Origin of the sequence: Enterococcus avium ATCC 14025, assembly GCF_000406965.1 — a bacterium.
GTDB lineage: Bacteria > Bacillota > Bacilli > Lactobacillales > Enterococcaceae > Enterococcus_A > Enterococcus_A avium.
In genome coordinates this window covers 138,110-195,780 of record NZ_KE136364.1, presented here as the reverse complement: position 1 = coordinate 195,780, position 57,671 = coordinate 138,110, and the positions used below count along the sequence as shown (strand labels likewise).

Sequence of the window (57,671 nt, the reverse complement as noted above, 5' to 3'; positions counted from 1 at the left end):
CTAAGCTTCTTTTCTTCTTCACTTCCATTAGTAGAAAAGCGCGCAAGCTTTATCCCTAATTTAGATAAAATACTATCTTTCCGCTTATCTCTCACCACCTGTTCCGGTCTCGAATGAAACTTATGACCATCCACTTCAATTGCAGCAACCGGTTCTTTTCCTGTTTTAAAGTAGAAAACAAAATCTAATCTTGCACCATTCTTAACATATTGTTGCTCATCTGTTGTCAACACTGAAAAATCTCTAGCTAATTTCTTTATCGTATATTCTGTCGTACACGTAATTGATTTGTACTTTTCATCAGCTAGAATAGTTAAGATCATATCCATCATTAAATTTTCCGAATCAAAATTAGAATGTTTGATTTTATAATTATTTCTTCTTCTAAACAGCTCATCTTGAAAGTCCCTTGTTAACAAATCAAAAATTGAGTTCACTGGACTTTTATGCTCCAATGAATAATCACTGTTATACTTAATATGTCTAATTAAACTTGCGATACTGCCATTTCTCTTACTAAACTCTTTCACAGAACTATTAAGAACAAAAAGGCGCTTAGCTCGTGAAACTGCAACATTGATTAACTTTTCATCCTCTACAAAACTATAATTTCTTTTACTTCCTTTATTATCTAAAACAGTAGAAAAAATTATTGCTTCACATTCTCTTCCTTGAAACTTATGAACAGTATCTGCAACATACTTCTTTTGCTGTTTTTCAATAGCAGCAAGACTTTTATCCGCTTGCCTTCTAAAAGGTGTTACTAGTCCTGTAGTTTTCATATCATGAATAATCGGGCAAGCTTTACTAAATTCTTCAGATAAAACGCTATCAATCTCACGTTGATTAAATATTTTCTTGTCATAGTCAAACTTCATATGATTACCATCAGATGTTTCAACAAGAACTAAAGCTTTTTCGTCTTCATTAAAATCACTTAAAACAATTAACTCTCCATCGTAGAATTCCTGATTACAAAAATTGATAATCATCGGATGGCAACGATAGTGTTCTTTTAGCAAGACGGATGGAAGTTCTTCACCAAATACTGCTTCTATTGATGACAAGATACTATGTTCAAAATAATCGTATGTTCTATCTTGAGGAGGTCCTATATTTTTCTGCTTCTCTTCCTTATCCGTTATGATATTAGGTAATTGTTTATTATCACCAACGATAACAATATTTTTTGCAACACTAAGTGGAAAAATACTAGGAACTAACCCACCCATAGATGCTTCATCAATTACAACAATATCAAATTTATTACCTTTTTGAATATTCATTGTAATCGCATCACAAGTACTAAGTGTTACGGGAAAGTCTTTTGTAAATTCTTTATAATCTTTCCTCATTTGATCTTTGGTCGCCCTACTATTTCCAACAGTGTATTTACTACTCAAAAAAGATTTAAATATTCTTATTGATAGACCTTTAACGCTCTCATCGAGTTTCTTATAGTTGCTTCCTTTCAAAAATGACGAAGTTTCTGCTATTTCCTTTTTTATTGATGCTATTTTATTTTGATAATACTCTCGTTCTACATAATCAATAAGTTCTTGAATAGATTCACTAGAGCGAAAAGGATCAAAATTATATATTCCATATTGAAAAAAATATTTAATTTTCTTTCCAAAATTAAGTTGCTGATCATCATTTAAATTCAAATCTACCAAAAGTCTCATTTTCTTTTGGGCATCGAATCTGATTAAAGATGTTCGTTTCAGTTTTGTTTTTAAAGTACTATTAGAGTCAGTTCTACTCTTTATATAAGATTCAAAATATTTTTTTTCTTGCTGCCAATCTCTCAATTCTTGTTCCAATGTAGCTAGTCGATTTCGCTCATCTAAAATTTGACTTAAACTTATAAGGTCTTTCGTTAGTTTCTCCTTGTTACTGTCTAATTCATCTTCAGGTATTCTCCATTCATTTATTATTTTTGGAATAGACAACATATTTTTAAAAAAAGCCTCCGCTTTTTTAGTTTTCCCTAAATTGGCAGCGATAAGTGAAAGCCCCTCTTTTTCAAGTTTTTCAAATACATTATCTGTAGCTGCATTGTTAGGAGATACTACCGCTACAGTCTTATTATTCATTATGGCGTTAGCTATAATCGTTAAAATAGTTTGTGTTTTGCCTGTACCAGGAGGTCCTTGAATTACTGAAATTTGGTTTTGAAATGTTTGCTCAACAGCCTTTAACTGACTACTATTTATCCCAAATGGAAATATCAGATCCCCTACATATTCTCTATATTCATTTTGCTTCATCAAATATCCGTATAAAGCGCTTGAAGGATCGAAAAAATCAATCTGCTCACAAACGCATTGATGAAATCCTTTTTCATATTTTTTAGAGTTCTTATCTCCTAGCTGTTTGGCTATACTTATAAAATACCTTTGAAACTCCTCTATTTTTTTCTTTGATTTAGTATCGATATTATTCAGCTCCAATTTTTGTACTATCATTTCATGACATATTTATACATAGTTTTCTTCCCCATAGTTCACACAAAAATACTGACTAATAACATATTTAATATGCTTGTATTCTTAAATAATAACACATTTAATTAATTATAAACATGTCTTTTGCTACTACTATTTCTTAATATAAAAAAAGCCCCGAAACGTTATCTTATCAACGTTTCGGGAACTTATAAAATTTCTATCCGACGCTGCCTTCCATATAGATTTTTAAATTACACACTAGTTTAAACTAAAACAAACAAGGAAAAACTTACCATTTAATCAAAAAATTAGCTCATATGAATATATTAGAATGTAAATTAGACTGGTCAAAATCTGGTCAAAAAAGAGGACGGATACAGGTAGTCCTCTTTTTTGTTATTTTGATATTCTAAATCATTTTTTATTGGATTATTCCCTTGTTCGATATAGACCCAAATTGATCTATCAATAATTATCAAACTGAGTCATATAGAGACAAAAATTTCAAAAATGACCTGTTAAATGGTCATCGAATATCATTTAAAATCAATACGACGGAGTCAGATACGGAGTCAAAACAAGCCCGCTGAGAGTAAAAAATATACAGTCCCATAGGTAAAGTGCCACAGGACTGTATATTTTTTTATTTGAGATTACCTGAAATGATTCCATTTACTTTTTATCTCATTTTTTCCTACTAGTTAGTATCAAATACTCTCCTATTTTCTCAATAAACTATTTTGGGTTACATGGTATCTGAAACAGCTAAAACCTTGTCATTACAGCAAAAAATCACTTTATCTCCGTTTCATTTCAGATACATTTCACTTAAGCGGATTCCAAAAAAACAAAAGAAAAAGGAACCCCTAGTTAGCCTATGCTTTTTATTGGTTCCTCTCAAAACACGGTCATATAACAACGGGGTGGGGTAAATGAATGAAAAAGGTGGAGGAAACATTATTCAATAGCTGTCTTAAATACTTCATTATAAAATGTGAACAAGTAAAAAGACATCTATCCCTATTTTCTACACTTCCACTTTACTACCATCTTTGAATCATACAATTTTCTTAACTCTTCTCGTTTACCTCAATTCATTTTCAAGTGGAATCAACTCATCATCTAACATTTTACGCCATGCTCGCTTCATTTCTTGTGTGTATTTAAATGGCTTTGCTTCTGGATGTTTGGCTTTATATCCTTCGTAATCCTTACTGTTGATAATTGCTTTCATATTAGGAATTCGATCTTCACCTGGTAGATATTGCAGATTAGAAGCATGTAATTCTTTCTCAGAAACAAACCACTCATTGGAAAAGGCATGAATCAAATCATCACTTGCTTGTGTAAAATAGCGACGTTTAATGACAAAGATATCTTCATTACTATCTAAAGTCCCCACATCAAATGCATTTAAAATTTGTCGGTAAACTTCTTTGACTCCTTCTGTTTTATTCAATTTAGCCAAAGCTTTTTCAATTTCTTCTCGTGCATCTGAACTATTCGCAGCATAAGTTCCTAGTAATTGATCAATATAAGTAGAATCAATATCATACAACTTAGTGGTATTTTCACTATAAAATTCGATCGTTGAAAAATCTTCTCCCTCTTTTTCTAGTTCTTCCTCCATCAATGAACCCTTCACGGTCTCGTACACGCCAATTTGTTCTTCCAAAAGTTGAATTTGATTGTTCAAAGTTGAAGATTGCACCATGTCATCATTGTAATCATCATAAGTCACTAACGATTCATACGCACGATTCAATTCTTGAAATGCTTTGACGTACTCGATACGGATTTCAAGTGGCGTATGTTCATCAATGGATTCCATGGATGAAACCTCTTTTAACTTACCATATGCTTGCTTGAATCTTTTTTTGGATTCTTGGTAACTTGGATAAATCAAACCCGATTCTTCTTTAGCTTCTGAATACAGTTTTGTCGCATCCTCGACATTCTTCTCCATTGTCGCTGGCTTTCGGAAAGTAACAATTAGTCCTTTTGTTTTTTCAGGATACGTACGGTTCGTACGTGAAAAGGCTTGGATCAATCCTGCATACTCTAGATTACGATCCACAAATAGGGTTTGAATCGTAGGGGCGTCAAAACCTGTCAATAGACGATCCACTACTATCACTAAATCGATTTGTTTCCCAAATTGTTTGAATTCCGCTCTTTTTCGTGCCAAACGATTATTGATGTCTCCGTTATAACGCTCAATGTCTGCTAATGACCAGGCAGTATCATAATACTGATTATATTCCTCAATAATTTTTTGCATTTCTTCTTGTTGGACACTTGAATCTCGGCTGTTTTCTTCTAATGAATAGGTAATAGCGATTCGTGGAAAATCAGGATCCTCCATCGTTCGTCCTTCACGAATGGGCTGATTGGGAAACTCTTTTGTTAACCAGTCAGGTTCTTTCGTCATCTCTTTGATGGCCCGATAATACTTTTTGGCCATGTCAATGGAACTCGTGGTTAAGATCGCAGACTTCGTTGGACGGCCATTTCGAAAATCAAATTTTGTATAGGCATTGTCTGGACGGAACATTTTATGAATGACTTTTTGGATATGTTCCTCTGCTTCAAAAACAGTAGGGTCCAAATAACTTTCTTTTTTGACAGACTCCATTTGATCGATCATACGATTGATCTGTTCCGGTGAATACTCTGCATATGTTTCTACTTCTTTTAATTTCCGATAGATTTTATTCTCTAATGAAGTCGGCTCCACGGTGTTTTCATGCTCTACTTGAAATCCTAAAACAGAGCCATCTTCTAGCGCATTCTTGATGGTATAGGTGTGCAAGACTTCCCCATACTGATCATGGGTCGTACGTGCCAATTGCCCTTTGGCTTGTTTCCGATTCTCAGGGAAAATCGGTGTACCTGTAAAGCCAAACCAAGTGGATTTCGGAAACATTTTTTTGATTTCTTCCATATTTTCAGCACTTAACGCTCGATGACACTCATCGACTACAAACACGATATGTTGCCCCATTAATTTTTGGAAGCGATTGGTTCCTTTTTTCTCTTCTTGTTTCTTTGCATATTTCAATGCGGCATCCAGCTTTTGACGGGTTGTAATGATCACAACATTCGCATTGGCATCTGCCAATAAGGTTTCACTTAATTCTTTGGCACTTCCTGTTCCCACGATCAAGCTATTCGCTTTGGCGTTACCAGAAGAAATCCCAGTATTAAACTCCGAAGCAAATTTCGTAAACTCTGTGGTGGTTTGATTATCTAAATCTTTGCGGTCCACTAACATGATCGTCCGATCGATCCCCGATTTTCGTGCTAAAAGCTTAGTAGATACAAAACTAGTCAACGTCTTTCCTGAACCAGTCGCATGCCACACATACCCTGATTGATGTTTATTTGCAGCAATAAACAAGGCTTGAATCGCATGCACTTGATAAGGATGTAACACCATGAGGGTTTTATTGTCTTGATCTTCACTGACGATTGTATAATCCGCAATCAAACGATGAGCATCTGGGATATTTAACACTTGTTTACAAAACTCATATAAGTTTTCTACCTTTTTATTGTCTTTCGTTCGCCAACTAAATAAAAACTTAGGATGCAAATCCTTCGGTAAGGAATTTGCAAAATACCGAGTCGTTTGTTCATTGGAAACCACAAACAACTGTAAGGTCGAAAAGATATTGTTCCGAAACATACCTTCTTCTGCATACTTTTTGATTTGATTAAAGGCCTGATAAACGCCATCTTTTGCGGTTACTTGTTTCAACTCGATTTGGACAATCGGTAATCCATTGATCAATAAGGTGACATCAAAACGTCGATCCCGTTCTTCTATGTTACTTCCACGTTTTGCAATTTGATGGACCACTTCATAAGTAGAGATTCCTCCACCAATGTCTTGATTGGAATAAAGGATAAGTGAGACAGAACCTAATTGCGAATCTTCCCGTTCAATCGTGATCCGAGCCATCCCATTTTCACCTTTTAACCATTTCGCAGCATCAAAGGGGGTTTTCGTTCGCAACAATAATTCCGTTTTGATCGTTTCAAATTCTTTATCGGTCAAAGGAGAATCATTCAGTTCTGCTTGATTATTTGAGATGATTTTTTGACGTAAATTAGCCCAAAGATCTTCTTCTGATTTTAAATCTGGACGATACGCCCACTGATTATGCCCTTCTCCAAGTACACGAATCAACTGTTCTTCGACTTCCGCTTCCTCACGGTGACTAATTTTCATTTTTCTTCCCTCCTAGACAAACATCTTTTGTAAGAAGCCTTTTTTCGTTTCTTTTAGTAAATCCAACTTACGTTGATGAAGAGCGATCGTATCATCTAGCTGCTTGAAGAAGGCACCAATTTTTTGTTGTTCTTCTCCGGTTGGAATAGTAATTAAAGCTTCTCTAATATCATTTGAGTTAATACTTTCAAATGTTGATCCTGTACTGAATCGATTCCAGTAGCCAGACTCTTTCATTTCCCCAAGTTGTTGGAAAATGAAATCATTTCCTTTAATTGCTGCAACTCCACGTCCTAGAACTACATCATAATCAGTTTTTCCGATGTCTCCAACTGGAGCTCGAACACTTAAAATAAGGTCACCTTTTTCTGCTTGTTTTGTAATTTGCGTAGTCCAAACTCTTGGTACAACTCTATTGTTTTTCATATCAGCATTTCCTTGAACCAAAATATAGTCCTCTGGATTCTCTGTATAATTTTCCGAATTTGGAGATTGCCCCATGGTAATTTGAACGATTTCTCCCAACTTCCGCTGTTCCCAATCTTCCGTAAAACCAGAAAACCGAATTTCTGGCACTTTTGCTCCGTTTTTAGGGAACATTTTTTGTGAGAATCCTTTTTTCGTTTCCTTCAGCAAATCTAACTTACGTTGATGAAGGGTGATGGTTTCATCTAGCTTGTCGAAGAATGCCCCGATTTGTTTTTGTTCGGATTCACTAGGAACTAACAGCGATTCCTTTTCAAGGTCTGGAATGACCAACTCATTCATCATTGTTCCATTTTTGGTTGAGCGGACTAAAAGATGCCGCATGATTGGCTCGTAATGAATGTATTGTTTCCAGAATGAGATTGGTCGCTCTGATGTAGGTCGTAACGTTGTAAATCGTGGCGACATAATCCCATCCCCAATGTCGTTCAGCACAAATCTTCCGAAAGCAAATTGCTTACTTGTATGGCCTTCATAGGCAATATCTCCAACGCGGAGAACCTTGTAAGTTGCTAAGGATGATTCTGCTGCCCCATTACCTTCTTCTTTGAAATGCATTGTAGCAATGGATATTGTCCTAGAAGCATCGAATTCGGAATTTTTGTTTTTTTCGAGGTTCTTTTCAAATAGCAGACCAAACTTACGCTGTTCCCAATCATCCGTAAATCCAGGAAACCGAATTTCTGGTTGCGTATCATTGCTCATGTTTGAACACCTCCAACGCACCTTGTAACCACGCTTCATTTTCAGGTGTTGTTTGCAGGGAAGAGATAGCTTCTAAAAGTTCTTTTTCTAGCACTTGCTGTTCTTGTCGTATCTTCTTGATGTCATTTCCGACATGAACCATATCAATTGGTTCTTCTTCTTCGAAAGTATCTACATAGCGTGGGATATTTAAGTTATAGTCATTTTCTTTGATTTCATCAAAGGTTGCCAAATGAGCGTATTTCTCGACATCTTTTCTTTCAGCGTAGGTTTCGAGGATTTTTTGAATGTTTTCTTCCGATAGTTTATTTTGATTTTTCCCTTTAACAAATTCACGACTAGCATCAATGAATAATACATCTCGAGTTTGACGATTCTTCTTCAACACAATCACCGTCGTTGGAATCGATGTACCAAAGAACAAGTTCGCAGGCATACCGATCACAGCATAAATACTGCCGTCTTCTAATAATTTTTGACGAATGACCCCTTCTGCAGCGCCACGGAATAAAACTCCGTGTGGTAAGACGATGGCCATGGTACCTGTTTCCTTCAAATGATAGAACCCATGAAGAAGAAACGCAAAATCTGCTTTGGATTTTGGCGCTAATTTCCCATAACGATTAAACCGAGAATCATCTAAAAAGGTCGTATCTGCTGACCAATTAGCCGAATAAGGTGGGTTCATTACTACTGCATCAAATGTGTAAGGTTCATCTGTTGGCCAGTCCTTATTCAACGTATCCCCATTGCGGAGATTCATTTCTTCGGCGTCGACACCATGTAAAATCAAGTTCATTTTTGCTAGATTGTATGTCGTTGTATTTAGTTCTTGCCCATGATATTTAACGTTATCTGGGTGTGTTAAGTAGTTACGTACGTTTAACATCAATGAACCTGAACCCATCGTTGGATCAAAAACACTAAAGAATCGTCGTTCCTTTTGATCGAGCGTTACGATTTGCGCCATCATATCAGAAACCATATGAGGTGTGTAAAATTCTCCGGCTTTCTTCCCTGCTTCTGAAGCAAATTGACTGATCAGAAACTCATACGCATCCCCGATCACGTCCCCATCGTGTTCTAAAACATCTACATCATTCAATTTCTTGATGACTTCGGTAATCGTCACATTTCGTTGTTGCTCATCTGTTCCTAGTTTTTTTGATTGGAGATCCACATCATCAAATAACCCATTAAATTGATTGTAGGTAGATGCCAATTGCACAAAGGCTTTGTTTAGATCGTTCAATTGGAACGTTGCTTGTTTTGCTTGATCCGCTAAGACGTTGAAAAGATACTCTGGTGCAATTGCATATCCCAAAATATCAACGATTGTGGCAATCAGATCTTCTTTTGATTCTTCATCTGAAAGTAATTCACGATACAACATTGTTTGTTTGCTTACTGTGTCATATTCCTCTAAGGATTCATCTGCTAAAAGAACCACTTGTTCCAACAATCGATCGGATAAATATTTATAGAAAATCAGTCCCAATAAATAATTTTTATATTCTGACGCATCCATTTTACTACGGAGATTATCTGCCGCACTAAATAATTTTTGATTTAATTCTGCACCCAAAAAGATACACTCCTATCTCTTATTTAAAGTTGCTATATACCCTCTTATTTTAGCATACCCCCTTTTATAAAAAGCAAAAAAAAAAAAGAAAGAAACTTATTCTTGCTAATAAACTACGCGAAAGGAGTCTAACGTTGTTTGATATAACTTAGACTGATCGTTAACTTATTTTTTATATTTCTACATAGTTATCTTTAGAACCATTTCAGATACATATGAAACAATTACATATGATTTTTTCATAAAAAAACAGTACTGTCTAGTAGTATAAAATATACAAATTTCTTAAAAATTTTTTCACTAAAATCACTACCTGAAACAGTCTAAAACACTTATATATCAACGTTTAATGAAACTATCTCCGTTTCATTTCAGATACAAATAAATATAGTCGGGCTCCAAATCCGAAAAAAAATACCCCCAGTAGCTTATCCTAAGCTACTGGAGATGTATAAGTACGGTCATATAACAACGGGGTAGGGTAAATAAATGAAAAAGATGGAAGAATCATTATTCAATAACTTTTTTAAATACTTCGTTGTAATCAGTTACCTGTCCGTTCTTAAATACCACAGAATAATCTTTTTTCCCATTTTCAAGTAACCGAAGTGGAATGTCTTTACCAACTTGCTCTGTCACTGCATTACTGATACCTGTTAGATTAGCTAATAAATCTGATAAAGATTGAGCATCTGTAGAAATCTCTGTATCAGTATTTATCGTGATTCCTTTATCTTCATTTACAAGCTTCCAAGTAGGTGGTATAGCTGTGTATGTTTCGATGAATGAATCAATTCTTTCATCTATCGTCTTCCCAGTATCTACTTCTGTCTCATTACTCTTAGATGAATCGATTCTTTCATCCATCGTCTGCTCCGTAACTGCTTCTGTCTCATTATTCTCACCGGAAACTCTCTTCACACCCAAACTTATATATTGTCCATCTTTAGTGTGCATAGTTAAAATTCCCACGCTTTTACTAATAAATTCACTATAACCAGTTCTTTCAATAGAGACTTCAATGTATTTCACACTATCATACTCAAAAGAAAAATAGACATGTAAAAGCATTTTGTTGTTTACATCTACATAATAATCCTTTGACTCTACTTGAGACCTTCCTATACGGAATACAGCTTTACTGTCTGATATCTCTATACCAGCATCCTTATTATTAATCTGCCAATCTCCAAGTAGCTCTTCTGGCAAGCTAGTAGTTTCTTGTGAACACTTTACCACTTCACTGGTAGAGGTCGAAACATTCACCTCCGCACTGTTAGAAGAATTTTCCAAGGAATCAGGAGCCTTAGCACAACCAACAAGTCTTTATATATTGTGCAGCCGATATTTTCTTCATTCAGTACACCCTTGAAATATGCAGTGTTAGATAAAGCAGTTCGTCCTGATTTGCTGAGGCACCCATCTCTTCTTGAACGTACTCCTTGATTTTCAAGGCCGCCCGATACTCTTTCGGAAAACGCTGCTTCACTGAAGCCAGCAAAAAATCATCCTTCTCCGGCAACTCTTCCTTCTTAATCATTCGGGCAATAAAAAACTGTAAATGCGTCACAAATCTTAAGTAAAGCATCGAATCTTTATCAACCTTTTTTTCGGGAAACAGATATCCTAGCATAGCCAAGATATCCTTTAGTGCTCTTACCGAGAGCATGGTTTCTTCCATATTTGCTTGTTCACTTTGGGCATTTACAATGTGAAACGCAATGTTTCCAGCCTCCTCTTCTGGCAACTGAACATTCATTTTTTTGTTGATCAATTGGATAGCATAGCAGCCGATCTCAAATTCTTTTGGGTAATACTTTTGAATTTCAATCAGCAGGCGATTTTGAAAAACAATGCCTTTTTGACTGCGTTCAATGGCATGCTTCAAGTGATCAACCAAGGTAAAAAATAGACTTTTATTCAGCTTAAAGTCAAACTTGGCGTTGGCATAATCGATAATTCGCTTGACGCAAATAATTAGATCATCCGGAGCAGCCTCAAACAGTTTAATGTAATCCTTTTTTAGAGCATCAGAAAGTGAATCTAATTTAAATACTTTTTGGATTTTGTCAGCCGGAACCAAATCGCCTTTCTTTAGTTGAAATCCAATCCCTTTCCCCATCAAAATTACTTCTTTGCCTTGCTTATCTAAGCAAAGAATTAAACTGTTGTTTAACGTTTTAATTACTCTCATTAGATTCACCGTTCTCTCTAAGCTAAGCCATTTCTTGCGATTACTTTTTGATACCAAAAGAAGCTTTCTTTTTTTATTCGTTTTAATTCTTTAAGATTCTCATCGGTTCGGTCAACATATATAAAACCATAACGCTTATTGAAGCCTTGATGGGTACTAACAACATCAATCGCTGACCAAGGTAAATAACCAAAAACATCTACACCATCTGTTAAAGCTGCTTGAATAGCCAGAATATGTCTGGCTAGATAATCAATTCGATCCTGGTCATTAATTCGTCTATCTTCCTCAACTATGTCGGGTGCCCCATAGCCATTTTCAGTAATTAAAATAGGTAAATCATAGCGATCGTACAATTTCCTCAATGTTAATCGTAGTCCAGTAGGGTCAACTACCCAGCCATATGGCGTTTTATCTACATAAGGATTTTCAGCTGCCCGGTAGACACCTTCTTCTCCCAACATGATCTGTTGATCCCCCGCTCTAGCGGAAACATCTGATCCGTCATTTTTGCTGGCAGCGATGGTGGCAGTTGAATAATAATTAATCGCAATAAAATCGGGTTTACCGGAGGATAAAATTGCCTGATCCTCTGCCTCAATTTTAGGATATAATCCACGATCATTCAAATAGTTTTCAAACAAATAATTGTATTTTCCCCGAACTGCTACATCTAAGAAAGACCAGCCTCTCAATGTTTCCCAATTATGGGCTGCAATTGCATCTTCTGGACTGGAGGTAGCTTGATACATAGCCGTTAAATTGATTGCTGGACCGATTTTTCCTTTAAGATTCAACTGATGATACAAGTGAATTACTCTAGCTTGAGCTAATAAAACATGGTGATTAATTTGAAAGAGTTCTTTTTTTGAAGGCAGCTCTCCACTTGGTGGCAAACCAATCGCTCCAGGATGAAGGATCATCGTGTTTTGCTCATTAATTGTCAGCCAATAGTTCACCTTGTCACCATACTCAGTAAGCAATACCTGTACATAGTCCACAAAATAATCGATAGTTGCTCGATTTAACCAACCGCCCTGCTCCTCTAGAAAATAAGGTAAATCGAAATGGTACATGGTGACAATCGGTTCGATTCCCTGATTCAGGCATTCATCAATTACTTGATGATAAAAAGAAATTCCCTTTTGATTGGTTTTATTATTTTCAATATCCATAATTCGCGTCCAAGCGATGGAAAAGCGAAAAGCTTTTAAGCCTAATTCTTTAAACAGCTGTATATCTTCTTTATAGTGATGGTAAAAATCCGAGGCAACTTCAAAATTAGCTACCCCTTCTGTATGCTGATACTTGTCAATAATAGACGGTTGTTTCCCATCCTCCTGATAGGCACCCTCTGCCTGGTAGGCACTAATGGAGGCACCCCATAAAAACTTCTCTGGAAATGCTGAAAGCTGTTTGTATTGCACAAAAATCCTCTCCTTAACTAATTTGCATCAATGGTTCGTGTTCCTTTAAGCTTCCGCTTGCTTCACTAATTCCTGCGTAATTTTCACTGTTGGTCACTACCACAATCACTGTATCATCGTAGCCAGCGTTTCTAATGGCAGCGAAATCGGCGTTGATTAATAATTGTCCTGCTGACACCTGATCTCCTGCTTTTACAAATACTTCAAAGGGTTCCCCTTTTAAATTCACGGTGTCGATCCCCACATGGATCAATAATTCAATACCTTCTTTAGAACGTAGACCAATCGCATGTTTAGATTCTAAAATAGTAATGACTTCTCCCTCAACAGGTGAATAAATGCTGTTTTCTTCTGGATGAATGGCTACGCCCTTTCCCAATAGTCCCTTAGAAAAGACAGCATCGTTCACTTCAGAAATAGGACACACGGTTCCTTTTACCGGATTTTCAACAATGACTGCTTCGGCTATTGCCGTTTGCTCTGATTCATCAGAAGTATCGTCAAATCCAATTAGATAAGCAATGATAAAGGTTGCAACAAAGGCGATTACACACGTAATAATTGCGTGAACAATATTCATTGGATTTTCTCCAATAAAGGCTGGTAAGGCTGCTAAGCCAGGGGAAACAAAGGCATATCTGACTAAACCGCTCAAGCCAGCATACAAACCAGCAATTGCACCACCAATCATGGAAGCAACTAATGGTTTTTTCAGCTTCAAGGTTACTCCATAGAGTGAAGGCTCAGTAATTCCCATTAAAGCAGTGATCCCAGTGGACACAGCTAGCTGCTTCAACTCTTTGTTTTTAGTTTTCGCGGCTACAGCAAAGGTAGCACCTGATTGAGCAATATTAGAAGCCAGCATTCCTGGCCCATTGATCATTTCAGAACCCGTACTGCTCAATTGCATAGTAGCGATTGGCGTCATTGCCCAAGCTGTACCCGTAACCACCAAAAATGGCTGCAAACCACCCATCAAAAATGGAATTAACCAAGCTGCTTTGCCGTTAATCCATTCAGCCCCCATTGCTATAAGATCGTTCAGCAACGTTCCAAACGGTCCAATGACAACCAACGCTAAAGGCCCCATAATTAAAAATACCAGCATCGGCTTAGTAAAGAATTTAATAAACGAAGGCGAAATTCGATCCGCAAAGGGCTCTACATAGGACATGATCCAAACAGTAAAGATAATCGGTAAAACTGATCCCGCATAATCTGCAGCTAATACCGGAATTCCTAGAAAAGAAACGGCATCGCCAGTAGAAAAAAGCTGTGAAATATTTGGATGAAGCAAAATGCCAGCAACAGTAATCGCCAAAATTGGGTTGACATCAAACTTTATGGCTGCCCCATAGGCTAATAGTACTGGCATAAAATAAAAGGCTGCATCAGCAATAGTATTCAAAATGATGTAAGTTTGACTACTGTCTGATAGTACACCAGTCAAAGTCAAGACGGCCAAAATGGCTTTTACCATCCCGGCACCTGTTATAGCTGGAATCATCGGTGTAAAGGTGGTAGAAATGACACTAATCAATCTTGAAATAATACTTTCTTGATTGTCTGAAGAGGGGCCCTTTTTAATTGAAGTTCCCACTTCCTTTTGAATTTCCTTGAAGGCTGTTTGGACTTCATTGCCAATCACCACTTGGTATTGTCCACCGCTATCCACCACACTAATTACACCAAGTGTTTTTTCTAAGGCTTTCGTATCGGCTTTCCTTTTATCTTTGAGTTCAAAACGCAGTCTGGTGGCACAATGGGTTAAGCTGACCACATTTTCTTTTCCCCCAACCTGTTGCAATACATTTCTTCCTACTTCTCTGTAATCCATTATTCTCTCTCCTTAAAGCAGTAAAAAAGACCAAGTCAAACCACGCCCCAATCAACATTGAAGTGTTAGTTTGTCTTGGTCTTGCCTGCATAATCAGTAACATGCCAATAACGTTATTTTGCTGTAATCCAATAATAGCACATTATGATAGCGCAATCAACAGGGAATTTAATTTTTTATCTTTTCGTTTGACCGTATAGGGTAATATAACAGTTAGATCACATCAACTAGGGTATATCTGCGTATACTTACTGCTAAAATAAGTATATCTAATATTAACTATACCAGTAAAACCATTCCTACATAACCAGCGGGAAATTCCCAAAATCGTGAAAGCATCAAAAATGCATATAACGGATCACACAACTTCAACAATTCTGCTCTTGGGAAAAATTGATGAATTTGGTGAGTAAAGGATGGAATAAACAGCATTCCAACAATATAGGCAACAATAGTGATACTTGTTTTTTTGGTAAAAATCAGTAAGCAATAGCCAATTTCAATCATTCCGAGATATAAAGGTATCGATAGAATGATTTGGGCTAGTATTCTTAAAAATTAACTAGCAAATGTTTAAACTGATTTATTTCTAATCTACATGTAGTAAGTATTTCAATTCCACCAATTATCAATAAAAATACCAAACATATCCATAATAATTTTTTCTTTTTCATTTCTTTTATATTGTTATAACAGTGAATAACATAAAAATTCCCGACAATCATTGTAATATTTTTTTGTCACCTGTATTAGTATTTAATTTATAGGAAACTATAAAAACTCCCTAGTGAATTTACACCTTTGGGAGTTCCTGTTTGGACGGTATGCATAATACATTTAAATCAATTTAACATTAACACCTCAGCATATGGTATCTCCACATATATACGGTCTTTCTTTGGATAGTACTCAATATTTATGTTGATAGCACTTCCATTGTCTAATATAGCTTTAGCCCGGTATGTGTTATCTCCATTTTCATGAGTAATCGTCACATCATCACATGATCGATTTAAGTTGTACTGTTCTTGTAAAATCTGTGTTACCAATGGTTTTGATGACTTCTCTAATCCAGATGTACCTGTCATTTTTGAAAAAATAATACCTATAATAGCCAAGACAACAATACCTATAATGACAAACTTCTTGTTCATATTTACTTTATTCAACTTTTTATCTCCTATCTCCAAAATAATTTGCTCTTATCCCTCTTATCAGTACATTGACATCCCTAAAAGTACACCAAAGATTGCTCCAGCTACCCCTGCTATCATCAAAATCGTACCCATTTTCTCATCTTTTTCTCGATATAAGTAGCCCATAATAACAGCAACAGCACCAAATACAACAGGAATAAATGCTAACGATACTACCATAGAAATCCAACCAATAATCAAATACAGCTTCCCTGTCTCTTGTCCATGTACGATTTGTTCCTTCATTTCATTAATTGTCTGCTCAGTACTTTTCTTTACTGTGTCTGTTCCGGTTGTCTCATCTGTTTCTTGTAGTGCTCCACAAAACTGGCAATACTTACTTTCATCTGTTATTTCTTTGCCACATTTTCTACAATACATGTCTTCTCCTCCTAAAATCATTCAATTGCTTATTAGTTAACTGTTTACTTTATTAAATACATCAGAAAACAGCTCATTCATTGGTACACTTAATATCTCAGAAAGCATCTTCATTTGATAGGGTTTAGGAATCGTTCTCCCTGTTTGCCACGAACTTACACATTGCTGTGTAACATTCATTTTTTTTGCTAACTCCGTTTGAGAAAGTCCTTTTTCTTTTCTGTATCGGCTGAGATTACTTACTTTTTTCATGATTCTCCCCTCCTGTTTTATTATATACAACAATATGATGTATTTCAACTCATAAAATATAAAAAACTTCAAATACCATTACAAATACAACAACTTGTTGTACTATACTGAGATGGGGGTGTATTAATGAAACAGAAACAATATGCAAAGGTCATTAGAGAAAAGCGAAAAGCTCTCGGGTGGACACAAAAAGAATTAGCTGAAAAAATCTTCTCTACACAACAGGCAGTAGCAAGATGGGAAAATTCTGTAACAGAGCCTAACCTCGATAGCTTAACAGCTCTTTCTAGAGCCCTAGGAACCCCTGTAAGCCATTTTCTAGACAATGTTGTCGTAGATTATGAGGAAGAGTTTTTGGCTCTCTATCGTTCTCTTAGCACTGAAGATGCAGTTCGAACAATTGACTATATGAAGCTATTAAAAAGGCAAGAAAATGAACGCAATCAGCTATTGAAAGATTGAAAAATAAATAACCCACCGAACTTTAACGGTGGGTGTATTGAGATGAAATAAGATTAAGAGCTATGGATAACCTGTCTAGTTTAATACAATTGGGTCTTTTCTCTTCCTTACTCTCCGTCCATCATCTCTTGTTACACTTGTAAATTGATACAGAGGAACTATCCCAGCTCCTGATAATATCAATTCTTTTATTGTTTCATCTATCCCTGCCCCTTTCGCTAAATATATTAAAAAACTACTACTTGCTTTCACATTGTATAGTTTCTTAATATCCTTAGAAGCTCGTTCAAGAGTGAATCCTTGTTTAACAAAGTAGCCTCTGTTTTTTATTAAAGCATTTTTCACGCTGTTATCCCCAACATTACGTAGGCGTTCACAAACAGTGTTAATAAGTTCTTTCTCTGTCATTAGATATGTCCCTTGCCACGATAAGCCCTGTAAAACTTCATGTGCTTCATCTAAAATCAATTGTTTTTCCTTGCTGAGTTCTGATCGGGAATTTTGAGGAAATACTCTTTTAGCCTCTTTTTCGTTAAAACATATCTTAACCCATTCATAAGAAAAATATTGATATGTAAAATGAATTTTTTCCAGAAGTGGAAGGATATCTTCATTCAATTTTTGAATCACAGAAGTTGCATTAAAAACGTCTAATCGATAGACATTGCTTCTCTTATGATTAAAGTTTCCTAACGCTTTCTCTTCCTTTAACCTATTTAGGTATTCGAGCATCTTCAAAGGAACATCTTCATCATCTAATTTTTTTATCAATCCTATAAAAGTCATAAGTGATAGTAACTTATTACATTTATCTATGTCATAAGTTTTACCATAGTAAGAACTCATTTTTTTAGCTAATTGTTCCCCCGACAAAATACAAGTCACACTTTCCTTACTATCATCAAAAAAATTAACATCAGAAAGCAAGACATCATAGACACGTCGCATTTCCTCTAGATAATTCCTTATTGTCCTGAAAAGTTTGTCTTTCATTGATTCAAGAGTGTCAAAAAGTACTTTTGATTCCTCTTTCAATTTTCGAAAATGTGTAGGATACAAGTCTAGGTTCTCTAATAGCCAATTAAATGTTTCTACCCGACTGTCTTTCTTTAAAATTAGCATCACAACTCCAATAAAATTTTCACTGATATCACAATTACTGGAATGACAATAAAAAATGGAATGCCCAGTTTTACTGGTAAAAATACTAGCAGAGGGATTATGATCGTTGTGAAACAGACATCTTAAGTTTTTACTTGACTTAAGTAATTTATTCATATCAATGGTTAACAATCTTTCATAAATCTCATTAAAAGACATGTCGGAGGAATCAAACAGGCAGTCTTTAAACCACTGTTTCATTTCTTCTTTGTCGTCATTTTTTATCAACTTAACAAAATCGGTTTCATTGACTAGTTCATACTCTCTCCCTGAATCACTTTGACAATTTTTAGAACATGTCATGGTAAAATCAATCGGAAGCTCAGTAATATCTAACATGTTGTCTTCATTAATTATTATCACTGCATCTGACTTATATCCTCCAAAAAACATTCTATTCGAAGCATTTACATTGTCATCACACCCGGGGATGTTCTTTTTCAAGTATTCGTAAACAGCAACCATTTTACCATAGTCAGTAATTGCTTCTTTTAATAGAAAGACAATCTTGTATTTTTCTAGATTTTCAGAGTACCGAATACTTTTTTGTATCGCAAACGCAGAATTATGAACTAAATTGATAGATAAAACCTTTTCTATGCTTAAGTATCTACTATCATCTTTACTCAAATCTACTACCTTCCCCTTCTCATCTTTAACAGTGTTATCGACATCCAGAATAATTACTCTGGTTTCCACAAAACTCTCCTTGTCATTGCCTTTATTCTTTGTCTTGCTTGGAATAAATGATTGTGATGAATTTAGTATCTCTACAAACTCATCTCTTGTAACTTCTCTATAGTTATCTAAACACCTATCTCTTACATCAGTTTTTTCTTTTTTTGTAACTGGCTTCTCTAATAATTTTTCTTGATCTACATAAATTGGAATATTAATCATTGATGTTTCCATTTGTGTTTCCTCCTTATAAAATTCTGTTAAAGACTAAAACATACAGATAATAAAAACAAACTCTTTATTACTATATGTTTTAGTCTTATTTGTTTACTCAACCTTTATACCGTTCCATGAAACTATCAATATCAGATTTTTTAAATCTAATGACCGTATCAATTTTTATAACAGGTAACCCGTATTGAGAAACATATTTTCTAATCGTTCCTACTGATACACCTAGATATTCACTTGCCTGCTGATAGTCCATATACTCTAGAGTGACTCCAGAAATAATGTCTTCTAGCATAGGCTTTAGCACTGTAATTATCTCTTTCACTTGTTGTTCAACTTGTATAGAAACAATGCTATCAATGATTTGTAGAGACATATTTCCCCCTCCTTTCGTGATTGCTTGAACAAATTTTCTAAGAATTATCTTCGTATTTTTTGCTCAAAATAAAAGTATTTTGTTATTAACCGATTAATCAAACAAAAAATGATTACCAGTTCATCGACATACACATAATACCTCGATAAAAAAGGGGTGTCAACAGCTTTGTAAAATTTATTTACAACACCCCTTTTTTGAGGTATACTAATTTTAGGAGGTGTGGTCAATATGATAAAACGTCCACCAATAAATTATTTAGAACGAAAAAAGATACTCGGAACAAAAATAAAAGCTATAAGAAAGAGTAAAAAATTAACACAACCAGCATTTGGTCTTATGATTAACAACGGTCAATTAATTGACAAAAAAACTATCTACGAATGGGAGAAGGGAACCTATTTACCAATACCAGAGCGATTATCCCGAATTGCTGATTTGGGAAATATGAGTATAGAGGAGTTAGTTTGTGGCAATGTAGAAGAATATATTTTGGGAATTATTCTTTATAGAGATAGCATTGTACTAGATGGTATAACATTTCCAGATAAAAACCTGTTCCAGCATCTTCGTCAACAGTTCCCACCAGTACACTCTAATTTAGATACATGGCTGGATAGATATTCCAAATTAGAACCAGAGATGCAAGAATTTATTGCTAACAAGACTTGTAATAAAGTTAAAAATGAAAAAATTAGTCTTTTCAATATCTTAAAAATAGAAGAATTATTCATCAATGCTATTGTAGAAGAATTTGACAATAACATTCTTTTCCTCACTAGCAGTATAGAAGAACTACTAGAAAGAATGGTAGATGAATGGCTACCTATTCAATTGAAAGACATGTCTTATCCCGAAGAAGCTGTGAGAGAAATTACTGATAATATAAACAAGCTAGAACAAACGATTTCATCAATTGGGAAAAAATACACTAAGAAAAAAATGAAGGGAGGTGATACCATCTAGTGGTAAGTACTCCTTGTAAACTAAGAGGAGATGATTTAATGGCAAAAATATCAAAGTACAAAAAGAAAAACGGTCAAGTGGCGTGGATGTATAAAGGACACATTGCCACCGATCCACGAACTGGTGAAAAAATAAATACTACGAGAAGAGGTTTTAGTAGCAAACAAGAAGCTCAAAAAGATTATGACGAGTACAGACATCAAATATTATACGGTGTTAAAAAGAAAGCACCTGATATGACATTTGAAGACCTGTATAATGAATGGATAACTCATCAGCGTACCAGTGTTAAAGCTTCAACAATCGCAATCTCAGTAAGATACGCAAATAATCAAATACTTCCAGCATTTGGTAAGCTTAAACTATCGAATATCTCTGTCCCATATTGTCAAAAAGTGGTAGATGAATGGCACAGTAAATATGAAAGTTACGATTATATGAGAAAACAGACTGCACAAATTTTACGCTACGGGGTTGCAATGCAATATATTGACAATAATCCTATGGAAAAAACACTTCTTCCACGAAAAAAAGAGTATGAGAAAAATCGTAAATTTTACTCAAAAGAGGAGCTTAATAATTTACTGGATGCTTTTAAAGATTTTGGTAACATGAAACAATACGCCTTCTTCAGATTATTGGCATACACAGGTATGAGAAAGAGTGAAGTACTCGCTTTACAGTGGAAAGACATAGACACGTTTAATAAAGAACTACATGTCAATAAAACTCTTGCTGTAGATGAATTTGGTAAAGTTATAATTCAATCTCCGAAAACAAGAGCTTCTAGACGAGTTATCTCTTTAGATACTGAGACTCTTTCTATCCTCAACAACTGGAAATTACAGCAAAAAGAAGAGTATTTAAAACTTGGATACAATACTAGCTCTAAAGAGCAACATGTTTTTACAACAGTTAAAAACACTCTATACATTCCAAACACTGTTAATGATTGGTTAAGATATATTTTGAAAAAATATAACTTGCCTCGTATTACACCTCATGGGTTTAGACATACACATGCTAGTTTATTATTAGAAGCAGGAGAATCTGTCAAGGTAGTTCAACAACGATTAGGGCATGAAAATAGTAAAGTGACATTAGACATCTATGCACATATTACAAATAATGCACCTAAGAAAACAGGTCAAGACTTTGCTGATATGATGGCTCATCAGTAAAAGAGCTGGTCAAAATCTGGTCATTTCTAGTATACAGGCAAAACAAAAAAGCTAGAACCCTTATATATCAAGGGTTCTAGCTCCTATAACAGGTTTACCCAACACTGCCTTCCATCTCATACTGAATCAGACGGTTCAACTCCACAGCGTATTCCATTGGTAATTCCTTCGTAAATGGTTCCACAAATCCCATAACGATCATCTCCGTCGCTTCTTGTTCAGAGATCCCGCGACTCATCAGATAATACAATTGTTCTTCAGAGATTTTTGAAACCTTCGCTTCATGCTCCAGAGACACATTTCCATTCAAGATCTCGTTGTACGGGATCGTATCGGAACTTGATTGATCATCCATGATGATCGTATCGCACTCGATATGGCTGAATGAACCTGCACTGTTTCGTCCGAAGCGGACCGTTCCACGGTAGTCTACGGCGCCGCCATCTTTAGCGATGGATTTTGAAACAATCGAGCTGGAGGTGTTTGGTGCATTATGGATCATGCGGGCACCGTTGTCTAGCACGATATTCTTGCCGGCTACAGCGATCGATAGCATCGTACCGCGGGCGCCTTTGCCTTCCATATAGACACTTGGGTATTTCATGGTTACTTTTGAGCCTAAGTTTCCATCGACCCATTCCATTGTCGCGTTTTCTTGGGCTTGTCCACGTTTTGTTTCCAAACTGTAGACGTTGTTTGACCAGTTTTGGATCGTGGTGTAACGGCAGTAGCCGTCTTTTTTAACGAAAACTTCTACGACTGCGGCATGCAGGCTGTCAGAAGAGTACGTTGGTGCGGTACAGCCTTCAACATAATTGATACTTGCGCCTTCGTCCACGATAATCAATGTCCGTTCGAATTGTCCAGTGTTTGCCGAATTGATTCGGAAGTAAGACTGAATCGGAATATCGGTCTTCACACCTTTTGGTACATAGATGAAGGTTCCACCTGACCAAGCTGCTGAGTTTAGTGCAGCTAATTTGTTATCGGATGGTGGTACTAATGTTCCGAAATATTCTTTGAATAATTCAGGGTATTCCTTCAAAGCTGAATCTGTATCCGTGAAGACGATCCCTAATTTGGTGAACTCGTCCTTCATGTTGTGATACACCACTTCTGATTCGTATTGGGCAGAGGCACCAGCTAAATAAGCGCGTTCTGCTTCTGGAATCCCTAGACGTTCAAAGGTCGTTTTGATTTCTTCTGGTACATCATCCCAATCACGTGCAGGTTTGTCGCTGGAACGGATGAAGTAGTTGATTTTATCGTAATCCAGTTCGGATAAATCTGGTCCGTAACCGGGAATCTCTAATTTTCTGAATGTTTCTAAGGATTTCAAGCGGAAATCCAACATCCATTCTGGTTCTCCTTTTGCGCGGGAGATCTCGCGAATGACTTCTTCCGATAGACCTTCACCAGTCGTGAAGACGGGTTCGATATCATCGTGGAAGCCAAATTGATATTCCTCTTGCATTTCAGGTACACTCATGTAGTCCCGCTCCTTATTCGTATTAATGTATTTATTTTCCCTTCAGAAAAATAAGTTTGATTCTCATGCCGTATACCATTCTACTAAATCTGCTAAAGCAGAAAGTAGAACTGGCATCCTCATTCATATTAAAGTATTTATCTTGCTAATCTTTATGATATTGCCCTTCCCGAGCTTTACCTTGTTCATCGGTTAATGCTTTGCCTAAGGCTTTCCATGCTAACGTTGAGCATTTGATGCGGGCTGGGAATTTTGCGACCCCGCTAAGCATCGCTGCGTCTCCCAATGCTTCTTCATCCTTTTCAGGAATCGGATTGCCTTGAACCATTTGGGCAAAAATAACTGCTAAATGTTCTGCTTCTGAGACTGGTTTGCCGATTACTGCGTCCGTCATCATAGAAGCACTAGCGGTTGAAATCGAACAGCCGCTGCCGGAAAATGCGATATCTGTGATCACGTCGTCTTTGACAATTAGTTCTAGCTCGATCACGTCGCCGCAAGTAGGATTGTTCATCTCGATCGTTTTCGTAGAGTCACTTAGCTTTCCACGATGATGAGGATGAGCGGAATGATCCAAGATCACTTGTCGATATAAATTGTCTAATTTATTTAGCGCCATCTTTGAAAAACTCCTTCGTCGCCTGAATTGCTTCGATCAAACGGTCCGCATCTTCTTTCGTATTGTAGAAATAGAAGCTGGCCCGCGCCGTCGCTGGCAGATTCAAATAATTCATTAACGGTTGCGCACAGTGATGACCGGCACGCACCGCGATCCCTTCCATATCTAAAGCAGTCGCTACGTCATGAGGATGGATGCCATCCAGATTAAAAGCGATCACACCGGTATGATGTTTTGGATCTTGAGGTCCATAAGTCGTGATTCCGTCGATCTCATGCAGCTTAGGTAAGACGTAGTCAACCAATTCTTGTTCGTAGCGATGGATATTCTCCATCCCGATCTCGTTCAAGTAATCAACCGCTGCGCCTAAAGCGATGGCACCTGCGATGTTCGGTGTGCCTGCTTCGAATTTCCATGGCAGTTCTTTCCAGGTACTATCAAACAGATTGACGAAATCAATCATCTCGCCGCCAAATTCTACCGGTTCCATCTGTTCTAACCATTGACGTTTGCCATATAATACACCGATTCCCGTTGGTCCGCACATCTTATGCCCGCTAAAAGCAAAGAAATCGGCATCAAGTGCTTGAACATCAACAGCCATATGTGGAGTAGCTTGCGCACCGTCCACGATCATTACCGCGTTATTGGCATGAGCCATTTCCGCTAATTCTTTGATCGGATTAATCACACCCAGCACGTTTGAAACGTAGGCCAATGAAACGATCGCTGTTTTTTCGTTGATGATGTCTTTTGCGGCTGTCATATCAATAAAGCCTTGATCCGTTAATGGCAAATAACGCAGAACTGCACCTGTGCGTTCGACTAATTGCTGCCACGGAATAATATTAGAATGATGCTCCATATAAGAAATGACGATTTCATCGCCTTCTTTAATAAAGGCATCGCCATAACTGCGAGCCAACCAATTCAAGCCGGTGGTCGTTCCACGCGTGAACAAGACTTCTGCTGTTTCCTTCGCATTGATAAAAGCTCGGACTTTTTCGCGACTATTTTCATAATCGGCTGTCGCCCGTTCAGCTAACGTATGCACCCCACGATGAACGTTGGCATTGTCATGTTCATAATAATGGCGCAAAACATCCAAGACTTGCGTCGGCTTTTGTGTAGTTGCCGCATTGTCTAAATAAACAAGTGGTTCGTCATTTACTTCTTGGAAAAGAATCGGAAAATCTTTTCTAATAGTAGAAAAATCCCTCATTATTTACTCAACTTCCCTTCGATCGTATCGATCAGTTGCTCTTGAGTGGCTTTAACTGGAATAGCAGTAATAACAGGTCCTAAGAATCCGCGAATAACCAAACGCTCCGCTGCCGCGCGCTCTAGTCCGCGACTCATTAAATAGAAGAGTTCATCTGGGTCAACCCGACCAACACTGGCCGCGTGTCCGGCCGTGACTTCATTTTCATCAATCAAAAGAATCGGATTGGCGTCGCCGCGAGATTTCTCAGACAGCATCAATACACGACTTTCTTGTTGTGCATCGGCGCCCTTCGCTCCCTTTAAGATATGCCCGATCCCGTTGAAGGTCAAGGTAGATTTATCAAGAATAACGCCGTGTTGTAAAATATGTCCGATCGTATGCGGGGCCTTATTGGTTACACGAGTATCGATCCCTTGAATTTGTTTGCCATCACTGATCGCTACGATCTTCACTTCTGAATGTGAGCCTTCACCCACTAAATCAGAATCAAAGTCCGCGATCACATTGCCGTCATTCATGATACCGATTGCCCAATCGATCATAGAATCGCGCATTAAGTAGCCGCGACGGTTCATATAAGTCGCGATATTCGCTCCCATTGAATCTACCGCTGAGAATTTCACGCGAGCACCTGGTTTCGTGATCACTTCGACCACTACGTTCCCAGAAAGTTTCTTCGCTGTCTCGCCTTGTGATTCAAAACGTTCTAAGTAAGAGAACTCACTATTGTCTTCGGCCACGATCAAGACGTGCTTGAAGAAATGCGCATCGTCATCGCCGTTATGCAGGAAGAGACTTTCGATTGGTTCTTCGATCACCACGTTTTTCGGTACATATAGGAAGATCCCATTGTTCATGAAAGCGGCATGTAACGCCGTCAATGAATTTTCTTCAACGGGTACTGCTTTTTGCATGTAGTATTCTTTGACTAATTCAGGATGCTCTTGCATCGCTGTCACTAAATCCGTGAAGATCACGCCTTGATCCGCAAGCTTTGGTGAGATTTGTTCGAAAACAGTCGTCTCCCCACTTTGCACGATCATTGGATTGTCTTTCATTTGATCAAAGCTTGGAATGGTCCCCGCTGCTTCTTGATGCTCAGGTTTTACATTATAAAGGTTCCAACGAGCGAATTTTACCTTTTCAATCACTGGTAAAGGCAGCTCATCGATTTTTGTTAACGCATTGACCCGTAAATCGGTCATCCATTGAGGTTCGGCCCATTCGGCTGAGAAAGCTTTGACGGCCTCAAGATATTCTATCCATTTTTTCATCTATCTTGCCCTCCTAAACTTCTTCTTTGTAATCGATACCTAATTCAGCAGAGATGCCTGCGTAGCCTTCAGCTTCTAAACGTTTTGCTAATTCTGCATCGCCAGTCAAGACTACTCGGCCATCCATCATAATATGCACCACATCAGGTACGATGTAGTTCAATAGACGTTGGTAGTGGGTAATGATCAACGCGCCAAACTCTTCACCGCGCATTTCATTGATCCCTTTCGCTACGACCTTCAAGGCATCGATATCAAGTCCTGAGTCAATTTCATCTAAAATTGCAAAAGTAGGTTCGATCATCAATAACTGTAAAATCTCGTTACGTTTCTTTTCCCCACCAGAGAAGCCTTCGTTCAAATAGCGTTCCGCCATTTCTTCTGGCATATTCAACAATTCCATTTTTTTATCTAATTTTTTCAAAAATTGCATCACGGAGATTTTTTCATCTTCTTCACGACGAGCGTTGATCGCTGCTCGCATGAACTCAGCATTACTGATTCCCGGGATTTCGCTTGGATATTGCATCGCTAAGAATAACCCTAGACGTGCGCGTTCGTCGACTTCCAAGTCTAAGATATTTTTTCCATCGAAAAGGATTTCGCCTTTCGTCACTTCATAGTTTGGGTTGCCCATGATTGCTGCGGATAAAGTTGACTTACCAGTCCCATTTGGTCCCATGATGGCGTGGATTTCTCCTGTCTTCATCTCAAGGTTTACACCTTTTAAAATTTCTTTATCGTCAATGGCAACGTGCAAGTCTTTGATTTCTAAAACTGACATGAAAGTACCTCCAAAATTTTTTTCTCGTTCTCACATATTTTAGACTAAATGAGAATGGAATACAAACTGATTCACCAATTTTCTTCTAAAAAACTATCCTTTATTTAGAATAATTATAAAAATACTTTTTCTCGACTGAACTAATCAGAATCTGTAAAGAGTTTTTGTAAGAACGCTTCCTCGGTTAATTTTTCTGTGGACTCCTTAAAATGAAAGAACGCCGACTTCTGATCATAAAAAATTTCCGTCGTCAGCTTCGCTTGATCGATTTCAGCAAACAAGCCCGCTGGAAAATAATATTCGTCATCTGCCAAGCTATGATAGAACAGACCGCTGCCGCATTTCTTACAAAATCCCCGTTCTGCCCATTCCGAAGACAGATAGCGCTGAATCTGTTCTTCTCCACTGATCTCAACATCCTTTGGCAACACACTCGCTAATGACAAAAATGGTCCACCGAAGAATTTTTGACACATATGACAATGACAGACGGTGATCGCTGGTTCAACTTCTTCTATAGTAACCGTCACCGAGTTGCACAAACAACTTCCATTTAATTTCATATAGTCCATCCTTTCGAGCTGATTTAAAATTTATATTTCCAGTGTAACAGCTAGTAGTTAAGTAAAGTATGATTTTTTTATACCTTTGTCAGTATAAAATAGGCTGAAAAAAAGCGCTGAAAGATTTTACTCCTTCAGCGCTTAATTAAATTATTTATCAACTGGTTTTACAGACCCGTCCCATTTTTCTAAGATCCAATCTTGAACATCTTTTTCATGTAGGACTTTGTTCAGTTTTTCAATCCGAGGATCGTCTTTATCTTCTGTACGAACAGCTAAAATGTTGGCATATGGAGAAGTATCTTTTTCAAGCAAGACAGCATCCTTCACTGGATTTAAACCAGCACCATAAGCGAAGTTGGCATTGATCGCTACTAGATCGCCTTCATCATTGCTGTAAGTTGTAGCCAACAAAGCAGGGTCAATTGAGTGATCGAATTTTAAATTCTTAGGATTTTCAGCAATATCCTCAAATGTTGCTGTTTCTAAATCTACACCGTCTTTAACCTTGACTAAATCCGCATCTTGCAAGATTGTGATGATGCGTCCCCAGTCTGATTCAGAACTTGAAGTGATAACTGTTGCGCCTTCTTTTAAATCTTTGATGTCTTTGATTTTTTTAGAGTACAAGCCCATTGGTTCGATATGAACAGCACCTGCATCCGTGAATTTGTAGTCATTCTCTTTCACTGCCTTTTCAAAGAAAGGTTTGTGCTGGAAATAGTTTGCATCGATATCTTTGTCTGCCAGCGCTTTGTTTGGTAACACATAGTCATCAAATTTTTTGATTTCCAAAGTCACGCCTTCTTTTTCAAGCAATGGCTTTACGTGCTCCAAGATTTCCGCATGCGGAGTTGGTGATGCACCGACGACTAATGTGTCGCTCTTTTCTTTACTGCTGCTGTCTGATGAGCCTGAACTGCTATTTCCGCATGCTGCCAAGCCAACTGTTAATAATGCTGCTGCTGCAAAACCTAAAATTTTCTTTTTCATTGATGGTTCCCCCTATTTTTTTGGATTTATTTTTAAGAATAATTGCTATTCTGTGTTAACGTTTGTCTGTTCGTTTTGTCAAGAAATCGCCAAGTCCTTGAACGATAAATACGATAATCAAAATGATTACTGTCGCTACCAGTGTGACTGTGTAATTCCCACGTTGATAGCCTTCTTGCCAGGCCAATGCTCCAAGTCCACCTGCACCAATTGCACCCGCCATCGCGGTAAAACCGATCATCGAAACCGAAGTAACTGTTAATCCTGAAATCAATGCTGGCAAGCTTTCTGGAATCAAAACCTTATAGATTGTTTGGAAGTAACTAGCCCCCATCGAATCTGCCGCCTCTAGCACACCGGAGTCAACTTCACGAAAAGCAATTTCAACCAGTCGTGCATAAAATGGAGCCGCTGATAAAACCAATGCCGGAATCGCTGCTTTCGCGCCTAGCATTGTTCCTACCAATGCTTTAGTAAATGGAATAATCAAGACCATTAAAATCATAAAGGGCGTTGATCGGAATATATTGCTGAGAATTGAAACTAGTCCATATAAGATACTGCGAGCAGCGGAATGTTTCCGCCCCAATGAATAAAGCAGCAGTCCTAGCAATAGTCCTAAGACAAACACGATCAACATAGAAACGATCGTCATAAACAAGGTATCATTGATGGCTTCCTTTAGCGTATCCCACGATACCTGTTGAAAGTTTAAATATGTCTCTGAAAAACTCTTATCCACGGTGCAGCACCTCCACTTCCACTTGTTGATTTTCAATAAAGGCGATCGCTTCTTCAACCTTATCCGCATCGCCAGTTAATTGAACCGTCAATGTGCCGAAGGAATTCCCCGTTGCCCGTTCGATATTGCCATAAACGATGCTGATATTCACTGGAAAATTACGAATTACTTGTGATACGACTGGTTCATTGGCATTGTCCTCTAAAAAGTGCAATGTCGCTAATGTTCCGTTGGGATTTTCTTTGATAAATTCCTTCAGTAATTCAGATGGATCAGCTTTAGGTTCAAGATCCTGCTGTACAAAAATCTTAGTCACTTCCTGTTGTGGATGGCGGAACACTTCGCGAACAGAACCTTCTTCTACGATTTTTCCTAACTCCATCACAGCGACCTTGTTACAAATTTTGCGAATTACGTTCATCTCATGAGTGATCAACACAATCGTCAACCCTAATTTCTTATTAATATTGGCTAGTAATTCTAAAACTTCTTCCGTTGTCTGCGGGTCTAGCGCACTGGTCGCTTCATCACAAAGCAGGATATCTGGATCATTGGCTAACGCTCTTGCGATCCCGACCCGTTGTTTTTGTCCGCCTGATAGTTGAGAAGGATAAGCGTCTCCTCTGCCATCAAGTCCGACTAGACTTAGCAGTTCTTCTGCTTTTTTGTGACGTTGATCTTTTGCCACGCCTGCCAATTCTAAGGGTAATTGAATATTCTCAATGACTGTTCGTGACCATAATAGATTGAAATGCTGGAAGATCATCCCAACTTTTTTTCGAAATGTTCTTAATGCTGCTCCTTGCAGCTTGGCAACATCTTCACCATTGACTAATACTTGTCCATCAGTAGGTGTTTCTAATCCATTTAATAAACGAACCAATGTGCTCTTGCCAGCTCCTGAATAACCAACGATGCCATAAACATCCTTTTCATCAATTGCTAAATTAATTCCATTGACTGCGTGGATTGGTCCAGTCTTGCCGGCAAAACTTTTCCCCACTTGATTTAACTCAATCAATGCCATATTTCTTACACCCTTTCCAATAACTGATTAGCTTTTAGCTAGTTCAGATATATAACTATTTTTCATTTCGCTTGTCATTGCACTAATCTGCAAAAATTTGATGAGGAAGTTTGACTGCTACCTCGTTGAAATGAATTTATTTTTCCAAAAACGGGAGAAATAATTCTATTCTCATTACGCATATCATCCAACTAAAGTACGAGTATCCTTATAAAGCTTCAAAATTTCATTTTGTCAGTCCAACTATGAGCTGCTGCGAGAAGTTGGACTGATAAAAAAAGCTTCCGCCCTCAAATGTACGAATGTACACTTAGGACGAAAGCTTTGACTTCCGTGTTACCACCTAAAATTCGTTCTGACCTTGCGATCACAACCTCTGCCAGTACTTGCTTCACGCGTATACTGAGGCGCTGTAACGGGCACTCCCGTGATAGACTTAGCACCCGCTTCGTCCATCCTGCTCAAAGACCATTTTCCATCTCATTGCCATAACTCCTTTTCAGCATATCAGAGCTCTCTTTGTACTTTAATCAGATGTACTTTTCTTTTCATCGCTTTCTCATGTGTATGAAAGGATTATATCAGGCTGATTTTCTCCTGTCAAACATCAAATGAAAATTTCTTTATAGGTTTTCAAACTCATCAACATCGACTTCCCGTAAAGACAAGATCCATGCATCCAATTCTTCTTTCACATTCAACGCAGCAGGATCAGCAACCACCTTTTCGCTAACAGATGAAACCACACCCGTCAACGGGCTTTTGAATTCTTGGACCGCTTTTTCTGCTTCGATTTCCAGTAATGGTTCACCAGCCTTAACTGATTGACCAACTTTTGGCAATGAGATGAAGGTCACTTCACCAAGTGTATCCGCCATTTCAGCAGTTAAACCCATGCAATAGTCTTTATCATTGTGTAAGATCCACAGACCTTCATTTTTTTTCAAGTAACTCATTTAATTAGAACTTCCTTTCGTATGTTGTTTCCTTAAATCCATTCGTTAAAAATTGATCATCTTTGATCAGTAATGGGCGCTTCACTAACATCCCGTCACTTGCTAATAATTCGCTGGCTTCTTCTACCGATAAATCTGCCATTTTGTCCTTCAAACCTAATTCACGATATTTCATGCCGCTAGTATTAAAAAATCTGCGAACTGGCAACCCACTAGCTGTTATCCACTTTTCAAAAGTATCAGCTGAAGGCGTGTCTTGAACCAAATCGATTGTTTCAAACTGTACATCCGCCTGTTCTAACCATGCTTTGGCTTTACGACAAGTTGAACATTTGGGATACCAATAAAATTTAAGCACTGCGTGTCCTCCTAATAGGTTGTTTGTCTGCGCTTTGATAACGCATTGATAGAATCAAACCGATTCCGATCATATTTCCCAGAATCGATGATCCACCTTGACTAATAAACGGCAACGGAATTCCCGTTAATGGTAACAAACCGATATTTGCGCCGATATTTTCAAAAACATGGAACAGCATCATCATAACGATTCCTGATGCAATATAAGCATAGAACTCATTATTCATGTCAAAGCATAACCGAATCATACGATAAATCAAAATAAAATAAATCAAAATTACAAAAGCACCGCCGATGAAGCCAAAGTTCTCACCAATGACTGTAAAAATCATATCCGATTCCCGAACTGGCACGTAGACATTACTAACATTGTAGCCAGTCCCAAACATCCCACCAGAACCGATTGCCATCAATGCATGAGCAAGCTGAAAGCTAATTCCTTTTGGATCATGGAAAGGCTCAAGCCAAGAATCAATCCGAGCAAACTGATAATTCTTGAACCCGATGTGTGATAAAATTTCTCGACCCGTATCTGTCGTGACAAAAAATATCAAAGTGCCACCCACAATAATTGCTAAGATAATCGTGGGAACTAAGATTAACCATGAAATTCCCGACATCAAAAACATTCCTGCAAATATGGCCAAAAAGACAAGCATTGTACCAAAGTCCTTTTGCGCCAAAACTAAAACTAAAACCGGAATAGTTACTAAAAACATTTTACCAATCAACGTAGTATCAGTCTTAAGACTTCGAAGCTTATTCGCCACATTATGTTTAGTGATAATCATCGCCATCATTAAAATATAAGCAATCTTCATTAGTTCCGAAGGCTGGAAAGTCAGCGTCCCAAACTTGAACCAGTTTTTCGAACCTGTAGAGGCAAATAAAGCCGTATCGTAATATTTCAACAATGCCAACATGACTGCTAAACCAATCACATACAGAAAAGGAGTTAAACGCCATAGAAGTTTTGCATCAAAATGAATGATAATTACTACAGCTAATGCACCAACCACGTACCAAACAGCTTGCATGGCTAAACCACGAAAAACATTCGGATTTCTCGGATCCTGAGTCAGTGCCACATATAAAGCAAGGAGCCCAATCAAACACAATATAAAAACAGGTAAAATAACGCCATAATCAATTCGGCTGTCATTATTATTCTTTCTTAATCTATCCATTGTTCATCTCTTTTCCCACAGTATACTTGCCTTATTATAGACGCTTATTTGTCTAATGAAAAGTCAGCATCGCTGACTTTGCAAAATCTTTATTCTTCTTGAAAAACATGTGGTAAAAAATAGATCAATCCCCAAATCCCTAATTGCAAAATACTAAACATCAGGACAAACTGAAATTTTCCAACACTCCAATTACCAATAAGTAATTTCAATACAGTCATAGGATGAATGAACAGCTCGACCGAATGAACGCGGTCAAAGCGACCAATATAAACCGCTATACTAGAAAGAACTGACAATAATACAATGCCACTGATTTTCTGTATCATCTGTAATTTAACAGCCGAGATTATTTTAAATACTTGCACCATACCCACAAACACCATCAAAAGAATTGGCAGCAACAATAAAAGATAGGACCACCAAGCATTGCTGTCATCTAGAAAATGTCCCCCAGGCTGATAAATCCTCAAACTAGCCAAATGAAACAAATCAGTCATTAGATACGGAATATTTGGAAAAAATAATAACCATAACGAAATGAAAAACCAGCGCCATTTACTTTCTAATTTCAAAAATAATTCCGCAAAAACGATTGGCAACCATGCCAGAAAGACATTCAAAGCCATAAAGGAAAAGGTTCCTTGCGTAAAGTACATAAATAAAATATACACCCATACACTCAAATGGAATCCGTAAACTTTTTTCATAATTATAAATCCGCCTTCCTACGAAAGGCACCAATGAGGTGATGAAAACCTTAGAGCGCCTTCTTTCTTTTTTTATTCCGTGTTACCCTTTCCTTGCAGGTCCCTGGTACACTACAGAACCCGAGGAGGTGAGTGGCGGGGCTGTATAGCGGCAACCCCGCATAATTATATGGTGTCGGTCATCCGTTAAGGCATCAATGAATGGCGCAAACCCGTAGCCCGTAAACTTATCTCTTCCGAAGTTGACTCGATTTCGCCGGATGACCAGTCCCTACCAAACCTGTACTATTTTTTTACAGGAGGTTGCTATGTTCAAAATCTTTCGTAAAAATTGTTGTGGCTTGGATGTCCACAAAACGTGGATCTATGCGTGTATCGGAATCACAGATGCGAATGGTCGTACAGTGTATAAGCAAGCTCGCTTCTCTTCCTTTACAAAAGGTCTCAATGAATTAGCTGAATGGCTTGCTAAATACAACTGTAAGGATGTGTGTTTGGAATCTTCCGGTAAATTTTGGATCCCTGTTTTTAATATTCTTGAAAAAACTTGTTTTGTCACACTGGCTCATCCGAAGTACACCAAACCCCAGAAAGGAAATAAAACAGATCGCAAAGATGCAAAATGGATTTGTGATCTCTTTATGTGCGACATGATCAAACCCAGTTTTATTCCTGGTCTTGAAATCCGCCAGCTTCGTGATCTAATGCGTTATCGGACGAAACTGACCAACATGAAAACAAGTGAAAAGAATCGTGCTTTAAACTGCTTAACCGTTTCTAATCTGAAACTAGATGATGTTTTTAGTGATGTGTTCGGAAAATCATCCACTTCTATCATCCAATACTTGTTAGAACATCCCGGTGAATCATTTGATGTTCGACCATTTATCCATGCCCGTTGTAAAACTCCCGTTGAAGAAATCCAAGCGGCAGTTGAGGGGGCGATTTCTGTACCTCAAGCGATTAAGCTTCGCCAATGCCTCAACCATATTAACGAGATTGAGAAGCATCGAGAAGAGATCAATCTAGAGATTCAAGCTCTTGCAGAACCCTTCTCCCCTGTTTTGGAACTACTTCGTACCATACCGGGCTTAGACACTCAGCCAATAACAGCGATTGCGATTCTTTCAGAAATAGGACCGGATATGTCCGTGTTTCCAACTTCGAAACACTTTATTTCTTGGGCTGGATGCTGTCCAAGAAACGATCGCAGTGCCCGACGAACAAAATCAACACGTATCTCTCGTGCAGGGCAGTCGTTGAAACCGCTACTTGTACAGATTGCCAATGCTCTTCTCAGATCCAAAGAACATCCAGAATTTAAAAATCGCTATCGTAGAATCAAAGCGAATCGTGGACACAAGAAAGCTATCATTGCTATTTGTAAGATGCTCCTGACCGCTATCTGGAATGTCTTATCAAAGGTGGAACCCTATTCTGCTAAAGGATATCTGGAGCCAAAACCTGCGAAAGAAGAGAAAGTTCTGACGCAATCCCAAGCTCTGGACCTTTTAAGAAAACGCGGATATACCATTATAGATAGTGCTTAAACCAAAGTTACGTTGATTCTTCCTAAATAGACTCGTTGTCTTCCATTTCAAAAATTTTGAAAACGGTAGGCTTATTTAGTGTACCGTTCTTCAGGTATCTTCAAATAGATTTATTTTCAAACTTCTCCCTCAAAAGATTTCTCCAAAACAATTATTTTTTTGAACACATCAAAATAGCTAGTACATAAAATCAGCTATGACCATCACCAATAAAAACTGTCGATAAAGAAAACACCACCGAATTCTTAGCCGAAGCTTTGAGACGATGGTGTTTTTTAATGATGCCAGCTGCAGGATTCGAACCTGTGACCTACGCGTTACGAGTGCGTTGCTCTACCAACTGAGCTAAGCTGGCGATTCGTACAAAAGAAATTATAAGAAACTTCAGCGAAAAAGTAAAGTAAGATTCTTCTCAAAAAGCGATTACATGAAAAAAACTTGAAAATGTGCTAAAATAAGGTATGTGAAAAAAGGGGGCGTTCAAAAAGTATGGCTACATTTGGCAAAATAGAGACGCACGTTGATCCTTCTGAAGTCGGGAAAAAATTTCCCGTCAAGACACACGTCATGTTCACCATTCGCGGCAAATCCCAGACTGGGGTCATCGCTAAACAATTGAAAAACGCAGCCGTCGTTGAAATCGATGAGAAGCAAGACAACGAAGAATTAATCAGTCATTCCAATGGCGTTGTCGTTATCAATTATAAACAAATGGAAAAGATTTAAAGGATTCATAAAGCTACACATCTAAAGCAAAGAAGGTACGCCGAGTATTGTGGCGTACTTTCTTTTTTTTAAAAAAACGTGATCGAAATGAAATCGACCACGTTTGTTCTTTTATTTTGTTCCGAATAAACGGTCGCCAGCATCTCCTAAACCAGGAACGATATAACCTTGTTCGTTCAATTGGTCATCTAAAGCAGCTGTATAGATATCAACGTCTGGATGAGCATCTTGTAATGCCTTTACACCTTCTGGCGCTGCAACTAGACAAACAAATTTCATGTTTGATGCGCCACGTTTTTTTAATGAATCAATGGCCATAATCGCTGAACCACCAGTTGCTAACATCGGATCAACGATGAACAATTGACGGCTGTCGATATCTTCAGGCATTTTGAAGAAATATTCATGCGGCTCCAATGTTTCTTCATCACGGAACATACCGATATGTCCAACTTTGGCTGCCGGAATCAATTCTAAAATACCATCCACCATACCAATACCCGCACGTAAGATTGGTACGATCGCAACTTTCTTACCTGATAACGTTTTTTGTGTAGATAATGTGATCGGTGTTTCGATCTCGATATCTTCCAATGGCATATCTCGTGAAACTTCATACGCCATCAACATTGCGATTTCATTAACTACTTCACGAAAAACTTTCGTTCCACAGTTTTTATCACGAATAATCGTTAATTTGTGTTGGATCAGTGGATGATCAATTACTTGAAACTTACCCATAATAAATTGCTCCTTACTCATTTTGAAGTGTTCATTTTTCATAGAGAAAAACGAGAGAAATTTTCATCGGGGTCCCTTCTCTAAAGATAATATAGAAAAAAGACATCCTTTATTCTGCATTTCTCCTAATTATAAGACAACTAGTGTCAGAAAACTAGTCTAATGTGATTGAATTGGATGAGATTCTGTTAATTCTAATACTGCCTGGCGAATCTCTAATAATTTCTCTTCATCTCCATTAGAACGTAAGGTTTCAATTATTAATTCTGCTACTTGTTTTGCGTCCTCTTCTAGAAAACCGCGGCTAGTAATGGCTGGAGTTCCGATTCGGACACCACTAGTCTCTTTAAAGCTTTTTGATTCAAAAGGAATGGAGTTTTTATTAACGGTAATATGCACACTATCCAACAATTCTTCTGCTTCACGTCCAGTTAGCTCAAAACCTGTCACTTCAATCAGAAGCAAATGATTATCCGTAGCGCCAGATACCACACGAGTTTCAGGTGCTTGATTAAATACCTTAACCATTGCCTGTGCATTTTTTAGAACTTGTTCACTATACTCTTTAAAATCAGGAGCCAATGCTTCCTTAAAGGCCACAGCCTTAGCTGCGATTACGTGTTCTAAAGGCCCACCCTGCAATCCAGGGAAAACAGCACTGTTAATCTTCTTAGCTATATCCGCATCATTTGTCAGAATTAAACCGCCACGTGGTCCACGCAAGGTTTTGTGTGTTGTTGAAGTTACAACATCTGCATATGGGACAGGGTTAGGATGTAAACCAGTTGCTACTAATCCTGCGATATGAGCCATATCCACCATCAATTTTGCGTCTACCTCATCTGCAATTTCACGGAAACGGGCAAAATCAATCGTCCGGCTATAAGCGCTCGCTCCTGCGACAATCAGTTTAGGCTGATGTTTCCGTGCCAAAATACGAACGACTTCATAGTCGATCGTCTCTGTATGAGGGTCCACGCCATAGCTAACAAAGTTATACAGCTTTCCGCTGACATTCACCGGTGAGCCATGAGTTAAGTGACCTCCTGCTGACAAATCCATTCCTAAAACAGTATCGCCAGGCTGGATCAAAGAAAAATACGCCGCTTGATTGGCTTGTGAACCAGAATGTGCTTGCACATTCGCATATTTTGCATCAAATAATTCTTTCGCACGTTCAATTGCTAAATTTTCTACGACATCAACAAACTCACAACCACCATAATAACGTCGGCCAGGATACCCTTCTGCATACTTGTTTGTCAAGACGCTACCTTGTGCCATTCTTACAGCTTCTGAAACGATGTTTTCTGAAGCGATCAGTTCGATATTCTGCTCTTGACGCTCCGCCTCATTTTCAATTGCTCCCCATAGTTCGGGATCTAGTGTTTTATAATCCATCCCAACGCCACCTTTCAATTTTCTGATTTAAGTATACGAAAGATTCAGCAGATAATCGAATCTTTTGTTTACTTTTCTCCAAAATATTTTTGTGCTGCTGCTTTCTTCAACCGATTCATATAGGCTAGGCCTAAATGATCCTCTGGAAAGACTTCGGCAAAGATTATATCCGCTTGATTGGCTTCATCCAATGCCCTCAATCCGCTGAATAATCCGCGAGTGGCCGCCTCAATTGAGTCGTCTTCAAAAACAAAGCGATCTGCTGAAGGATAGCTATCAGCAATTTTAGGCGTCGCTAGTAAACCGACTTTTTTCCCGTTTGTATCAGCCCAAGCGATGGCTTTTCCCCAATCGCCCGGTTTAATCATTAAAACCGACACATCAGGCGAATAATGCTTATATTTCATTCCGGGCGCTTTCGGTGTTTCACTCTCTTTGACTAGATGTTTGTCTAAAGGAACTTCAATACCCAAAACTTCTTCCAGTTTTTCTTTTGTCACTGCACCTGGACGCAAAATTGTCGGCACTTCTCCACTTAAATCCAACACCGTCGATTCTACCCCGATTTGTGTTGCCCCATCATCTAAAATCCCAGCAATTTTCCCTTTTAAATCATGAAAAACATGCATTGCTGTTGTTGGACTTGGCTTACCTGACGTATTCGCACTTGGACCTACTAAAGGTGCACCAGTTTTTTCAATTAAAGATAATGTTTTTTTATTATCGGGCATTCGAAAAGCCGCTGTGGATAAACCACCGGTCACGACCGTACTCAAACTCCCAGCTTTAATCGAAAAAATCAATGTTAGAGGACCGGGCCAAAAATTTTTAACAATTTTTTCAGTCAATGGATGATAACTTTCCACAAATTCTTTAGTCATCGAAAAATCTGAAACATGAACGATCAGCGGGTTGTCGCTGGGACGTCCTTTGACCGTAAATACTCGCTTCACTGATTCCGGCAAAAGTGCATTAGCACCTAGTCCGTAGACTGTTTCAGTAGGAAAAGCCACCAACTCTCCTTGACGCAATAGTGCTGCCGCTTGATTTATTTGATCTGTTCGATAAATTTTTGTTTCCACAGCTTCTCCACAGCTCCTTTATTCTAACTTTCCTCATTTATAAACTTTCTTTTCTGACTTATCCCCGTATTGTGGATAACGCGGTTGTCAAGTGTGTATAACCATGTTGATAACTTTTTTTCTTTTTTAGCATTGTCGCATCAATGTTCTTTTATTATTTTCTACACTAAAAATAATTTTTAGCTAATGACAACCATCCGATCATTTCCTGATAAATCTTGATGGACCCGTACATTTTTTTCAGGAAAGGCTTTTTGAAAAATTTCTTGAACCGCTCGCCCCTGTTGGAAGCCAATCTCTAAGAAAATCATACCAGCTGGCTGCAAAAGATCTCGGCTTTCTGCAGCGATTTTTTGGTAGATAGCTAACCCGTCGTTTTCCGCAAAAAGTGCTAACTTAGGTTCATAGGTTCGAACACTCTCGTCCATCAGAGCCCATTCACTTTGGCTGATATACGGAGGATTACTGATGATAATATCTTGTTTTTCATTCATTGAAGATAGTACATCACTTCGTTTGAAATTAATTTTTGCATGTAGGTTTTCTGCGTTTTCCTCTGCGACATGTAACGCCTCTTGTGAAATATCAAGAGCAGTTACCTGCCAATCTGGTCGCGCTAATTTCAAACTGATCGCAATGGCGCCCGTTCCTGTACCAATATCTACAACTTTTTTCCTCTTACTTTCAGTCATAGATAAGCATAAAGCAACTAATTCTTCTGTTTCTGGTCGCGGAATCAAGGTATCTTCGGTCACCTTCAAACGGTGTTCAAAAAAATATTCATAGCCTAACAAATATTGCGGAGGAATATTTTTCATTAAGCTCTCAATATCTTTCTCAATCATTGCTTCATCATCTGGTAAAATATCGTTTCTCATATTCATGAGCCATTGCGTCTTATCCCAATTTTTGCGAGCCAGAAAAAGATACTCGATTGCATAACCTTCTTTTCCGTTAGCTTCTAAAAAAGAAGAAGCCCCAGATAGGACTTCTACGTAAGTTTTAGCCATTTTGCATCTCTTCCAGCTTCTGCGTTTGATCATACATAATTAGAGCATCAATAATTTCATCAAGCTTGCCTGCTAGAATCTGATCTAATTTTTGTATCGTTAACCCAATTCGATGATCCGTTACACGATTTTGTGGGAAGTTATACGTACGGATACGTTCTGAACGATCGCCTGTTCCGACAGCCGATTTACGGCTTGCGTCATATTCACTTTGCGCTTCTTGCTGAATTTTATCATACACACGTGCGCGCAAGATTTTCATTGCTTTTTCGCGGTTTTTGATTTGAGAACGTTCGTCTTGCATCGCAACGACGATACCAGTAGGGATATGCGTCAAACGAACCGCAGATGCCGTTTTGTTGACGTGCTGTCCACCGGCACCAGATGCATGATAAATATCTGTCCGAATATCTTTGTCTGCAATATCAATCTCAACCTCTTCAGCCTCTGGCATAACCACGACAGTCGCAGTCGATGTATGAATACGACCTTGAGACTCCGTTGACGGTACACGTTGAACACGGTGCGCGCCACTTTCATATTTCAGCTTCGAATAGACGTTGTCCCCTGTAATCATCATGATCACTTCTTTGTATCCGCCGATACCAGTAACATTGGCCTCCATGACTTCCGTCTTCCAGCCTTGGTTTTCTGCGTATTTTTGGTACATATTGAAAAGGTCACCAGCAAATAGTGCCGCTTCATCTCCACCAGCAGCTCCGCGAATTTCCATAATAATGTTTTTATCGTCATTTGGGTCTTTTGGTAACAGAAGAATCTTGATCTCTTCTTCTAAAACTTCTTTTTCCTTCTTCAAATCTGACAGTTCTTCTTTTGCCATTTCAGCCATCTCAGCATCTAGGTTTTCACCTAATAATTCTTCAGCATCGCTGATGCCTTCGATCACTTTTTTATAACGACGATAGGTTTCTACTGTGTCACGAGTATTGGCTTCTTCTTTTGACAGTTGCATGAAGCGCTGCGTATCGCTGATGACTTCTGGGTCACTCAGTAATTCTCCAAGCTCTTCATAACGATCTTCGATTGCTTGCAATTGATCGTACATGGATAAAACTCCTCCTAATTCATATTAATGTAATTTTTTTGTCGGCTATGTCTACTAACTATTTTATTTAGCAGGATTGGTAATCTCTGGATGTAGATAATGCTTACGGCAAACGGGGTAATAGGCCTCATTGCCGCCGATTTGGACTTGATCGCCTTCATAGACTGGACGACCATCAATGTAATGTAGATTCATCGTTGCCTTTTTATGACAAAACCAGCAAATCGTTTTTAGCTCTTCCAATTTGTCTGCATACAATAGTAAGTATTTTGACCCCTCAAACATTTCATTGCGGAAATCATTTTTTAAACCAAAGGCCATAACTGGAATGTCTAAATCATCTACGACTTTCGCTAATTGAATCACGTGTTCTTTTGTTAAAAACTGCGACTCGTCGATCAATACACAGTAAGGCTTGTAGTCAAGACTTTTAATAAATTCAAAAATATTGGTCTCAGAAAAAATCGGTACAGCAGGACGGCTCAGTCCGATTCGGCTAGAGATATTTCCCACACCTTCACGTGTATCTAATCCGCTAGTCATCAATACTACTGGTTTATTTTGTTCCTCATAATTATGAGCGACTTTTAGTATTTCAATTGTTTTACCGCTGTTCATTGCACCGTATTTAAAAAAAAGCTGGGCCATTTCTTGTCACCTTTCCCTTTTGTTCCTATCGTATTATAGCGGAAAAGCCAGATTATTTACAGTAATAATTTTCATTAATACCTCATCTTAGAAGAATCAATCATTAATTTCAACAAACTCACAGGCTATCTTTTTAAGAATATAAGGGCCCAGTGCTATACTTTTCGTTGGTAATTATTTTTATTAATATAAAACTAGGAGGCATTTTCATGCAACAATCTGGTAAAAAGAAGCAGCGGAGTTTCCCTTCTGCGTACACAGTTATCATTATTGTACTGATTTTGGTTCAAGCACTAACATTCTTTATTCCTTCAGGCAAGTACAGTACGTTGAGTTATGACAGCGGGAAAGATCAATTCGCGATTACAGATGCTCAGGATAAAACGATCATGGAGCCGGCAACACAGAAAACATTGGATAAATATGATATCCACATTAAAGTCGACAAATTTCGAGATGGCACAATTTATCGTCCAGCCGCAATTCCTAATTCCTATGAAAGAATCAAAAAGCCTGAGCGTGGTGTGGTTGGAACTATCACTCAATTTTTAAAATCTCAGGTTCAAGGAATTACTGAAAGTGTCGATATTATGATCTTCATTTTGATTTTAGGCGGTGTTATTGGAATCGTTAATGCTACCGGAGCGATGGATGCTGGCATGATGCGTCTTTCCGAAAAATTAAAGGGAAAACAAAAATGGCTGATTGTCATTGTGACTACCTTGATTGCCATTGGCGGGACTACTTTTGGTTTAGCAGAGGAAACCATTGCCTTTTACCCGATCCTAATCCCGATTTTCTTATTGGCTGGCTACGACACATTAACAGCAGTCGCCACGATTTATTTGGGAACTGCGATAGGAACCATGAGCTCTACGATCAATCCTTTCTCTACGGTCATCGCCTCAAATGCGGCAGGAATCAGTTTTACTGATGGCATGCCTTTACGTATTTTGATGTGGGTGACTGCAATTAGCATCTCGATCCTTTATACGATTCGTTACGCGGAAAAGGTTCGTTTGAATCCAGCCGCATCATTAGTTGCTGATCAAGCAGAAAGTGATCGTGAACGTTTTTTAGGTGATCAAACTCGTGAGAAAAATACAGACTTTACCAATCGCCAAAAATTTTCATTGATCGTTTTTGCTTTAGGCTTTGTTGTGATGATTTATGGCGTGCAGCAACTAGGCTGGTACTTTACCGAGATTGCAGTAGTCTTCTTAGCAGTTACTTATATACTAGTCTTCGTCTCAGGGTTAGGAGAAAAGAAATTCATCAACAGCTTCGTTACTGGTGCTGCGGATCTATTAGGGGTTGCCTTGATTGTCGGGTTAGCTCGTTCGGTCGGTATCGTGATGGAAAACAGTTTTATCAGTGATACGATCATGAACTTCTTCAGCAATGCCATCAGCGGGATGAACAATGTCGTCTTCATTTGGTTTATGTTCCTAGTCTATGTCATTTTAGGTTTCTTCATTCAATCTTCCTCTGGTTTGGCGGTATTATCAATGCCAATTATGGCGCCTTTGGCTGATGTTGTTGGGATTGATCGTGCATTGATTATTGATGCCTATAACTGGGGACAAGGCTTGATCGGATTGATCGCCCCAACTGGATTGATTTTAGTTTCCTTATCAGTCGTTAATATTGGTTTTGATAAGTGGATAAAATTTGTTACAAAATTATTAATCACTATTATTATCTTGATCCTTGCTTTCTTAGCAATCGGTGTTTTAATTTCATAGCAACAAAGCCCGAATCCTATTCAGATTCGGGCTTTGTTATTTCTATATACTTTTGATGCCACTTCTTATCGACTTGCCGTGAACCTTCTTTAAAAAATATTTTTTCCGTTCCTGCTTCATTCGCAATTTGGTAATACCATTTTTTCCAACGTAAAAAATCAAGTTGAGCCTGTAATTCATGGATTTTTTTCTCTAAGACTGCCTCTTGCTCCACCATAAAAGCGTAGCGCTGCGGCAAAGTTTTATCACCTTCTACACACCAATCCATAAATTTCGCAATTTCCTTAACAGGAATTCCAGAGCGCTTCAAACAATCAATTACTTCGATATAACCAAGATCATCCTCAGTAAATACCCTGCGACCTGCTTGATTCTTTTTAACAAATGGTAATAGGCCCGCTTTGTCATAATATCTCAGAGTGTCTTGGGAGATACCATACATCTTTGAAATATCACCAATCAAAAAAGATTTCATTTTTTTCAACTTCCTTCTTGATCTGGAGTTAACTCCAAGTAGTAAAGTCAGTGTATCATAGTTTTGAAAGAAGGCAATTTATATGAAAAAATCTTTAGTTGTAATTACAGGCGCGAGTTCCGGGTTTGGTGCCGAGATCGCCAAACTTTTTAATCAAGCTGGCAATCCGTTACTGTTATTAGGACGTAGCGTAGAAAAAATCGAAGCACTACCATTGAATTTCGAAAATGTCATGATTGAAAAGGTTGACGTAACAGATTACCAAGCCTTTGACTCCAGCATCAAAAAAGCAGAAGCTGTCTTTGGCCCAGTAGATCTATTAGTAAACAATGCTGGTGTAATGCTACTTGGTAATGTCTTGAACCAAAATCCAGCAGAATGGCAAACAATGATGAACACGAATGTAATGGGGGTACTAAACGGTATGCAAATCGTATTACCTAGTATGACCGAGCGTAGGCAGGGAACAATCATCAATATGTCATCTCTTGCGGGTAAGAAAACCTTTACCAACCATGCTGCCTATGTCGCATCAAAATTTGGTGCCCACGGTCTAAGCGAAACAATTCGTGAAGAAGTTTCCGGTTCAAATGTCCGCGTTTCTTTGGTCGCACCCGGCGCTGCTGAAACAGAATTACTTACACATGTGACTGATCAAGGTGCCCTAACAGATTATCAAGCATGGAAAGAAAGCATGGGCGGCATTACACTTGATCCAGTTCATGTTGCTGAGACAGTTAAATTTATCTATGACATGCCACAGGAAGTTACGATTCGTGAAATCGACATTGCAGCGACTGCGCAAGACAACTAATCAAACACAACCTTTATCTCCTCTACTCCTACCAAAACGGTGGGAGTTTTTTCACGGAAGCATGCTATACTATCTCTATTGTAAAAAATTCCCACTGTTGATTGAAGGAGTCTTCTATGAATTTTGATCGCCGAGTAAGTTTTCTCAAAAAAAGCTGGCAAAAGCTTAATAATCGATTTTCTTCGATTCAAATCATCGTCTTCTACTATTTAGCGATGACCATTCTTTCTTTGATCTTGTTTCATTTACCAATTTTTCGTGAACCAGGTTCACACGTACCCTTTCTTGATATGATATTTATGGCCATTTCGACCATTTCAGTGACTGGTTTAACCACCTTTGATATCAATTCAGTCTTTAATGATGCTGGTGTTTTGATGCTCGAGGTGTTATTCCATATTGGTGGTTTAGGAATCATGATGATTACTACCTTCTTTTTTATCGTGTCCAAACGTCGGATCACGTTAAAACAGCGACAACTAATCATGACCGATATGAATCAGCCGCGCCTTAGCGGAATCGTTAATTTGATCCGAATTACCTTCACTATGCTACTGGCGATCGAAGTTCTTTTCGGAACTATCTTTTCAATTTATTTCTATTTAGCAGGCTATTACCATAAAATCTCTGAAGCCGTTTTTTTCGGATTTTATCAAGCGATCTCTGCAGTGACGAACTCTGGTTTTGACGTAACTGGTGAATCGATCATCCCTTTTTCTCATGATGTTTTCTTCATCGTGACAATCATGGTCCTGATCTTTATTGGTGGAATCGGATTCCCCGTTTTAATGGATTTTCATGGCTGGATTTACCATAAAAAATCTAAATCACGGCTGCCCTTTCGCTTTAGTCTCTTTTCGAAAATTGCCCTATTGGCTTTCTTCGTACTTTTTATTGGCGGTACAGTAGCTATTTGGCTTTTAGAAAAAGACCACAACTTCGCTCACATGAATCTGTTTGATCAGTGGTTAAATTCGTCCTTCTATTCTATGACAACTCGCAATGCCGGATTGCAAATTCATGATTTGAATCTATTTCAAAATACAACCTTGATTATTTTCTCATTATTGATGTTCATTGGTTGCTCTCCAAGTTCTGTCGGCGGCGGGATACGTACAACAACGATCGCAATCATCGGTCTATATTTGTACTCATTCTTGAAAAATGAAAATGACATCAATATTTTTGGTCGGAAAATCGCCCAAGAGGATGTGCGAAAATCGGTGGTCGTCTTCATGCTTTCTGCTGGAATGTGTTTGTTTAGTATTCTCTTTTTAACTGCAACTGAAGATCATTCGCTAATCTCCATTATTGTCGAGGTTACCTCTGCTTTTGGAACGACTGGACTTTCTTTAGGAATCACTGATGACCTTTCAAATACCGGAAAAATCATGATCGCTGTTTTGATGTTTATCGGACGTGTCGGTATGCTGTATACCCTGATGCTCTTTGTTCCAAAAGAAACACAGGACTTAGGCTATGAATTTCCGGAAGAAAAGATTATTATTGGCTAGGAGCAAAACTTTGCCCTAGCTTTTTCTATGGAAAAATTAAGAATAGGAAAACCTATTTAAACTTTTTTTTTAAATATGATAAGATGAATTAAATTTGTTACAGACATGGAGGATGTGTAATGGGGTTACGAAGTCAAGTGGCTATTTCTGCCGGAAAGACTGCCCAATGGGTATTAAAAACGTTCTTTAAAGGTGGATCCAGTTATCCTGGTCAGCTTGCATTAAAGATGGATCCGAAAATTTTAGATACATTAGTAAAAGATTATAAAGTGGTTGTAGTGACGGGAACCAACGGAAAAACCTTGACTACCGCCTTGACCGTTAATATTTTGAAACAAGAATTTGATTATGTATTAACGAATCCAACAGGTGCCAACATGGTCCAGGGAATCGTATCAACTTTTTTAAACGCCAAAGGAAAAAAAGGCGGCAAAAAAATTGCAGTTCTTGAAATCGATGAGGCCAGCTTAAGCAAAGTCACAGAATACATCAAACCAGAGCTATTTCTATTTACGAATATCTTCCGCGACCAGATGGACCGTTACGGTGAAATCTATACGACCTACAAATTGATCGTGGACGGCGCAGCTAAATCACCAAGCGCCCCGATATTGTGTAACGGTGATTCACCAATCTTTAATTCGTTGGAAACAGTCAATCCAAGAAAATACTACGGTTTCGATCATTTACCTGACAAAGACCAAGATGCCCATTACAATACGGACGGCTTGCTTTGTCCGAAATGCCAGCACATCTTAAAGTACAAAATGATTACCTATGCCAATCTGGGAAAATACTATTGTCCAAACTGCGGCTTCCACCGCCCAGAATTAGATTACAAATTAACGGAGATGAAAGAAATGGATAATAAATCTTCAGAATTTGTAATTGATGGGCAAGATTACAAGATCGAAGTCGGCGGTATGTACAATGTATACAATGCCCTTGCCGCAACTGCTGTAGCAGAATACTATGGCGTTTCTAAAGACAAGATCAAACGCGGACTTGGCTATGATGAAAAAGTCTTTGGACGCCAAGAAGAATTTGTAATCGATGGTAAAAAATGCACGCTGGTTTTAGTAAAAAATCCGGTCGGCTTAAATCAAGTCATCGACATGATTGGTTTAGCTCCCTATCCATTTTCATTGGTTTCTCTATTAAATGCCAATTATGCAGATGGTATCGACATCAGCTGGATCTGGGATGGCAATCATGAAGCTTTTGCTGAGATGGACATCCCGGCAGTGATCGCAGGTGGAGATCGCCACGAAGACATGGCCCTTCGTCTGAAAGTCGCAGGGATCCCTGAAGACAAGCTGATTGAGACGGCAGATTTGACGGACGTGATTGAAAAGATCAAACTATTGCCGACGGAGCATGTGTATATCCTAGCGACCTACACAGCCGTTTTACAGCTACGCAAAGAATTAGCACAAAAAGGCTACATTGACGGAGGTATGGATCGTGGCTAAATACGAGTTGAACTTAGCGCATTTATACGGAAATTTATTGAATACCTATGGCGACAACGGCAATCTCTTAACCTTGAATTATTATGCCAAACAAATGGACATCGAGATTCATTCAGAGATCGTCAGCATCTATCAAGAATTCGATCCAGATAAATACGATTTTGTCTTTATCGGTGGCGGGCAAGATTATGAACAAGTAATCGTATCAAAAGATATTCAAGATAAAAAAGAAGACTTGATTAAGTACATCGAAAACAACGGGGTCATTCTTTCAATCTGTGGCGGCTATCAGTTACTGGGCCACTACTATATTGGTGCAAATGGAGAAAAAATCGATGGTATCGGTGCATTGGATCATTATACCCTAAGCCAAGACAACCATCGTTTCATCGGGGATATCGAGATCCATAACGAAGAATTTGGTGAAACCTACTATGGCTTTGAAAATCACAATGGCCGTACTTTCTTAGGTGAAGGTGAACGACCTCTTGGTACGATCGTTAAGGGTAATGGGAATAATGGCGAAGACCAAGGTGAAGGCGTCATTTACAAAAATGTTTATGGCTCATACTTCCACGGTCCGATCTTAGCTCGTAACAAATCATTGGCTGTGCGCTTACTTCATACCGCTTTAAAAAATAAGTACGGGGAAGATGTTGATCTGCCAGAATTACCATAAAATAAAAATGCTCATCCGCGTTAGTCGGATGAGCATTTTTTGTATATGAAAAAATGAGACATTTACTATTTTGTTCCTGGAGTGGAAGCGATGATTTTCATTTCGCCTTCGACTTTCCACTCGGTTATTTGTGCTGGTAAAATGCAACTTGTACCAGGCTTCATTTCATAGCTTTGGCCATCAACGATCAAATTACCATATCCTTCTACGACTGTCACCAACGTATAATCGCCTTCTTTTTTAAGTGAAAGCTCACCAATAACATCCCATTCGTAAACATTGAAAAAATCTGTCTTCAAGTACGTGATCACAGAAGATGTTCCCTTTTTCTTTTCAGTAACTTCTAACTCGGGACTGATCGCCGGTACAGTGGTTACATCAATTGATTGTTGGATGTGCAGTTCACGTGTGTTGCCTTGATCATCTTTACGATCATAGTCATAAACGCGGTACGTTGTATCTGAACTTTGTTGTGTCTCTAAAATCATGATGCCTTTACCGATGGCATGGATCGTACCACTTGGTACATAGAAGAAATCGCCTTTTTTTACAGGTACACGACGCAATAAATCATCCCAACGTTCGTTTTCAATCATTTCTGCCAGTTCTTCACGAGATTTCGCATTATGTCCATAAACAATCTCTGAACCGGGTTTGGCATTAATGATGTACCAGCATTCTGTTTTTCCTAACTCTCCTTCATGTTTCAAACCATAGCTGTCGTCTGGATGAACTTGAACTGATAAATCGTCTTCGGCATCTAAAATTTTAGTTAACAATGGAAATACATCACCTTCTGCTTTACCAAATAATTCACGATGCTCATTCCATAGATCGCTGACCTTCCAACCCTTGTAAGGGCCATTTTCTACGATGCTAACGCCATGTGGATGTCCGCTGATTGCCCAATCTTCTCCAATTTTGTCGTTAGGGATATCAAATCCGAAAACCGTATGCAGCTGATCTCCGCCCCAAATTTTTTCTTGAAAAACTGGTTGTAAAAATAATGGTTCCATACTTCTTGCTCCTTTTTTCAATTTTTTTATTTCGCTCTAAGCAAGCTGCGAAAAGATAATCATTTCAAGTTAATAAAAGCAATCGCCTGTACTATTTTTTTAATCGTTCCATACGTTCGCTCAGATAGCAGGCCAAAATCTCATCACGGTGAACCACATAACTAGCACGATGATCTTCCGTGTGAACGCGATTCGACAAAAAGATGAATGCTGATTTTTTGACGACATCCAATAGCATGAATGTTCCAGTGTACCCAGTGTGGAAAAGTAATGGAGTGTGATCTAACGGGCTGAATTTTAAATCCCAGCCAATCGAACGTTCTCCTTTTCCTGTTGGTGTTTGATCATGAAGCAATTCTTGAATTGTCTTATCCTGCAAATAAATCATATCGCTAACAACCCCAAGATTCAAATACATTTTTGCAAATTTACTTAAATCTTTCATATTCGAAAACAGACCTGCATTGCCAGCATGCTCTGCTAATACTCGGGCTTTTGGATCATGAGTAAGGCCTTTTAAAATCGTTCCATCTACCAATTTTTCAGTGGGAACAACCTTATCATATGGCGGCTGCAGTAAAAAATGACTATTGGACATACTAAGAGGCTGTAGGACTTCCTGCCTAAAGACATCAATTACATCTTTTTGATATAGTTTTTCAAGCAGAAATCCCAACAAAATTGTTCCTGCATCAGTATATTTAACGACTTTCCCCAGATCTTCTCCCGGTTGTAGGCTTAAATACGCAGTCCGTAATTCTTCAGCATTTAACTGATCTCGATTTGGAATATAGGTTTGAATATCTGATGTATGAGTCAATAAATGACGCAACGTAATCGTTTCATTTTGAAATTCCGGCAATAAGCTGTGAAGAGATTGATCCCACGTAACCTTGCCTGCTTCCTTTAATTTCAACATAACAGTTGTCGTGCAGACCACTTTCGTTAAGGACGCCACATCAAAAAGGTAATCTTCCTGCATAGAAATAATTGTTGGTTCCACTTGTGCATTTCCCATAACTTGAACTTCAGTTTCCTCATTTTCGACAAAGCTAAGAACTGCTCCTGGAAAAACAGCTTTTTGCATTTTTTCTTCAATTAATTGAAACGTTTCAGGGTACATAACAACCTCCGTAAGTAATAATTCTAAAAGAGTATAGCACAAAATGATTAATCAAGACTTCTGAACATTTTTTAAAATACGATTTACTCAAAGGAAAAATTTAGAGGTAAAATCAAAAAAGCCGCGATTTCTCGCGACTTCATTATCTTTACTTCAATACGAACCACCATTCAATTCCGGCTGCATCATAAATCGTAATCAAGGATTTCTTTTTATCAATGAAGTAATTGAACTGCTTATTGCTGAGATGTTGAGACAACTCCAACAGTTTCGTTTTCGAAACTTTAAATTGCAAAAAGTCCAAGCCGAGTACTTTATCGGTAGGTAAATCAATTGCACCACCGTTTGCAGTCGTTAACCCTACGTTAAAATCTCCACGATTCAACAACAATTCTTCTTCACTTTCATCGTGAACTTGCAACCCTAGAATATCTGCTAAAAAGCTTTGCTGTTTATTCAGATCACTGACATTTAGATGAAGCTTATCAAAATAAGCTCCGTGGATTTTTTCACGCTTAGTTGCTTTTTTTGCTAATTCATTAAAATCTAATTCAACTGGTTCTGAGGTGGAACGTTCTTTACTAGGAGCAAAGAAAATTTCGATTTCATTTCCTTCTGGGTCTTCAAAAAGCAGCCCTTTTTCATCATCAGCTTGTAAAGCAGATTTAACAGGATAATTTTCTTCTTTGGCACGGTAATAAACGTTTGCTAACTCCTCTAAATTGGGTACTACTAATGAGACCCGTTGCATTTTTTTGATCTCTCCGCGATGCTCATCTGCTCGCGGACTTTCCTCCAGCCAAAGTAATTCGCTAGCCGGATCTTTGTATCCAAGAATCGCCAATTCGTTTTCTTCACGCAGCAAGTGCAGTCCGATGATATCGCGATAAAAATGAATCATGCCATCACGATCACGTACACGAATAGCAATTGTTTTCAAACTAAGTTTCCCTAAATGAAAATTTTCCATTATTCTCTTCCCTCCGTCACTACTATTCTAACGATGCCTTCTGATTCACGCAAGTAATATCTTCCCTAAAAAATTCTGCAATTATTTTCCAACTCAAAAAAAACTTATCCAATAACAAAAAAATGATATTTTCACTAAATCCATGAAAAAAACTTGTCAACTTTTTCTAGTTTTGAAATTTTTTTGAATGTTAGCTTTACTTTTTGTCAATTTCAAGTAAAATGTCTATGATAACACTTGTAATTAGACGATAAATACATTAACGTTGTAATCACTATTAAGAAAGAAAAGGCTGTTGAAAAAATGAATTATTCGGTAACAACAAAAGAATTTATGCTACTTGCTGCTAAAGAACCCGTGGAAGTTTTAGACTTGAGAGACCCTGACTTTATTGACTCCTTTGATTTACCCGAAGGATCAAACGTAACTCATATCCCGTTGACACAATTGCCAAATCGTTTGGACCAACTTGACAGAAGTAAAACGTATTACCTATTTACTCAATTCGGCGGTCGTTCAAAAACGATGGCGCAATTTTTAAGAAACGAAGGCTTCCAAGTCGCAAATGTGATTGGCGGTACCACTGCATATAAACAATATCTTGCGAGTTAACAAAATCTAATTTTAACCAAAGCTTCCAAGCAGATAAATTGTCTGCTTTGGATATTTTGTGTACGATTCGTTTGTAATTAAATTTAAGGAGTGTTAGTTTTGGCAAATGTTCTAGTAGTGAATGCTCACCCGTTATCCGCAGAAGACTCACAAACTGTCACTATTCTGGATACTTTTATTGAAGCACATCAAGCCAGTCATCCAGAAGATGTATTCACCATGTTAGATTTGTATTATACAGATCTCCCTGAGATTGATGGCGACTTACTATTAGCTTGGAAATCGTTACAAAAGGGAACTGATTTTACAGAATTGAGTAGTGTTCAGCAAGAAAAGGTGCGCGTTTTCAATGAATTTACTGATCAATTTTTAGCTAGTGAAAAAATCGTCATCGCCAATGCTTTATGGAATTTGAATATTCCAACGAAGTTAAAAGCTTGGTTCGACACAATCAACGTCGCAGGTAAAACCTTCAGATATACAGCAGAAGGTCCAACTGGATTGATTACAGATAAAAAAGCTCTTCACATACAATCAAGTGGCGGTACATATAACGGTCAAGATTTCTCAGCACAATATGTTAAGGGAATTTTGAATTTTATTGGTATCACTGATTTTGATTCTATTTACATTGAAGGTGCGGATTATGATCCAGCAAGAGCACCTGAGATTATGGCTGCGGCAAAAGAAAAAGCCAAATCATTGGCTGCACAATTTTAAAAAAATGCCTGTCGATTATTCGTCGACAGGCATTTTTTCTTTCGCTTCGTCTTCGTACAAGTTCGATACCCCTTTGTACCACTCAAATACATGGATTGCAATAACTTTCGCCACCGCATAAAATGGAATTCCTAATATAACTCCAACGATTCCAAAGATTTTCCCAGCCGTCAACAATACAAACATGATTGTGACAGGATGGATTTCCAATTGATTCCCCAATACTAAAGGTGAGACAATACGCCCTTCAATTGTTTGTTCGATCGCAAAAACGATAATGACTTTTACGAGCATGATTGGCCCAGTGACAATAGCAATGAAGACCACTGGCACCATTGCTAAGAAGGAGCCTAAATAAGGAATCAAATTTAAAAATCCAGCTAAAATACCTAAAGTAATCGCATAATTCATTCCTACTAAAGAAAAGCCAATAATAAACATGACGGCTACCGCAAAAGCTACCGTTAACTGCCCACGAATATATGAAGCTAACTGCGAGTTCATTTCAGTCATGACCTTAAGTGTCGGCTTTCGTGCTTTTGTCGGCAAAAGCTTAAGAATGTAAGGCGCTAATTGATCGCCATCCTTTAACAAAAAGAATAAAATGATCGGCGCTGTAATCAACGCGATCAACACTGTAGCTAGCGTAGAAACAACACTTCCTAATCCTTGCAGTGTAACTCGTGAAATCTTTTGCGCAGTATCCGTTAATGACTCTAAGATTTTCTGCAGACTATTATCAATGTGTTGTTGAAACGGCTTGAAGGCAGGGTCCTTAAAAATATCATTTAATTTATCACTTATTGTGTCAAAGTAGCTAGGTAGACTTTTCATCATTGAACCGATCTGCTCTCTAATCTGCGGAATAATCACTACAATTCCCCAAATAAGTAAGGCAACTACCGCGATGAAAAGCAGTACAATCGCAAAAGTCCGCTTCAGTCCTTTACGCTCCAGAAAATTGACCACAGGATTCATCAAATAATAGAGAATACCTGCGATTACCATTGGAAGGCCGACGATCGCAAAGAATTGACCCACCGGCTCAAACAAATAGGATACTTTTGTAAAGACTAACGCGATCAACAACAGCAGCAATACAATGATCAATGCTACAACTACCTGGCTGTTTAAAAACCATTTCCAAAACCAAGAGGTTTTTTGCGTTAATTTCTTTTTATCCACTCACTCACACCCCTACTGAAAGGTAATTTTCATCCCTACTTCCAAGTCTGGAAGCTTTTCTGGAACAACATAGATCGCATTTGGAATCACTCCAGCTTCTTTCTGAAAGAAAACTGTCGCATGTCCAATTTCATTTAAATTTTGATTGGCTAAAGGTCCTACCCCAATTACCTGATAAGCCTGATCCCCAAAGATCAATTGTCCACCTTTTTCTAATACAATTGGTTCATCATTAATAGTTTTTTGAACAATCGAAACATCTAATAAGTCTGGTGTAACACTTTCACCAAAAAGCACCAAGATATTTTCATCGTTAATCGCATTTTTTCCAATTTGAGTAATTTCTGTTTCAGTCATAGGTCACGCTCTTTTCACATTTATTTTTCAATTATATCACAAAGTTAGCGCTATCCAAGTGAGAATAAACTTGTTAAAATGTAGATACATTGAAGGAGGTTTTTTAATGATCCACAAAATAATTTTAGGTACGTACACACGACGCATCAGTCAAGGTATTTATCAGATCGAATTAGATACAGCGACTGAAACGTTAAACAATTTACAATTAGTAACAGAAGAAACCAGCCCTACCTACTTCGCAAAAAGCAAAGAGGGCTTTCTTTACTCAGTCACAAGTAGAGATGGTCACGGCGGGATGTCCAGTTACGATCCACAAAACAAATTTTTGAATGCGGTGACAGAAGAAGGCGCTTCACCATGTTACGTAGCTGTCGATGAAGCACGTCAACTTGTTTACGGCGCCAACTATCATAAAGGGGAGCTGAATACCTATAAAATTCTGCCGGATGGTTCTCTTGAATCCGCAGCTGCCCTTTTTCATAAAGAACCAACAGGTCCACATAAAAATCAGGATCACGCTCATACTCACTATACTGATCTTGCACCTGATCAACGCCTCGTTGTATGTGATCTTGGCACCGATCGCGTCTACACCTATGATGTTTCAGAAGCTGGTGAGGTCGAAGAAGTAGCAGTCTATGTAGCAGAACCGGGGACCGGTCCTCGTCATTTGGTTTTTCATCCTAATAAAATGATTGCGTATCTATTTGGCGAGCTGGACAGCAGCGTTACCGTTCTAACGTATGACGAAGCAGATGGCAGCTTCACTCAAACACAGAAAGTCTCTACTTTACCAAAGGATTTTGATGGTGAAAATGGCGGTGCAGCGATTCGCGTATCAAATGATGGGCGTTATCTGTATGCGTCAAATCGCGGACACAACTCAATTGCTGTTTTCGCAATCGCTGAAGATGGCTTAAGCATTGATTCGATCCAAACCATTTCAACCGAGGGAGATTTCCCAAGAGACTTTGCATTGAGTCCTGATAATTCATATGTAGTCGCAGCAAACCAAAACAGTGACAACTTAACCCTTTATCGCCGTGATAGCGAGACTGGTCTTCTAAGTATGATTCAAAAGGACGTCTTTGCACCGGAAGCTGTTTGTGTCTACTTTGATTAGTAGACAGCAAGACTCTACTATGGAGGTAGTACTTATGAATAAAGAGGAAGTTATTGAACGATTGAAAAAAGATTTGGATTTGCCAAATTTTAAAGGACGCTTAGAAGAAAAAGAATATACCGAAGAAGAATATCAAAAAATTAAAAATGATTTGAATGATTACTTCGAAAATTATGTACGAAATATCGAAAATTAAACAAAATGAGAGCTGACTACTGAGTATTTCACTCGATAGCCAGCTCTTTTGATATTTTGCTAATCAGCGATAGAAACGTAATTCATAATTATAGAAAGATTTCTTCTATCATAAAATTTTAAAATAGTTTCGAAATCATTTTAATTTGCTACGCTACTAAAGTAAAAATTCAAAAAAAGAAGCACCGATCGGCAAATCGGTGCTAAAGGAGTATTACCTAAATGCAATGAAAAAGAAAAGGTTGTTATTGGTTATGAACTAATAATACTCGATCCTTCTTCATCTGTATTTAAAATAACGTTATAAAAAAATTAGAAAACCTTTGTTCTTTTTGATATTTCACTTGTTTACTATTTCAATAACAGATTGGTTATTTTTTGAATCGTTTTGTAGATTGTATCCGTTGCAGCGTCCTGTTTTTTTTCAGCTGCATTGAAGGCTTCCTCATTTACTTCCGGTAACAAACTATCCGTCATTTCTTGACAGCCAGCTACATATTGAATATACGCCTTTTCAAAGCTTTTATGGTTTCCCATTACTTTTGCTGGTGCCTTTAACATACCGATTTTTTCTAAATTCAATTGATAAAACTGTGTTCCCTCTTTAAAAAGTTCATGGATTTCTGATAAACGTTCTTGGTCAAAATCAGCCATTTTCTTTTCATCTAAAGCAGTACGAATCTCTTCATAGCTTGGGTGCAAACGCTCACCCATTTTTTCCGTATTTTGAACGATTTCGTTGATTTCTCTAGCATAAAACCCTGTATTAGGTCGCATTCATTTATTCCTACTTTCTTTTTTAATACTTTCATTTTACCGATTTTTGCACAATATGCAAAGTAGCTCAGAAAATATTAAAAATTGCTTCATTTATTATTTATTTGATGATACCTTAAAAGAAATACGTTTTATAGGGGGAAAACAACTATGGACTGGATCATAAGGAAATGGCGCAATCAGGATGCTAAAAATTTAGCGAATGCGCTAAACAATAAAAAAATTCAAGCAAATCTGCGAGACGGTCTGCCTTACCCTTATACTGAGCAAGACGCCGCAGATTTTATTCAAAGCATGCTGGAAGCTGATCCGAACAAAACCTTTGCCTTTGCAATCGTGAATGACAAAGATGAAGTAATTGGAAGTATAGGTGCTTTTCGTTGTGAGAACATCCATCGTCTAACTGCTGAGATGGGCTATTACATTGCTGAAGAGTATTGGGGCCAAGGAATCGGTACAAAAGCAATCAAACAACTCACAGACCACCTTTTTAGCGATACTGATATCATTCGAATTTTTGCGGAACCTTTTTCAACTAATCATGCATCTTGTCATTTGTTGGAGAAAAATGGGTTTCAATTGGAAGGTACCTTGAGAAAAAATGCAATAAAAAATGGTGTATTACTAGATATGCAGATGTATTCTTTGATCAAATAGAAAACTCGCATGAAGCAACATTAATGCCTTCATGCGAGTTTTTATGGTTCTATAATATTTTGTGTTGGTGGAAAATCGAAGGCGATTTTCTACTAACACTTTTTTCTTCGTTTCAACTCAAAAAGAGACTCACTTTTGGTAAAATTTAGTCGACCAAAACGTCACCCTACCAAAGGAGTCTCTCAATGGATAATCATACTAGAAAATTACTCGGATTAACAGATAAACATTTATTTTTTGATGAAGAATGGCTGATTGAAAAAGAATATAAAGGCGTTC

Annotated in this window: 54 protein-coding genes, 1 tRNA gene, 1 pseudogene and 1 other annotated feature (1 of these 57 cut by a window edge); of the genes and pseudogenes, 16 read left to right on the top strand and 40 right to left on the bottom strand. The window is 38.0% G+C overall.

Features of this window, described 5'->3' with window-relative positions; all coding sequences use genetic code 11:
- The 11 genes from OMU_RS13770 to OMU_RS13715 all read right to left on the bottom strand — a co-directional run.
- Positions 1 to 2,468, bottom strand: partial view of an AAA domain-containing protein gene (locus OMU_RS13770; protein ID WP_016180491.1) — the 5' portion only. Its footprint begins 34 nt before the window's first position; the window shows 2,468 of its 2,502 coding nt (coding positions 1-2,468); the start codon lies at positions 2,466 to 2,468; its stop codon lies off the left edge, out of view.
- Between the two features lie 1,066 nt (positions 2,469 to 3,534).
- Positions 3,535 to 6,684 (bottom strand): type I restriction endonuclease subunit R, encoded by a 3,150-nt coding sequence (locus tag OMU_RS13765; protein ID WP_016180490.1) that lies wholly within the window; start codon positions 6,682 to 6,684, stop codon positions 3,535 to 3,537.
- 12 nt (positions 6,685 to 6,696) lie between these two features.
- Complete coding sequence (locus OMU_RS13760) at positions 6,697 to 7,875, bottom strand: restriction endonuclease subunit S (RefSeq protein ID WP_016180489.1); 1,179 nt, start codon at positions 7,873 to 7,875, stop codon at positions 6,697 to 6,699.
- Entirely contained in the window at positions 7,865 to 9,460 is a 1,596-nt protein-coding gene (locus tag OMU_RS13755) for a type I restriction-modification system subunit M (RefSeq protein ID WP_002333998.1), read from the bottom strand. Before OMU_RS13755 ends, OMU_RS13760 begins: the two co-directional genes overlap by 11 nt.
- 510 nt (positions 9,461 to 9,970) lie before the next feature.
- The gene (locus OMU_RS13750; RefSeq protein ID WP_002317770.1) at positions 9,971 to 10,753 is read right to left on the bottom strand and encodes a hypothetical protein; all 783 of its coding nucleotides are present in this window, start codon (positions 10,751 to 10,753) and stop codon (positions 9,971 to 9,973) included.
- Between the two features lie 64 nt (positions 10,754 to 10,817).
- Positions 10,818 to 11,654, bottom strand: coding sequence for a PRD domain-containing protein (locus tag OMU_RS13745; protein WP_002298387.1), 837 nt, complete (start codon positions 11,652 to 11,654; stop codon positions 10,818 to 10,820).
- Between the two features lie 17 nt (positions 11,655 to 11,671).
- Positions 11,672 to 13,081 carry a glycoside hydrolase family 1 protein gene (locus OMU_RS13740; RefSeq protein ID WP_016180488.1) on the bottom strand — a complete coding sequence of 470 codons (1,410 nt, stop codon included), beginning with the start codon at positions 13,079 to 13,081 and terminating at the stop codon, positions 11,672 to 11,674.
- Positions 13,082 to 13,094: 13 nt separating this feature from the next.
- Entirely contained in the window at positions 13,095 to 14,918 is a 1,824-nt protein-coding gene (locus tag OMU_RS13735; RefSeq protein WP_002298390.1) for a beta-glucoside-specific PTS transporter subunit IIABC, read from the bottom strand.
- 842 nt (positions 14,919 to 15,760) lie between these two features.
- Positions 15,761 to 16,087, bottom strand: coding sequence for a hypothetical protein (locus OMU_RS13725; RefSeq protein ID WP_002298394.1), 327 nt, complete (start codon positions 16,085 to 16,087; stop codon positions 15,761 to 15,763).
- Between the two features lie 45 nt (positions 16,088 to 16,132).
- On the bottom strand, positions 16,133 to 16,495 hold the full coding sequence (locus tag OMU_RS13720; protein ID WP_002298396.1) for a zinc ribbon domain-containing protein: 363 nt from the start codon (positions 16,493 to 16,495) through the stop codon (positions 16,133 to 16,135).
- Positions 16,496 to 16,531: 36 nt separating this feature from the next.
- Complete coding sequence (locus OMU_RS13715; protein ID WP_002298398.1) at positions 16,532 to 16,747, bottom strand: helix-turn-helix transcriptional regulator; 216 nt, start codon at positions 16,745 to 16,747, stop codon at positions 16,532 to 16,534.
- A gap of 126 nt (positions 16,748 to 16,873) precedes the next feature.
- Here OMU_RS13715 and OMU_RS13710 point away from each other — a divergent pair, with 126 nt between their 5' ends.
- Positions 16,874 to 17,209, top strand: a complete 336-nt coding sequence (locus OMU_RS13710; protein WP_002301912.1) for a helix-turn-helix domain-containing protein — start codon at positions 16,874 to 16,876, stop codon at positions 17,207 to 17,209.
- Positions 17,210 to 17,284: 75 nt separating this feature from the next.
- Here OMU_RS13710 and OMU_RS13705 read toward each other — a convergent pair whose 3' ends face one another.
- Together OMU_RS13705 and OMU_RS13700 are read right to left on the bottom strand one after the other, a co-directional pair.
- On the bottom strand, positions 17,285 to 19,282 hold the full coding sequence (locus OMU_RS13705) for a hypothetical protein (RefSeq protein WP_002298401.1): 1,998 nt from the start codon (positions 19,280 to 19,282) through the stop codon (positions 17,285 to 17,287).
- A gap of 97 nt (positions 19,283 to 19,379) precedes the next feature.
- Entirely contained in the window at positions 19,380 to 19,655 is a 276-nt protein-coding gene (locus tag OMU_RS13700) for a helix-turn-helix domain-containing protein (RefSeq protein ID WP_002287723.1), read from the bottom strand.
- 231 nt (positions 19,656 to 19,886) lie between these two features.
- Between OMU_RS13700 and OMU_RS13695 the strand changes: the two genes are divergently transcribed.
- Entirely contained in the window at positions 19,887 to 20,621 is a 735-nt protein-coding gene (locus OMU_RS13695; RefSeq protein WP_002287709.1) for a helix-turn-helix transcriptional regulator, read from the top strand.
- 38 nt (positions 20,622 to 20,659) lie between these two features.
- A complete protein-coding gene (locus tag OMU_RS13690; protein ID WP_002287705.1) occupies positions 20,660 to 21,802 on the top strand; it encodes a tyrosine-type recombinase/integrase in 1,143 nt (380 codons plus the stop codon).
- Between the two features lie 94 nt (positions 21,803 to 21,896).
- Here OMU_RS13690 and sufB read toward each other — a convergent pair whose 3' ends face one another.
- From sufB to OMU_RS13625, 13 genes are all read right to left on the bottom strand, one after another.
- A complete protein-coding gene (gene sufB, locus OMU_RS13685) occupies positions 21,897 to 23,291 on the bottom strand; it encodes a Fe-S cluster assembly protein SufB (protein ID WP_016180487.1) in 1,395 nt (464 codons plus the stop codon).
- A 145-nt stretch (positions 23,292 to 23,436) separates the two neighbouring features.
- The gene (gene sufU / locus OMU_RS13680; protein ID WP_016180486.1) at positions 23,437 to 23,910 is read right to left on the bottom strand and encodes a Fe-S cluster assembly sulfur transfer protein SufU; all 474 of its coding nucleotides are present in this window, start codon (positions 23,908 to 23,910) and stop codon (positions 23,437 to 23,439) included.
- A complete protein-coding gene (locus OMU_RS13675) occupies positions 23,897 to 25,132 on the bottom strand; it encodes a cysteine desulfurase (protein WP_016180485.1) in 1,236 nt (411 codons plus the stop codon). The genes sufU and OMU_RS13675 overlap by 14 nt, the downstream gene beginning before the upstream one ends.
- Complete coding sequence (gene sufD, locus OMU_RS13670; protein WP_016180484.1) at positions 25,132 to 26,409, bottom strand: Fe-S cluster assembly protein SufD; 1,278 nt, start codon at positions 26,407 to 26,409, stop codon at positions 25,132 to 25,134. The genes OMU_RS13675 and sufD overlap by 1 nt, the downstream gene beginning before the upstream one ends.
- Before the next feature lie 13 nt (positions 26,410 to 26,422).
- The gene (sufC, locus tag OMU_RS13665; RefSeq protein ID WP_016180483.1) at positions 26,423 to 27,193 is read right to left on the bottom strand and encodes a Fe-S cluster assembly ATPase SufC; all 771 of its coding nucleotides are present in this window, start codon (positions 27,191 to 27,193) and stop codon (positions 26,423 to 26,425) included.
- A 140-nt stretch (positions 27,194 to 27,333) separates the two neighbouring features.
- The gene (locus OMU_RS13660; protein WP_016180482.1) at positions 27,334 to 27,756 is read right to left on the bottom strand and encodes a GFA family protein; all 423 of its coding nucleotides are present in this window, start codon (positions 27,754 to 27,756) and stop codon (positions 27,334 to 27,336) included.
- Between the two features lie 150 nt (positions 27,757 to 27,906).
- Positions 27,907 to 28,749, bottom strand: coding sequence for a MetQ/NlpA family ABC transporter substrate-binding protein (locus OMU_RS13655; protein ID WP_016180481.1), 843 nt, complete (start codon positions 28,747 to 28,749; stop codon positions 27,907 to 27,909).
- Positions 28,750 to 28,804: 55 nt separating this feature from the next.
- Complete coding sequence (locus OMU_RS13650) at positions 28,805 to 29,491, bottom strand: methionine ABC transporter permease (RefSeq protein WP_016180480.1); 687 nt, start codon at positions 29,489 to 29,491, stop codon at positions 28,805 to 28,807.
- Positions 29,484 to 30,518: a methionine ABC transporter ATP-binding protein gene (locus tag OMU_RS13645; RefSeq protein WP_016180479.1), complete on the bottom strand. Its 1,035-nt coding sequence runs from the start codon at positions 30,516 to 30,518 to the stop codon at positions 29,484 to 29,486. The genes OMU_RS13650 and OMU_RS13645 overlap by 8 nt, the downstream gene beginning before the upstream one ends.
- 308 nt (positions 30,519 to 30,826) lie before the next feature.
- Positions 30,827 to 31,079 (bottom strand) — a binding site (T-box leader).
- A 62-nt stretch (positions 31,080 to 31,141) separates the two neighbouring features.
- Positions 31,142 to 31,474 carry a glycine cleavage system H family protein gene (locus OMU_RS13640; protein WP_016180478.1) on the bottom strand — a complete coding sequence of 111 codons (333 nt, stop codon included), beginning with the start codon at positions 31,472 to 31,474 and terminating at the stop codon, positions 31,142 to 31,144.
- 4 nt (positions 31,475 to 31,478) lie between these two features.
- Entirely contained in the window at positions 31,479 to 31,832 is a 354-nt protein-coding gene (locus OMU_RS13635) for an arsenate reductase family protein (RefSeq protein ID WP_016180477.1), read from the bottom strand.
- Positions 31,825 to 33,021: an FtsW/RodA/SpoVE family cell cycle protein gene (locus OMU_RS13630; protein WP_016180476.1), complete on the bottom strand. Its 1,197-nt coding sequence runs from the start codon at positions 33,019 to 33,021 to the stop codon at positions 31,825 to 31,827. Before OMU_RS13630 ends, OMU_RS13635 begins: the two co-directional genes overlap by 8 nt.
- Positions 33,022 to 33,110: 89 nt before the next feature.
- A complete protein-coding gene (locus OMU_RS13625) occupies positions 33,111 to 33,731 on the bottom strand; it encodes a DUF1361 domain-containing protein (RefSeq protein WP_016180475.1) in 621 nt (206 codons plus the stop codon).
- A gap of 308 nt (positions 33,732 to 34,039) precedes the next feature.
- On the opposite strand from OMU_RS13625, the gene OMU_RS13620 reads away from it, so the two are divergent.
- Positions 34,040 to 35,281 carry an IS110 family RNA-guided transposase gene (locus OMU_RS13620; RefSeq protein WP_016178709.1) on the top strand — a complete coding sequence of 414 codons (1,242 nt, stop codon included), beginning with the start codon at positions 34,040 to 34,042 and terminating at the stop codon, positions 35,279 to 35,281.
- 282 nt (positions 35,282 to 35,563) lie between these two features.
- Here OMU_RS13620 and OMU_RS13615 read toward each other — a convergent pair.
- A tRNA-Thr gene (locus OMU_RS13615) sits at positions 35,564 to 35,636 on the bottom strand.
- A gap of 134 nt (positions 35,637 to 35,770) precedes the next feature.
- Here OMU_RS13615 and OMU_RS13610 point away from each other — a divergent pair.
- Positions 35,771 to 36,007 carry a hypothetical protein gene (locus tag OMU_RS13610; protein WP_016180474.1) on the top strand — a complete coding sequence of 79 codons (237 nt, stop codon included), beginning with the start codon at positions 35,771 to 35,773 and terminating at the stop codon, positions 36,005 to 36,007.
- 111 nt (positions 36,008 to 36,118) lie between these two features.
- Here OMU_RS13610 and upp read toward each other — a convergent pair whose 3' ends face one another.
- From upp to OMU_RS13580, 6 genes are all read right to left on the bottom strand, one after another.
- The gene (gene upp / locus OMU_RS13605; RefSeq protein WP_016180473.1) at positions 36,119 to 36,748 is read right to left on the bottom strand and encodes a uracil phosphoribosyltransferase; all 630 of its coding nucleotides are present in this window, start codon (positions 36,746 to 36,748) and stop codon (positions 36,119 to 36,121) included.
- 159 nt (positions 36,749 to 36,907) lie between these two features.
- A complete protein-coding gene (gene glyA / locus OMU_RS13600; protein ID WP_016180472.1) occupies positions 36,908 to 38,149 on the bottom strand; it encodes a serine hydroxymethyltransferase in 1,242 nt (413 codons plus the stop codon).
- Positions 38,150 to 38,217: 68 nt separating this feature from the next.
- Positions 38,218 to 39,231: an L-threonylcarbamoyladenylate synthase gene (locus tag OMU_RS13595; protein ID WP_016180471.1), complete on the bottom strand. Its 1,014-nt coding sequence runs from the start codon at positions 39,229 to 39,231 to the stop codon at positions 38,218 to 38,220.
- 179 nt (positions 39,232 to 39,410) lie between these two features.
- Positions 39,411 to 40,241 carry a peptide chain release factor N(5)-glutamine methyltransferase gene (gene prmC / locus OMU_RS13590; protein WP_016180470.1) on the bottom strand — a complete coding sequence of 277 codons (831 nt, stop codon included), beginning with the start codon at positions 40,239 to 40,241 and terminating at the stop codon, positions 39,411 to 39,413.
- A complete protein-coding gene (gene prfA, locus OMU_RS13585) occupies positions 40,234 to 41,307 on the bottom strand; it encodes a peptide chain release factor 1 (protein WP_016180469.1) in 1,074 nt (357 codons plus the stop codon). Before prfA ends, prmC begins: the two co-directional genes overlap by 8 nt.
- Positions 41,308 to 41,370: 63 nt before the next feature.
- Positions 41,371 to 41,955, bottom strand: a complete 585-nt coding sequence (locus tag OMU_RS13580; RefSeq protein WP_016180468.1) for a thymidine kinase — start codon at positions 41,953 to 41,955, stop codon at positions 41,371 to 41,373.
- A gap of 209 nt (positions 41,956 to 42,164) precedes the next feature.
- Here OMU_RS13580 and OMU_RS13575 point away from each other — a divergent pair, with 209 nt between their 5' ends.
- Positions 42,165 to 43,700: a YfcC family protein gene (locus OMU_RS13575; protein ID WP_016180467.1), complete on the top strand. Its 1,536-nt coding sequence runs from the start codon at positions 42,165 to 42,167 to the stop codon at positions 43,698 to 43,700.
- A gap of 16 nt (positions 43,701 to 43,716) precedes the next feature.
- On the opposite strand, the gene OMU_RS13570 is transcribed toward OMU_RS13575, so the two are convergent.
- Complete coding sequence (locus tag OMU_RS13570; protein ID WP_016180466.1) at positions 43,717 to 44,175, bottom strand: MerR family transcriptional regulator; 459 nt, start codon at positions 44,173 to 44,175, stop codon at positions 43,717 to 43,719.
- 82 nt (positions 44,176 to 44,257) lie between these two features.
- On the opposite strand from OMU_RS13570, the gene OMU_RS13565 reads away from it, so the two are divergent.
- From OMU_RS13565 to OMU_RS13550, 4 genes are all read left to right on the top strand, one after another.
- Entirely contained in the window at positions 44,258 to 44,989 is a 732-nt protein-coding gene (locus tag OMU_RS13565) for an SDR family oxidoreductase (protein WP_016180465.1), read from the top strand.
- A gap of 116 nt (positions 44,990 to 45,105) precedes the next feature.
- A complete protein-coding gene (locus OMU_RS13560) occupies positions 45,106 to 46,503 on the top strand; it encodes a TrkH family potassium uptake protein (RefSeq protein ID WP_016180464.1) in 1,398 nt (465 codons plus the stop codon).
- Positions 46,504 to 46,622: 119 nt separating this feature from the next.
- Positions 46,623 to 47,975: a Mur ligase family protein gene (locus OMU_RS13555; RefSeq protein ID WP_016180463.1), complete on the top strand. Its 1,353-nt coding sequence runs from the start codon at positions 46,623 to 46,625 to the stop codon at positions 47,973 to 47,975.
- Positions 47,968 to 48,654 carry a type 1 glutamine amidotransferase gene (locus OMU_RS13550; RefSeq protein WP_016180462.1) on the top strand — a complete coding sequence of 229 codons (687 nt, stop codon included), beginning with the start codon at positions 47,968 to 47,970 and terminating at the stop codon, positions 48,652 to 48,654. The genes OMU_RS13555 and OMU_RS13550 overlap by 8 nt, the downstream gene beginning before the upstream one ends.
- A 65-nt stretch (positions 48,655 to 48,719) precedes the next feature.
- Here the strand turns inward: OMU_RS13550 and manA are convergent, their stop codons facing one another.
- The 3 genes from manA to OMU_RS13535 form a co-directional block, all read right to left on the bottom strand.
- A complete protein-coding gene (gene manA, locus OMU_RS13545; protein ID WP_016180461.1) occupies positions 48,720 to 49,670 on the bottom strand; it encodes a mannose-6-phosphate isomerase, class I in 951 nt (316 codons plus the stop codon).
- 91 nt (positions 49,671 to 49,761) lie between these two features.
- Positions 49,762 to 50,793, bottom strand: a complete 1,032-nt coding sequence (locus OMU_RS13540) for a serine hydrolase domain-containing protein (RefSeq protein WP_016180460.1) — start codon at positions 50,791 to 50,793, stop codon at positions 49,762 to 49,764.
- Positions 50,794 to 50,941: 148 nt separating this feature from the next.
- A complete protein-coding gene (locus OMU_RS13535) occupies positions 50,942 to 51,763 on the bottom strand; it encodes a VOC family protein (protein WP_016180459.1) in 822 nt (273 codons plus the stop codon).
- A 303-nt stretch (positions 51,764 to 52,066) separates the two neighbouring features.
- On the opposite strand from OMU_RS13535, the gene OMU_RS13530 reads away from it, so the two are divergent.
- Both OMU_RS13530 and OMU_RS13525 read left to right on the top strand, forming a co-directional pair.
- The gene (locus OMU_RS13530; RefSeq protein ID WP_016180458.1) at positions 52,067 to 52,375 is read left to right on the top strand and encodes a rhodanese-like domain-containing protein; all 309 of its coding nucleotides are present in this window, start codon (positions 52,067 to 52,069) and stop codon (positions 52,373 to 52,375) included.
- A gap of 99 nt (positions 52,376 to 52,474) precedes the next feature.
- Complete coding sequence (locus OMU_RS13525; protein WP_016180457.1) at positions 52,475 to 53,095, top strand: FMN-dependent NADH-azoreductase; 621 nt, start codon at positions 52,475 to 52,477, stop codon at positions 53,093 to 53,095.
- A 15-nt stretch (positions 53,096 to 53,110) separates the two neighbouring features.
- On the opposite strand, the gene OMU_RS13520 is transcribed toward OMU_RS13525, so the two are convergent.
- Positions 53,111 to 54,280: an AI-2E family transporter gene (locus tag OMU_RS13520; protein WP_016180456.1), complete on the bottom strand. Its 1,170-nt coding sequence runs from the start codon at positions 54,278 to 54,280 to the stop codon at positions 53,111 to 53,113.
- A gap of 12 nt (positions 54,281 to 54,292) precedes the next feature.
- Entirely contained in the window at positions 54,293 to 54,637 is a 345-nt protein-coding gene (locus OMU_RS13515) for a PTS glucitol/sorbitol transporter subunit IIA (RefSeq protein WP_016180455.1), read from the bottom strand.
- Positions 54,638 to 54,743: 106 nt separating this feature from the next.
- Between OMU_RS13515 and OMU_RS13510 the strand changes: the two genes are divergently transcribed.
- Together OMU_RS13510 and OMU_RS23430 are read left to right on the top strand one after the other, a co-directional pair.
- Positions 54,744 to 55,763 carry a lactonase family protein gene (locus OMU_RS13510; RefSeq protein ID WP_016180454.1) on the top strand — a complete coding sequence of 340 codons (1,020 nt, stop codon included), beginning with the start codon at positions 54,744 to 54,746 and terminating at the stop codon, positions 55,761 to 55,763.
- Between the two features lie 34 nt (positions 55,764 to 55,797).
- A complete protein-coding gene (locus OMU_RS23430; protein ID WP_016180453.1) occupies positions 55,798 to 55,959 on the top strand; it encodes a hypothetical protein in 162 nt (53 codons plus the stop codon).
- Positions 55,960 to 56,309: 350 nt separating this feature from the next.
- Here the strand turns inward: OMU_RS23430 and OMU_RS13505 are convergent, their stop codons facing one another.
- Entirely contained in the window at positions 56,310 to 56,735 is a 426-nt protein-coding gene (locus OMU_RS13505) for a hypothetical protein (RefSeq protein ID WP_016180452.1), read from the bottom strand.
- A gap of 150 nt (positions 56,736 to 56,885) precedes the next feature.
- Here OMU_RS13505 and OMU_RS13500 point away from each other — a divergent pair, with 150 nt between their 5' ends.
- Both OMU_RS13500 and OMU_RS24075 read left to right on the top strand, forming a co-directional pair.
- On the top strand, positions 56,886 to 57,392 hold the full coding sequence (locus OMU_RS13500; RefSeq protein WP_016180451.1) for a GNAT family N-acetyltransferase: 507 nt from the start codon (positions 56,886 to 56,888) through the stop codon (positions 57,390 to 57,392).
- Positions 57,393 to 57,577: 185 nt separating this feature from the next.
- A pseudogene (locus tag OMU_RS24075) lies at positions 57,578 to 57,671 on the top strand (transposase); the annotation flags it as partial.

Excerpts from the sequence above, each read along its gene's own strand:
- OMU_RS13555 (WP_016180463.1), top strand. The coding sequence starts at position 46,623 with ATGGGGTTACGAAGTCAAGTGGCTATTTCTGCCGGAAAGACTGCCCAA.
- upp (WP_016180473.1), bottom strand. The coding sequence starts at position 36,748 with ATGGGTAAGTTTCAAGTAATTGATCATCCACTGATCCAACACAAATTA.
- OMU_RS13570 (WP_016180466.1), bottom strand. The coding sequence starts at position 44,175 with ATGAAATCTTTTTTGATTGGTGATATTTCAAAGATGTATGGTATCTCC.
- OMU_RS13510 (WP_016180454.1), top strand. The coding sequence starts at position 54,744 with ATGATCCACAAAATAATTTTAGGTACGTACACACGACGCATCAGTCAA.
- OMU_RS13505 (WP_016180452.1), bottom strand. The coding sequence starts at position 56,735 with ATGCGACCTAATACAGGGTTTTATGCTAGAGAAATCAACGAAATCGTT.
- OMU_RS13640 (WP_016180478.1), bottom strand. The coding sequence starts at position 31,474 with ATGAGTTACTTGAAAAAAAATGAAGGTCTGTGGATCTTACACAATGAT.
- OMU_RS23430 (WP_016180453.1), top strand. The coding sequence starts at position 55,798 with ATGAATAAAGAGGAAGTTATTGAACGATTGAAAAAAGATTTGGATTTG.
- OMU_RS13565 (WP_016180465.1), top strand. The coding sequence starts at position 44,258 with ATGAAAAAATCTTTAGTTGTAATTACAGGCGCGAGTTCCGGGTTTGGT.
- OMU_RS13540 (WP_016180460.1), bottom strand. The coding sequence starts at position 50,793 with ATGTACCCTGAAACGTTTCAATTAATTGAAGAAAAAATGCAAAAAGCT.
- OMU_RS13695 (WP_002287709.1), top strand. The coding sequence starts at position 19,887 with ATGATAAAACGTCCACCAATAAATTATTTAGAACGAAAAAAGATACTC.
- OMU_RS13745 (WP_002298387.1), bottom strand. The coding sequence starts at position 11,654 with ATGAGAGTAATTAAAACGTTAAACAACAGTTTAATTCTTTGCTTAGAT.
- OMU_RS13715 (WP_002298398.1), bottom strand. The coding sequence starts at position 16,747 with ATGAAAAAAGTAAGTAATCTCAGCCGATACAGAAAAGAAAAAGGACTT.
- OMU_RS13580 (WP_016180468.1), bottom strand. The coding sequence starts at position 41,955 with ATGGCCCAGCTTTTTTTTAAATACGGTGCAATGAACAGCGGTAAAACA.
- OMU_RS13560 (WP_016180464.1), top strand. The coding sequence starts at position 45,106 with ATGAATTTTGATCGCCGAGTAAGTTTTCTCAAAAAAAGCTGGCAAAAG.
- OMU_RS13575 (WP_016180467.1), top strand. The coding sequence starts at position 42,165 with ATGCAACAATCTGGTAAAAAGAAGCAGCGGAGTTTCCCTTCTGCGTAC.
- OMU_RS13645 (WP_016180479.1), bottom strand. The coding sequence starts at position 30,518 with ATGGCATTGATTGAGTTAAATCAAGTGGGGAAAAGTTTTGCCGGCAAG.
- sufC (WP_016180483.1), bottom strand. The coding sequence starts at position 27,193 with ATGTCAGTTTTAGAAATCAAAGACTTGCACGTTGCCATTGACGATAAA.
- prmC (WP_016180470.1), bottom strand. The coding sequence starts at position 40,241 with ATGGCTAAAACTTACGTAGAAGTCCTATCTGGGGCTTCTTCTTTTTTA.
- OMU_RS13675 (WP_016180485.1), bottom strand. The coding sequence starts at position 25,132 with ATGAGGGATTTTTCTACTATTAGAAAAGATTTTCCGATTCTTTTCCAA.
- OMU_RS13625 (WP_016180475.1), bottom strand. The coding sequence starts at position 33,731 with ATGAAAAAAGTTTACGGATTCCATTTGAGTGTATGGGTGTATATTTTA.
- OMU_RS13530 (WP_016180458.1), top strand. The coding sequence starts at position 52,067 with ATGAATTATTCGGTAACAACAAAAGAATTTATGCTACTTGCTGCTAAA.
- OMU_RS13720 (WP_002298396.1), bottom strand. The coding sequence starts at position 16,495 with ATGTATTGTAGAAAATGTGGCAAAGAAATAACAGATGAAAGTAAGTAT.
- OMU_RS13700 (WP_002287723.1), bottom strand. The coding sequence starts at position 19,655 with ATGTCTCTACAAATCATTGATAGCATTGTTTCTATACAAGTTGAACAA.
- OMU_RS13500 (WP_016180451.1), top strand. The coding sequence starts at position 56,886 with ATGGACTGGATCATAAGGAAATGGCGCAATCAGGATGCTAAAAATTTA.
- OMU_RS13535 (WP_016180459.1), bottom strand. The coding sequence starts at position 51,763 with ATGGAAAATTTTCATTTAGGGAAACTTAGTTTGAAAACAATTGCTATT.
- OMU_RS13630 (WP_016180476.1), bottom strand. The coding sequence starts at position 33,021 with ATGGATAGATTAAGAAAGAATAATAATGACAGCCGAATTGATTATGGC.
- OMU_RS13515 (WP_016180455.1), bottom strand. The coding sequence starts at position 54,637 with ATGACTGAAACAGAAATTACTCAAATTGGAAAAAATGCGATTAACGAT.
- OMU_RS13705 (WP_002298401.1), bottom strand. The coding sequence starts at position 19,282 with ATGGAAACATCAATGATTAATATTCCAATTTATGTAGATCAAGAAAAA.
- OMU_RS13620 (WP_016178709.1), top strand. The coding sequence starts at position 34,040 with ATGTTCAAAATCTTTCGTAAAAATTGTTGTGGCTTGGATGTCCACAAA.
- OMU_RS13610 (WP_016180474.1), top strand. The coding sequence starts at position 35,771 with ATGGCTACATTTGGCAAAATAGAGACGCACGTTGATCCTTCTGAAGTC.
- OMU_RS13690 (WP_002287705.1), top strand. The coding sequence starts at position 20,660 with ATGGCAAAAATATCAAAGTACAAAAAGAAAAACGGTCAAGTGGCGTGG.
- OMU_RS13760 (WP_016180489.1), bottom strand. The coding sequence starts at position 7,875 with ATGAGCAATGATACGCAACCAGAAATTCGGTTTCCTGGATTTACGGAT.
- manA (WP_016180461.1), bottom strand. The coding sequence starts at position 49,670 with ATGGAACCATTATTTTTACAACCAGTTTTTCAAGAAAAAATTTGGGGC.
- OMU_RS13655 (WP_016180481.1), bottom strand. The coding sequence starts at position 28,749 with ATGAAAAAGAAAATTTTAGGTTTTGCAGCAGCAGCATTATTAACAGTT.
- OMU_RS13735 (WP_002298390.1), bottom strand. The coding sequence starts at position 14,918 with ATGGATTACAGAGAAGTAGGAAGAAATGTATTGCAACAGGTTGGGGGA.
- sufU (WP_016180486.1), bottom strand. The coding sequence starts at position 23,910 with ATGGCGCTAAATAAATTAGACAATTTATATCGACAAGTGATCTTGGAT.
- prfA (WP_016180469.1), bottom strand. The coding sequence starts at position 41,307 with ATGTACGATCAATTGCAAGCAATCGAAGATCGTTATGAAGAGCTTGGA.
- OMU_RS13765 (WP_016180490.1), bottom strand. The coding sequence starts at position 6,684 with ATGAAAATTAGTCACCGTGAGGAAGCGGAAGTCGAAGAACAGTTGATT.
- OMU_RS13710 (WP_002301912.1), top strand. The coding sequence starts at position 16,874 with ATGAAACAGAAACAATATGCAAAGGTCATTAGAGAAAAGCGAAAAGCT.
- OMU_RS13660 (WP_016180482.1), bottom strand. The coding sequence starts at position 27,756 with ATGAAATTAAATGGAAGTTGTTTGTGCAACTCGGTGACGGTTACTATA.
- sufD (WP_016180484.1), bottom strand. The coding sequence starts at position 26,409 with ATGAAAAAATGGATAGAATATCTTGAGGCCGTCAAAGCTTTCTCAGCC.
- sufB (WP_016180487.1), bottom strand. The coding sequence starts at position 23,291 with ATGAGTGTACCTGAAATGCAAGAGGAATATCAATTTGGCTTCCACGAT.
- glyA (WP_016180472.1), bottom strand. The coding sequence starts at position 38,149 with ATGGATTATAAAACACTAGATCCCGAACTATGGGGAGCAATTGAAAAT.